Raw genomic sequence first — 51,240 nt, forward strand, 5'->3', positions numbered from 1 at the left:
CTCTGACACGATGAAATACCGCACCGCAAAGATCCGCGATGCAATTGGCGCGGGGTAGAGCAGCCCGGTAGCTCGTCAGGCTCATAACCTGAAGGTCGCAGGTTCAAATCCTGCCCCCGCAACCAAAAAATCACAAGATATCAGCAAGTTAGAACCTGACGTAAACCGTCGGGTTATCGGCGTCCCACTCTACATCAACGCCACATCAACACGACACCAGAAAAACCGCAACAGGACGCATAAGCCCGCAGCCGCAGGCAGCGGCGGGCAACTCGCAGTTGCGCACCTCCTTGCTTCCGGCCATCATCGGCCCGTGGTTCCAGACGGTGAATTGACGACGACGGATTCTGCCCTTGACCGAACAGTCCAATGTGCCCGACAAGGCACAACACCAGGCATTGGTCGACCGCCTCACCCGCAAGGAAGTCGATGCCGCGATGCGGGAGTGCGATCAGTTGGGCCTTAAGGCCTTCCTCGCCGGCGGTGGCTTTGCAAGCCCGCAAGTCTGGGTCAGCGATGGTGGCAAGGAGCAGTCCTATCCGGCGAAGGCGACAGTCGCAGCCGCCTTGGGGCATCTACCCGATGGCTGCGCCCTCGCAGCGAAGGAGTTCTTCAACGGCTTCGGAGAGGCGCAATCCTTCGCCAGACTTGAGGCTCTGGGATACCGGATACTTCGCAAGGGAGCAGGGGGTGAGGATGACGCCTTCTCTCGCGACCGGATCGAGGCTGCGATGGACGCCTACGACCAGTTTCGCACGTCAGGTGCCCATGCCGATGCGTTCTCAAGCTTCGGAGAGCCAAAGGAATTTTGGGTGCGGTCGACCCGCCCGCGCCAGGACAAGCGCTTTCCGACGAAACCGATTGTCGGATACCTTCTGGGCAAGGCGGCGAGCACATTCAATGGCGGGTGGAGCCAACCAGGGGATGCGGCTGCAAGGCTGCATGCCGCGGGCTACGTCATCGTCGATCAGCATGACACGCCGTTGCCGCTTCCCGACCAACACACCCATCTGATGCGCGGGGCGGAACGCGCGCGGCTCGTCGCCCTGAACTACTTCATCGAGCCTGCTCGGGAAGCCGGGCTTTCTGCGGTTACGATCCGCGCCGGAGACCTGCATGACATGGCGGGCCTTGTGAAGAACTGGGCGAACGTCTGCCAGGCGCTGGAAGGCGAGATGTTCCAGAAGCTTGCCTCGGTACCGGCGCCTACACGGTCCGGGCCGGAACGCAGCACCACGACCGAATACACCTTCGTCCTGACCCAGGACGGGGCCGCGAAGGACAAGCCCATGCCGCACGCCGTTCATACTGCGACCACCAACCTGATCCTCTACGGACCTCCCGGCACCGGCAAGACCTACCAGACAGCGTGGGAGGCGGTTCGCATCTGTCTGGGCGACGCTGTTGTCGCTGATCTCTTTGGCGAAGAGAACCGATATCGGTTGATGGCAGAATACCGGCGCTTGATGTCCGAGGGCCGGATCGAGTTCGTGACCTTCCACCAATCGATGTCATACGAGGAATTTGTCGAGGGGCTGAGGCCCAGCGTCGATGGAGAGGAAGTTCCGGATAATGGCGCGGGCTTTCGTCTGGAGCCTGTTGCCGGAATTTTTCAGCGTATCGCGCGGCGCGCAGGGACAGGCGCCTTTGCGCGCGCCATGCCACAGGCCACGCCGAACACTGGCCGAGAGCCGATTTCGCTGGAGGGACGCAATGTCTTTCAGATGTCGCTCGGAAGCATGAGCGACAAATCCGGTGAGCAGGTCTTCGAGGAAAGCCTCGAAACAGGCATTGCCCTGTTCGGGTTCAATTCCGTCGATTGGACTGATCCGAAGTACGACAGCTTCGAGGAAATCGAGCGTCGACTGGAAACCGAACCTGGCTCTCAACCGAAGGAGCCGCGGATGCTCCATATGTTCCGCAATCAAGTTCAGGAAGGTGACTTATTCATCGTCTCGAAGGGCAAGTCACGCTTCAGGGCCATCGGGATTGTTTCGGGGCCCTATGAATATCAGCAGCGCTCGACCGGCTACAATCACCGGCGCGCGGTGAACTGGATCTGGTCCGATCCTGAAGGTCGGCCATGGCAGGAAATCCATGACTCGGAATTCGCGCGCGATACGATCTATTCTCTGAGCAAGGCCCGGCTGGATATTGCGGCCATTAAGCAGCTGTTGAACGCTGGAGTTCCGCTCGGGGCGTCAGAACCTGGCGACGAAACACCCTTCGTCTTGATCATCGATGAGATCAACCGTGCCAATATCTCGAAGGTTTTCGGGGAATTGATCACGCTCCTGGAACCGGACAAGCGGCTCGGGAGGCGCGACGAAATCCAGCTGACCTTGCCCTATTCGAAGAAGCGCTTCGGCGTGCCGCAGAACTTGCACATCATCGGCACCATGAACACGGCCGACCGCTCGATTGCGCTGCTGGACACCGCCCTGCGCCGTCGGTTCACCTTCAAGGAATTGATGCCGAACCCGGCGGTCCTGTCCCCGAATGTCGGCGGGATCAACCTGCAGAAACTGCTGACCACGATCAACGATCGCATCGAGTATCTCTTCGACCGCGAACACCAGATCGGGCACGCCTATTTCACTGGCTGCACATCGCTTGGGGCCGTCGAGGACGTCATGCGGCACAAGGTCATTCCCCTCCTGTCCGAATACTTCTACGAGGATTGGTCGAAGGTGGCTGCCGTTCTGGGCGATGGCCCGCAAGGCCCGTCCCGGTTTCTGGAAGCCCGCCGCCTGGCCGCGCCTCCCGGCATCGCCGCTGATGATTTCAGCGGTGAAAGACTGCGCTGGCGGGTGAAAGACCAGTTCGACTTCTCCGAGTTCGCCGCCTGATGCCCGCCTACTCCGTTCGCGAATGGGAGACTTTGCCCCATGGCGATGGGGAAGGATGCATTCCGCCGCCCCTGGCCCAGCGCCTTGTGGCACTGGCCAAGGCATCCTCCTTCGCCGGGCGCGGCGGCGGCGGCGTTCTGGAGGATCGCCGCCATGATCTGCGGGCGCGTGGGGTGGTTGGCGTTCTGGCGGTGCCGGGCTGCACACTGGAAATCCTGCCGAAGATCGACGTCGGCGAAAAGGAAGGCTCAGCGCAAGAGACGCGCGAAATCCGCAAGCGCCTCGTCCACATGCTTGCGGTGGCCCTCGACCTGAAGATCCAGACTGGACGCATGACCGACCTCGACTGGCAGCGCGAAACGCTGCTGGAAATCCTGATCCGCATCTTTTGCGACAAGCTGACCGAGGCGGTGCGCCGGGGCATGCCACGGCGCTATACCCTCCACGACGACGACCTGCCGACCTTGCGGGGATCGCTGGATATCCCGCGTCAGTTCACCCGACATCTTGCAAACCCGGGCCGCCTGGCGTGCCGCTATGACGAGTTGTCCGAGGATATCGCCCTCAACCGCATCATGAAGGCGACCATCGCGCATCTGGCGGGCATGTCGCGCAACGCGACGAATGTGCAGCGGCTGCGGGAACTGGCCTTCGTCTATGCCGATGTCGCAGAGGTGCAGGTCCCCGCCCTGCGGTGGGACGATGTTGTCATCGACCGCACGAACAGCGCGTGGCAGGAACTCTTTGGAATGGCGCAGCTGTTCCTGCGTAACCGATACCAGACCACCAGTGCCGGTTCAGGGCAGGGAGCGGCACTGCTGTTCGAGATGAATGCCCTGTTCGAGGAATACATAGGCCGTCTGGTAGCGCGGGCGCTGGCAGGGTCCGAATTCCGCGTGACCCTGCAGGGTGGCCGCCTGTTCTGTCTGACGTCGCTTGATGATGATCGGGCGGTGTTTCAGACCAAGCCCGACATCCTGATCTGGCGCGCTGGTCAGGTCGCCCATGTGATCGACACCAAGTGGAAACGCATTTCCGACCGGATCGACGATCCGAAACAGGGGGTCTCCCAGGCGGACGTCTATCAGATGATGGCCTATGCCCACCTCTACAAGGCCCCGCGGCTGACGCTGCTTTATCCCCACCATGCGGGACTGGGTGACGAAGAAGGGATCCGCGCGCGGTTCCGGGTGACGGGTCAGGAAACACTGCTGGAAACGGCGAGCTTCGACATCTCCACTGGCGCCGACCTTTTGGATCGCGTTCGTGGCCGGATCCTGACTGGCATCGAAGAAATGTCGCCCGCACTGCCGTGATGGCGAAGGGCACGCCCTGGCAGGTGCACAACTGTGCCCATCGGCGGGCGCGACAGATGAGGCCCCGCCGTGCCACCATGTCCCTGCAGCGAATCCCCTGCGGCTCTTTGACCTTGTGAAGCTGTGAACCGGGCCGGGCGCTGCCTTGCGGTCGAGGCGCCCTGCGCTTCCCGCGGGGACACCACCCGGCCCGGCTTTCACCCGCACGCCCTGGCCTGGTCCCGCAGCACCGCATAGTCGCTGAGCATGCGGACCAGCATCGCCCCCTCCGGCAGAGCCTCGACCTCCCTGGCCGCGCGGACCTGTTCGGCGGTGGTGTAGGTGACCACCGGCGGACAGGCCCCCGGCCCGCCGCTGTCAGAACCGCCCGCCGCGCAACCGCTCAGCGAGAGCATCGCGATCAGCGGGGCGGCGGCTGGCGGCTTCCAGCATCCGGCGGTGGACGGCATTACTTCTCTCCCGTGTTTCCAAGCGCTCGGCGGCACGGCCGGCGCGCTCGCCTGCCCGGCGCAGGTTCACCATGAACAGGAGGATCGCAGCACCGGCGAGGAGGATCCCCGCCGCCCTGCGCCCCCACGCCGATCCGGCGAACGCGGCACCCAGCCCGGCAATCACCGCCGCCCCCGCTTCCAGTCGTCGATGCGGGCATGGATGGTGACGGCGATGCCGGCGAGCGCCACGGCGATCAGCAGCCAGCGCAGGGTGTCGAGGTAAGGCACCAGCGGCTGGATGGCCCCCTGCGCCTCGGCGAGCACCTCCCGCGCGACCTCGACGCCGGCAGCCTGGATCACGGTTGCCGTCAGTCCGGCGCGCTCGCGGCCATAGCGGTCATAGTTCCACTGGATCACCTCTTCCCGGCGCTCATGTTCGAAATCGACGTCGATATCCGGCGGCTCGCCGCGTTCCTTACTGATGAACCGCTCAAAGATCAGGGCGATGCTCTCGGGCGGGACCTCGGTGATGCCCAGAAGATAGCAGACCACGGAATTCGCCGCCGAGCCGCGGCCCTGACAGAGGATGCCCTTCGATCTGGCAAACTGCACGATGTCATGTACGGTCTGGAAATAGGGCGCCTAGTCCACCTCGCGGATCAGAGTCAGCTCCTTCTCGACACGGTGGACGATCGTCGGCGGCGGGCCGGCAGGATAGCGTCCGTGCGCACCTGCATCTGGACCGCCATCGCGGCGCTTGCATCGCGGGGCAAGAAGCCCACATGAACGATTCTCGAACCCAGCCAGCACTTGTGCCAGCCAGGAGCCTGACATGAAGCGATCCCTGCCCGTTGACCTGTCGCTGGTCCTCTCGCTCGCCACAGTACTCGGCATGGCGATGGCCGTGGCCGGACGGTGGCCGGCGCACGAGATTCTTGGCGCCTTGCTGGCTCCGGGGCTGGCGCTGGTCTATCTGGCGGGCGGGTTTCCGACCGCCTGGCGCGCGGTTTCGGAACTGTGGCGCGAGCATGTTCTCGACATCGACCTCTTGATGATCGCCGCCGCCATCGCTGCGGCGGTGGTCGGCGCACCGTTCGAGGGCGCGGTGCTGCTGACGCTGTTCAGCATCTCCACCACGCTTGAGGAGCGGGCACTCGGCCGGGCGCGGCGGGCCATCGAGGCGTTGATGGCGCTGCGCCCCGAGACGGCGCTGCGCAGAACCGCGGGCGGCGCGGTCGAGGAAGTCGCCGCCGGGGAACTGGCCGTCGGCGACGTGGTGGTGCTGCGGCCCGGCGCACGGGTGCCGAGCGACGGCGTGGTTCTCACCGGGCGCGGCGGCATCGACGAGGCCAACATCACCGGCGAATCCATGCCCGTATCGAAGGAGGCGGGCGCACAGGTCTTCGAGGCTACGGTCAATCTCGACGGCGTGATGGACATGACCGTCACGAACACGGTCGGCGACAGCACCATCGCCCGCATGATCCGGCTGGTGACCGAGGCGCAGGCCGCCCGCGCCCCCTCCGAGCGGTTCAGCGAATGGTTCGGGCAGCGCTATACGGTCGCGGTCATGGCCGGGGCGGTGATCGCCTTCGCCGCCTTCTGGTGGATGGGCCGCGACTGGGAACAGGCGCTCTACCGGGCGGCAACGCTGCTGGTCGCGGCCAGCCCCTGCGCCATCGTCATCTCGGTCCCGGCCGCGATCCTGTCGGCGCTGTCGGCGGCGGCGCGCGGCGGCGTGCTCTTCAAGGGCGGGGCGGCGCTGGAAACCCTGGCGAGTGTCGAAACCTTCGCCTTCGACAAGACCGGAACGCTGACCACCGGCCGCGCGGCGGTGACGCGGGTGGTGGCGCTCGACGGCGACGAGGCCGGGTTCCTGTCGCTGCTGGCCGGGCTGGAGGCCGGGTCGGAACACCATATCGCTGCCGCCATCGCCCGCGAGGCCGGGGCGCGCGGGCTTGCGGCGGCGAAGGTCGTGGACGCAACGGCACGGCCCGGGTTCGGCATCCTCGGACGGGACGAGGACGGCCCCCTCTGGGCCGGCAACCCCTATCTGGCCGAGGAGATGGGCGCCCGGATCGACCATGCCGCGTTGCAGGTGCTGGCGGATACGGCGCAGACCGTAGTCTATCTGGGGCGCGGCCAGAGGGTCCTCGGCGCTGTCTGCGTCGCGGACGAGGCGAGGCCGAGTTCGGCCGCCGCCCTGGCCGCCCTGCGCCGCGGCGGGGTTCGCCGCATCGTTATGATGACCGGGGATCGTCGCCCGGTGGCGCTGCGGATCGGCGGCGAGCTGGGGCTTGTGCCTGACGAGATCCATGCCGGGATGCTGCCCGAGGACAAGGTGCGCCGGATTGCAGAGCTGACCCGAGACGGAAAGGTTGCCTTCGTCGGCGACGGCGTGAACGACGCGGCGGCGCTCGCCCGCGCCGATGTCGGCATCGCCATGGGTGCCGCCGGGTCGGAGGTCGCGCTTCAGGCGGCCGATGTGGCGCTGCTGTCCGAGGACATGGAGCGGCTGGCCGACGCGCACCGTCTATCGCGCCGTGCTTCCGCCGTCATCCGCCAGAATCTGGTCTTCGCCATCGGCGCGATGCTGGTGCTGGTCATCGGCGGCCTGTTCTTCGACCTGCCGCTACCCTTGGCGGTGATCGGCCACGAGGGCGGAACGGTGCTAGTCGTGCTGAACGGGCTCAGGCTCCTGTCCGACCCGATCCGCCGGCCGAAGCCGCGGGGCTGACGCGCCCCTGTCGCCGGTCGCCCAGACGTTGCCGGCGATGGCGACGCAGAGCGACGGCGGCGATCTGACGCGCCCCGAACCGGTGCGCGAGGCCGGATATCGGGCCGCCGAACAGGGCGCCGATTGCACGGGGTCGGATGCCCTCCGCCTCGCGCATCGAAACAGCGCGTCGAGGCGCAGGCGCGCCGCCAGGTCCCCGCCTGCCTGGAGAACATGGTATGCGAGAGGCTCTGCCCTCGTACCTCGACGCGGTGACGGTAGTCGCCGGAAGTCGCGACGGCACAATCCTCGAGCGCGAGGATCGAATGCGCCGTGCGTCGTTCATGGTCTCCTCGTCCTTGGAGGCCAGCAGATGTCAGATCATAGCTTTCGCCACTGTCCGATTTTCGGGGGGTAGCTCAATCTGGGAGTACAAATTGCAGATCGGCGGAGCTGGGAATCGGGACGGGAAGGGGCAATTAGGAGCATTGCAGGAACACGCAAGCCCAGGGAAGAGCTGTTCGGAAGTTACATGATCACAGGCACTGAAATCACGTGGTGCCGCTCGTCAGTGCAAAGGTGTGGCGCGCGATCATCCGTTCTTCGTCGGTAGGGATGACCAGGATCGGGAGGCGACTCGCAGGGGTGGAAATGCAGGTTGCGCCAGCGGCATTGGCAGCGGGGTCGATCTCGGCGCCAAGCCAGGCAAGGCGCGCGGCGATGCGGGCGCGGATCTCGGGCGAATGTTCGCCAATTCCGGCGGTGAACACGAAGGCGTCCAGCCCGCCGAGGGCCGCGGCCAACTGGCCGGCGTGGAGGCCGCAGCGATAGGCGAAATGCTCGATGGCAAGGGCGGCGCGCGGGTCGGGGCTGGTCAGAAGGTCGCGCATGTCGCTGGAGATGCCCGAAAGGCCCTTCAGCCCCGCCTCGCGATAGAGGAGGCGGGTGATCTCGGCCGGGGTCATGCCTTTTTCCTCGATCAGATGCAGCACCACGCCGGGGTCGAGCTGGCCGGGGCGGGTGCCCATCGGCAGGCCGTCAAGCGCGGTGAACCCCATCGTCGTCTCGACGCTGCGACCACCCTGCAAGGCGCACATCGAGGCGCCGCTGCCCAGATGGGCGACGATGACGCGGCCCTCGGCGATCTCGGGCGCGGTTTCGGACAGGGCCTGCGCGATGTATTCGTAGCTGAGGCCGTGAAAGCCGTAGCGGCGGATGCCTTCGTCGTAGAAGGCGCGCGGCAGGGCATAGCAGTTGACATGTTCGGCATGGTGGCGGTGGAATGCCGTGTCGAAACAGGCGACCTGCGGGGCGTCGGGCGCGATCGCCATGGCCAGGCGGATCGGCGCCAGATTGTTCGGCTGATGCAGGGGCGCCAGAGTCTGATAGCGGGAGAGCCGGTTCAGGATATCCTCGTCGATCAGCACGGCGCGGTCGAAATCCGGCCCTCCATGCACGACCCGGTGGCCGATGGCGCGCAGGGTGATGCCCTTGCGGGTCTTCAACCAGTCCCGCAGGACGCCAATTGCGGCTGGCAGGTCGGGGATTTCGGCGGCCTCATGGCTGCGGTCGATCAGCACGGCGCCTGCAGAATCGACGATCCTGAGCCGGGGCCTGACTCCGATCCCGTCGACCTGGCCGCGCACACGTCGCTGCAATCCGCCATCGACAAGACCGAAGGACTGGAACTTCAGGCTGGACGACCCCGCGTTGACGACCAGGATCACGTCCATCAGACGCCGGCCTTCCTGCGGAGCGCATTGGCATAGATCGCCGCCACTGCGCAGGAGGCCATGCGGGTGCGGACGCTGTCGGCCCGCGAGGTCAGGATGATCGGCACGCGCGCGCCCAGCACGATCCCGGCGGCATCGGCGCGGGACAGGAAGATCAGGTTCTTCGCCAGCATGTTTCCGGCCTCGAGGTCGGGAACGACAAGGATCTGGCCGTGGCCGGCAACCGGGCCGCCGATGCCCTTGATGCGCGCCGCTTCGGGATCGATGGCATTGTCAAAGGCCAGCGGGCCATCCAGCAGGCCGCCGGTGATCTGTCCCCGTTCGGCCATCTTGCACAGCGCAGCCGCCTCGATCGTTGAGGGGATCTTCGTCGTCACCGTCTCGACCGCCGACAGGATCGCCACCTTGGGTGTGCCAAGCCCGATGCCCGCCCACAGGTCGATGGCGTTCTGTACGATGTCGCGCTTGCTGTCGAGATCGGGAAAGATGTTGATCGCTGCATCGGTGATGAACAGCGTCTCGGGGTGGCCCGGCACATCCATGATGAAGACATGGCTGATCCGGCGTTCGGTGCGCAGGCCGGTGGTCGCGTCGGTGACTTCCTTCATCAGCTCATCGGTGTGCAGGCTGCCTTTCATCAAAAGCTCGCCCTTGCCGGCGCGGATCAGGGCCACCGCCTGCGCGGCGGCGGCGTGGCTGTGCGGCGCATCGACGAACTGCCGCCCGGCAAGGTCGATGCCGTGTTCGGCGGCGATGGCGCGGATGCGGGCTTCCGGCCCCACCAGAACCGGCTCGATCAGATGTGCCGCCGCCGCCTCCATCGCGCCGCGCAGCGAGGTCTCGTCGCAAGGATGTGCGACGACGGTCAAGGCGGGCGAGCCGTCGCGGGCGGCGGCAATCAGGCGCTGGTGCTTGTCGTGAAGCTCGTCCATGGGGTGTCCGTTCAGGATGCCTTGCGTTTGTCGATCGCTGCGGGTCCGATGCCAAGAAGGCTGGCGATCCGGTTCAGCCGCTGCCGCGCCTTGTGGTCCAGCGCGCCGCTGGCCTCGACCACCTCGCGGATGGTGTCAAGCGCCATGCGGCGCTGGTCGCCGGATTCGGGCATGAGACCGGGAATGGCCCCAAGCGCCGCCTCTTCGTCGAGAAGCAGCATCTGAAGCTGTTCACGCACCATCTGCTTGAAATCGGCCAGCGTCAAAGCGCCGCTTTCGGGATGGGTCCGGCGCAATCGGGCGATCTCGGCGAACTGGCGTTCGTCGACGACCCTGCCCGACATGCCGACCCAGATCAGCGCCCGCACCACTGCCGCGACAGGACCGCCCTCCGTCATGTTTCGGCGCAGCCCCTCGTCGCGGCGCCTGACCAGTTCGTCATGCAGCCCGGTATGTGCGGGCTTGCGCGGGCGCTCTGTCGAGGATGTGTCGACGCCTAGCGCCGCCTGCAAGGCCCTATTGCCATAAATGGCGTGGAAACTGGCCTCGGATGTCCAGTTGATCACGTCGCGCATCGCGTCAAGACCCTGAACGATGGCGGTTGATGTCATCTCCTGCATGTTGAGCCAGGGGTTGTCCGGGCTGGCAGGTTCGCGTTTTTCGCGCACACTTTCTGCCAGTCCCTTGACCTGCCGCATCCAGGGGTTGCCGGCGCAGAACATCTCGTAGGACAGTCGCAGCGGGTGGAACCTGCGCGTCGCCTCGGCGAAGGATGGCGTCGTGAAGGCCTGCACGAAGGGCTGGGCGAAGGTGCGGTAAAGTGCCAGGTTGATCTCGGAGAGCCGTGCCACCGTCTCGAACTTGCGCTCGTCCTCAAGGTCGTTGCCGCCAAGCGCGCGGATGTCATCCAGCGTGCGCGCCTCGCAACGCATCACCCAGTCGCCCTTGACCAGATCGGCATTGACTCCGGCCGCCTCCTTCGGGGTCAGCACCGCCTCGTAAAGACCGGGGGGCAGCACGTCGATCAGGTCGATGTTGTGGGCGAACTCGTCATGTTCCTTGCGTGCGACCTGGCCCGAGACGAAAATGCCCAGATGGCCGATATGGTCGTGCACCGTGTAGACAATGGTTTGCCCCCAGGCGCGGATGTCGTCCTCGCTGTCATAAAGGTCAAGGATCCAGTCCAACGCCTGCTGCGGCGGAGTGATGTTGTCGCCCTTCGAGCAGAAGACGACGATGGGCGAGTTGATCGCGCGCAGGTCGATGGCAGTGCCATCCGCAGTTCGGATATCGCCGGCCGCAAGATGGTTGCCGACGAAAAGCTCGTCCACGATCCACTGCATTTCCCCGGCATTCAGCGTGACCAGGGCATTCCACCACTTCTCGAACCCAAGGTAACGCTCGGGCTCGGTGTCGATCTTCGACCAGAGATTGTATTGATTGGTCCAGAAGGTGTTCGCCGGATCCTGCGCCTCGAAGTTCTGGACCAGCGCGGCGCCATCGAAGATGCCGCCCCCCAGATCGCCCGCCAGTGCCGTCAGCCAGGTTCCGCCCATGAGGCCGCCGGCATAGCGCATCGGATATTTGCCATGCACGCCCGCCCAGTAGGACAGAGGCGTTCCGGGAACGATGATCGGGCCGAAAAGCTCGGGCCGCAGGGCGGCAAGGATCATCACCGCCCAACCGGCCTGGCAATTGCCGATGACGCAGGGCTTGCCCTCGGCCTCGGGGTGGCGCGCGACTACCGTTTCCAGAAAGGTCGCCTGGGCATTGGTGACATCAAGGATGGTCTGGCCGGGAACCGGTTCGGGCAGAAAGCCGATGAACCAGACCGGATGGCCCGCCTTCAGCGCGACGCCCACCTCGCTGTCGGCCTTGAAGCCGCCGATGCCCGAAACCTGACCCGCGCGCGGATCGACGATCACGAAGGGACGTTTCAGGGGGTCGATGGTTACGTCTTCAGGGGGGACGATCCGATAGAGAAGATAGTTCACCGGCGGGTCGAAACTGCGGGCATCGAGGACCAGTTCGGCATCATAGCTCAGGACATTGGGCGCCGGATCTTTGGTATGGGCGTCGTACTGGGCGGCACGTTCGCGCATCACGTCAAGGAAAATCACCGAACGCTGCCAGGCATCTGTCATGTATTCCGCAGTCTGCGCCATCGCGGGAAATGTCATGTCACGCTGAGCCATGTTTCCACCTTTCGATTGCCGGAAGGCCGGCGGGTTCGCCAACCGTCCCATGGGTTCGATATGTCTATCTGCGCGCTGGGCGGCGAAAGGCAAACCATGCGCCCCCGCCCCCGGCGCAACTTTTCGTTATCTGGGCGCGCCCCTTAGCGCAGGAAGGCCCGGAACTGCCGGAGTGCCAGCCAGAACAGCACCGCCCCGATCACCGCCAGCGCAAGAAGCTGCGGCCAGACCACCTCCAGCCCGGCCCCCCGGAACAGGATCGACTGCGACAGGATGATGAAGTGGGTATTCGGTGCCGCCAGCATGATGGTCTGGATGAACTCCGGCATCGACTCGCGCGGGGTCATGCCGCCGGACAGGATCTGCAGCGGGATGAGAACCATCATCATCAGAAGCGCAAACTGCGGCATTGTGCCGGCGACCGTGGCCATGAATATCCCCATCGAGGTCATGGCGACCATCATCAGAACCGCCCCGGCAAGGAAAAGCGGCACCGATCCCGCGACGGGCACATTCATCAGCCCCTGAACCACCACCGTCAGCGAGAAGGTCGAGCCAAGCAGAACCACCAGCCCCATCGACCAGATCTTGGACAGCATGATCTCGGTCGCCGTGACCGGCATCACCAGAAGATGTTCGACCGTGCCATGTTCCTTTTCCCGGATCAGGGCTGATCCGGTCAGGATCAGCGACAGCATGGTGATCGACTGGATAACGCTGTTGATGGCCCCGAACCAGCCGGGATCAAGCGACGGGTTATAGCGGGCGCGAAGGGCCAGTTCGACGGGCAGCGTGCTTTGCGCCCGATACCCCGAGACAAATTCCGAGACCTCGCTGGACACGATCTGACTGACATAGCCGCCGCCGGTGAAAGCCTGGCTCATCCGTGTCGCGTCAATGTTCAGCTGGATCGCCGGTGCCTTGCCCGCCAGCACATCGCGCTGGAAATCCGGTGGAATGTTCAGCGCGAAAGTATCCAGGCCCGCATCCATCCTGGTGTCGATTTCGGCGGCGGTAATCAGGTTCGGCGGCACGAAATAGGGCTGATAGAAGGCCGAGACGATCCGCGACGATAGCTGCGACTGGTCCTCGTCGACGATCGAGATCGCGGCATTGCTCAGCGTCTCCGGGCTGGAATTGGCCGAAGTCCAGACCGACAGGCTGAAGGAATAGACGATCAGCGCCAGCATGATCCAGTCGCGCCACAGCCCGCGCAGCTCCTTCACCCCGAGGTTTCGGACGTTCTTCAGGTTCATGGCGCTACCTCTCCTGCTTCTTCAGGAAGGACACGCTCAACCCCAGGATGATCGGAACCGAGGCCGCCATCGCCAGCGTCGGCTGGATCAGTTCAACAAAGCCGAACGATTTCGAGAAGGCACCGCGGGCCGCCGTGATGAACCATGTGGCCGGATAGACCTCGCCGATGGTACGCCCGAACCCTTCCAGCGAAGATACCGGGTCGATCAGACCGGAATAGGACACCGCGGGAATCATCGTCAGCAGCGTCGTCGCGAACAAGGCCGCAACCTGGCTGGAGATGAATACCGACACCAGAAAGCCAAGCGCGGTGCTGGCCGTCACGAACACCAGCGCGGACATGGAAAAGCCGATGAAACTGCCGGTGAACGGCACCCTGAAGACGAAAACCGCCATCACCATCATCAGCACGAAGTTCACCATGGCCAGCGCCATATATGGCAGCTGCTTGCCCAGAAGGAATTCCAGCCGCGTCACCGGGGTCACGTAGAAATTGATGATCGAACCAAGCTCTTTCTCCCGGGCCACCGACAAGGTGGTCAGGATGGCCGGGATCATCAATAGCAGCATGGGCAGGACCGCCGGCACCATGGCGACGATGCTTTTCACATCCGGGTTGTAGCGGTAGCGGGTGACAAGCTCGAAATCGCCGGCCAGAGCGGCCGAGCCAAGCGCCTCGCGCATCTTGCGCGTGATCCAGTCGCCGTGCATTCCCTGGATATAGCCCTGCACCGTGCCGGATTGGGTCGGGTTGGCACCGTCGAACCAGGCGCCGATCTCGACCGTGCGGCCGCGCGCCACATCCGCGGCAAAGCCGGCAGGAATCTCGATCGCCAGGCTGATCTCGCCCGCCCGCATCCTTGCGTCCATGTCGTCATAGCCCTGAAGCGCGGGCCGTTCGGTGAAATAGCGCGATCCGGCAATGTCGGCGACATAGTCCCGGCTGGCAGTGGTCTGGTCACGGTCCAGAACCGCAAAGGTAAGATCCTCGACATCCATGTTGATGCCAAGGCCGATCACCACCATCAAAAGCAGGCTGCCGACAAGCGCCATCGCCAGACGGATCGGGTCACGCTGAAGTTGCAGGCTTTCCAGCCGCGAATAGCTGAGAAGGCGGCGCAGGCTGAATCTCCGCTGCGGGTGCGGTGGGGCAGGTGCGGCGGCGGGCGCGGCCTGATTGGCTGCTTCGGGCGCAGGGGCGGGTGGCGGTGCGGTCTTGTCGATCGCCTCTTGCAGATAGGCGACAAAGGCATCTTCCAGTGTCTCGCAGCCTTTCGAGGCCTTGATCGCCTCGGCCGTGTCGCTGATCAGCACCTCTCCGGCATGCATCAGCGAGATGCGGTCGCACCATTCCGCCTCGTTCATGAAATGGGTCGAGACGAAGATCGTCACGCCATCCTTGCGCGACAGGTCCGCCAGAATGCGCCAGAAGCCGTTGCGCGCGACCGGGTCCACACCCGAAGTCGGCTCGTCAAGGATCAGGATCTCTGGTCCGTGGATCAGGGCCACGGCCAGCGAAAGCCGCTGCCGGATCCCCAGGGGCAGCGCTTCGGGCAGCGCGTCCGCCACGTCACCAAGGTCGAACCTCTCCGCCATCTCGGCCACCCGCGCGGGGATCTTCGCCTCCTCAAGGGCGAAAAGCCGGGCGTGCAGTTCCAGGTTCTGTCGCACCGTCAGTTCCGAATAAAGCGAGAAGGCCTGGCTCATGAATCCGACCCTGCGGCGCACCGCCAGGTCGCGGGCATCGACCTCGTGGCCAAACAGCCGGGCGATGCCCTCGGTCGGCTCCAGAAGGCCGGTCAGCATCTTCATCGTCGTGGTCTTGCCGCAGCCGTTGGAGCCGAGAAAGCCGAAGATCTCGCCCTTGGCGATGCGAAAGCTGACGTCGTTGACGGCGGTGAAATCGCCGAACCTTTGGGTCAGGTGTTCGGCCTCGATGGCAATCTCGCCATCGGTTGCATCGCGCGGTGGGATCACCACCTCCTGATCGTCACCGCGATCGGCCGCCGGCAAAAGCGCGATGAAGGCGCGGTCAAGATCGGCCGCGCCGGTGCGCGCCAGAAGCTCTGCCGTCGTGCCCGTCGCCAGCACCTTGCCGGCGTTCATCGCCACCAGCCAGTCGAAACGCGCGGCCTCCTCCATATAGGCGGTGGCCGTGATCACGCTCATGTCGGGGCGCGTGGCGCGGATGCTGTCGATCAGATCCCAGAACTGGCGGCGCGACAGGGGATCGACGCCGGTCGTCGGTTCATCAAGGATCAACAGGTCCGGGTCATGGATCAGCGCGCAACAAAGGCCCAGCTTCTGCTTCATGCCACCGGAAAGCTTTGCCGCCGGACGGTCGCGGAACGGCGACATGCCGGTCGCTGTCAGCAGGTCAAGGATGCGGCGATCTCTTTCGGCCTTGTCATGGCCAAAGAGCCTGCCGAAGAACTCCAGATTCTCCTCGACCGAAAGCGTCGGGTACAGGTTCTTGCCCAGCCCCTGCGGCATATAGGCGATGCGCGGGCAGACCCGGCTCCGGTGTCCGGCGTCGCGCATGTCGCCCCCCAGCACATGCACGCCGCCGTCCTGGATCACGCGCGCCCCGGCAAGCAGCGACAGAAGGCTGGACTTTCCAACGCCGTCGGGACCGATCAGCCCCACCATCATGCCGGCGGGGATGTCCAGCGTCACCCTGTCCAGCGCAGTAACCTTGCCGTAACGCAGGATCAGGTCACTGACCGATGCGACCGGCGGCTGGTCTGCCCCGGTCATTTCACGACATTGGCAAGCGAGGCCGGCCATTCGGCATCGGGAAGCGTCTTCAGATAGGCCATGCCCGGGAGGCCGGTCTTCACATAGGCGACATAGCGGGAAAGCAGCTCTGGATCGACTTTTGCCCGAACTCTGAACATCAGCTTCTCACGCTCTTCCGCCGTCTCGACCGTCTTGGGGGTGAATTGCGCCACATCCGCCACATAGGAAACCGTCGCCGGGATCACGATACCGGGGGCTGCATCCAGGGTCAGGCGCACCTCGGACCCGATCTGAACCCGCCCCGCCTGCGATGTGGGCAGGAACACCGTCATGTAGACATCGCCCAGATCGACAAGACTCAGGATCCGGCCCCCCGAGCCGACGACCTCGCCTTCCTGTGCGACAAGATACTGGATACGACCGCTACGGGGGGCGACCAGCGTCGCATCGTCGATCGAGGCCGTGATGGAATCGATCGAGGCCTTTGCCGCATCAATCGCGGCCTCGGCGTCCACCACCTGCGCTTGGGCCGAAGTGATCCCGGCGAGAGCTGCCGCATGCGAAGCCTCGGCCGCGGCGACGCCCGCCTTTGCCTCGCGGTCCTTCGCGCGGTCGTCGTCAAAAAACCTGCTGCGAGACCGCGTTCGTTTTCACCAGCTGTTCCGAACGGGCCAGCTTCTGGGCGGCGGCATCGGCCATGGCCTGCGCCTGATCCACCGCAGCCTCTGCCGCGCGCTCCTGTGCCTCGGCCTGGGCGACCATGGCCTTTGCAGTCTCGATAGCGATACTGGCCCGGCGCAGCTGTGCCTCGGCCTGGCGTTTCTGGGCGTTGAGCTGGACGACATCCATCTGCACAAGCACATCGCCCGCATTGACGACCTGACCTTCGGCCGCCGCAATGTCGGCGATACGGCCGCCGGTCAGCGCGGCGATGTCGATCTCGGTCGCCTCGATCCGGCCATTCGCGCCCACGATGCCCTCAGGCAGCGCCGGCGTGTCCAGCTTGGTCCAGGCAAAATAGGCCGCAACCGCCGCGACCACCAGAATGGTCGGAACAAGGTATTTCGGTTTCTGTTTCACGCCTGCCCTCACTTGCTGCGCCGCGGCATCCTTGAATGCCGATGTTATTTGTGGGGAATCGTCAATACAAGCGCAGCCCCACGCTTCACCCTCCGGGCATCGCTTTTTCGGGGTGACGCGGTGGCGCCGCGAAGTGTAGGCACCAGATACGGCACGGAAATGACAATCCGTCCGGCCTCTCCGCAGTCCTTGGCCTGCGGCCCGATCATCGCGTTAACCCCAGCCTGATCTGCTTCTCGATCTCGATCAGGGCAAAGAACGCAGCGCCGATTCCGACGATCAGCAGGCCGTCGGCCAGCGGTACGGGTTCAGTCCCGAGCACGGCCTGCAAGGGCGGCAAGTAGGTGACGGCGAATTGCGCGGCGGTGATGATGATGACGACAGCCCAGACCACGCGCGTGCCCTTGACCGCATCCCATGTCAGCGAGGTGCCGTGGATGTTGCGGATGAAGAACAGGTGGAAGATCTCCAGCACCACCAGCGTGTTCATCGCAATTGTCTGCGCCAGCGCCAAGGAATAGCCTTGGTCCAGCGCGTAGGTGAACATCCCGAAGACCGCCGCCAGGAACAGTGCCGCCACCAGCACCACATGCCACACCAGCCCCCCCGACAGGATCGGTGTGGCGCGCGGGCGCGGGGGGCGCGACATGGTGACCGCCTCGGTCGGCTCGAACGCCAGGGCAAAGCCCAGGGTGATGCTGGTAATCAGGTTGATCCACAGGATCTGCACCGGTGTCAGCGGCAGCGCCATGCCGGCGACAAGCGCCACGATAACCACCAGCGCCTCGCCCGCGTTGGTGGGCAGGGTCCAGCTGATGACCTTCTTGAGGTTGTCATAGACCGTGCGCCCCTCGCGCACCGCCGCCGCGATCGAGGCGAAATTGTCATCCGCCAGCACCATGTCGGCGGCCTCTTTCGCCGCTTCCGAGCCCTTCAGCCCCATGGCGATGCCCGCATCGGCGCGCTTGAGCGCGGGCGCGTCGTTGACGCCGTCGCCGGTCATGGCGACGGTCAGGCCGTTGGCCTGCAACGCGGTGACAAGGCGAAGCTTGTCCTCGGGGCTGGTGCGGGCAAAGACATCGACGCCCGCGACCTCCAGCGCCAGTTGCGCATCGTCCAGTTTGTCCAGGTCGGCGCCGGTCAGCACACGGGCGTGGTTCACCAGCCCGATCTGGGCCGCGATGGCGGCAGCGGTGCCGGCGTGGTCGCCGGTGATCATCTTGACCCGGATCCCGGCGGCCCGGCATTCCGCTACGGCGGCGATCGCCTCGGGGCGGGGCGGGTCGATCAGGCCGACCAGCCCCAGAAAGCTCAGGCCGCCCTCCAGCGCGGGGGCGTCGATCCGGCCGGTGGTCTCGGCGCGTTCAGCCAGCGCCAGCACACGCAGGCCGCGCCGGGCCATCGCCTCGGCACGGTCGTGCCATGCCTGCAGGTCCAGCCCCGCACACATGCGCAACACCCGTTCCGGCGCGCCCTTGACATGGGTGATGCGGCCCTTGGGCCCATCGGTCAGCACCGCCATGAAGCGGTGGCGGCTGTCGAAGGGGATCGCGTCAAGCCGGGCGCGGGGCGTGTCTTGCATGATCTTGCCGGCGAAAACCAGCAGCGCCCCCTCCATTGGGTCGCCCTCGATGAGCCATTGCCCGCCCTTTTCGACCAGCGCCGCATCGTTGCAAAGCGCCGCCGCACGGGCGAGGGGGCGCAGGTCCCCCGGCGGGTCGATCCGACCCTCGGGCGCGTAACCCTCACCCGAGACCTGAAAGACCCCCTCGGCGGTTTCGGCCGTCACCACCACCATCTCGTTGCGGGTCAGGGTGCCGGTCTTGTCGGTGCAGATGACCGAGACCGAGCCAATCGCCTCGATTGCGGGCAGGTGGCGCACGATGGCATTGCGCCGGGCCATGGCCTGCACGCCGATGGCCAGCGTGATCGTCATCACCGCCGGCAGGCCCTCGGGGATTGCCGACACAGCGATGGCGACCACGGTCATGAACAGGTCCGGGAACGGCTCGTGGCCGACGAAATGGCCCCAGGCCAGCAGCAGCGCCGAGGCCAGCAGGATCAGGAACGACAGCCAGCGCGCGAAGTGGTCCATCTGCGCGACCAGCGGCGTGGTCAGTTGCTCGACCCCTGCCAGCAGGCCGCCGATGCGCCCGATCTCGGTGCTGGAGCCTGTGGCCGCCACCAGCCCCCGCGCGGTTCCCTGCGTCACCAGCGTGCCCGACCACAGCATTGATCTGCGGTCGCCCAGCGGGGCTGCGGCGGCAACCGGATCGGGCGTCTTTTCCACCGCGACGGATTCGCCGGTCAGTATCGCCTCCTGCGCGGCCAGCCCGCGGGCCTCGATCAGCCGCAGGTCGGCGGGAACCTTGTCGCCGGCCTCCAGCAGCACGATGTCGCCGGGAACAAGGCTGGCCCCGTCGACCGACTGGCGCTGCCCGTCGCGCAGGACGGCCGCGCGCGGTGCCAGCATGCCGCGGATCGCGGCCATGGCGGTTTCGGCCTTGCCCTCCTGGACGAAGCCGATCACGGCGTTGGCCAGAACCACGGCAAGGATGACGCCAGTATCGATCCAGTGGTTCAGGAACGCCGTCACCACCGCCGCTGCCAGCAGGACCTGGATCAGCACGTTGTTGAACTGGGCCAGAAACCGCAAAAGTGGCCCCCGCGACTTTGCTTCGGGCAGGCGGTTCGGGCCGTGGGCGGCGAGCCGTTCTTCCGCCTCGGACGTGGTCAGGCCCGCGAGGCGGGCTTCCAGATCGGCAAGGCAATCGGCTGCGGGGCGGGAATGTGGGTCGGAAACCCGCATCAGCATGCCTTCTGCTGGCTATCAATGGCCGCGCTGACGAGGATGCCTGTCTTTGGCCCTCCTACGACATTCATCCCTTCGTAGCCGCTCGTCATTTCCTGTCGCTTCCTCATGTTTTGGCCCCACGCGCCGGCGACCGCACGCGGGTTGCGGCGGGAACAGTGTCGGGGAGTCGCGCCGGCTTGATCTGCATCATGGACCGGTGCAATCGCCCGTGCTTTCAAGCGCAAAAGCCCAGTCAGGCAGAGCAATCAATCAGCATTGAGGACTTGACCATCTCAAATTGTCTGCTACCTCAGCATCGAGCAATTTGATTTGGCGTCAAGCCTCGATAGCTTTGGGTTGAGATTTGCACATCGGAGTTAACCGTAGGGAGACCAGCCATGACAGATCAGAACGCGCCAAGCGGCGATCCGGGCGCATCGGAAAACGATCCCGCCCATGGTCTCGCATCCCGTTTTCCGACTGCCTACACGATCCTTTTCCTGCTGATCATCTTTGTCGCCGCGCTGACCTGGATCATCCCCGCAGGCCAGTATGACCGGGTGATGAACGAGGAAATCGGCCGTGAAGTGGCCGTGGCTGGCACTTTCAAGACGGTCGAGGCGAACCCGCAGGGCTTTGTCGAGGTGATGCTGGCACCCGTCGCGGGTTTCTACGACCCCGACAGCTATGAGGCGAACGCCATCGATGTGGCGCTTTTCGTGCTGTTCCTTGGCGGCTTTCTTGGCGTGGTCAATGCGACCGGCGCGATCGACGCAGGGATCAAGACGGCGATGACCGCGATGAAGGGGCGCGAGATCTGGATGATCCCGATCCTGATGTCGCTGTTTGCGCTTGGCGGCACGACCTATGGCATGGCCGAGGAGACGCTGGCCTTTTACGCGATCCTTATCCCGGTGATGATCGCCGCGGGCTATGATGCGGTGACGGGGGTGGCCACGATCCTGATCGGTGCGGGTATTGGCGTGCTGGGTTCCACCATCAACCCGTTTGCCACTGTCATCGCGGCCAATGCGGCGGGCATTCCCTTTACCGAAGGCATGATCCTTCGCGTCGTGATCCTGCTGGGCGGGCTGGTGATCTGTGCGGCCTATGTCATGCGCTATGCGCATCGGGTCAAGACCGATCCGTCCCGCTCGATCGTGGCGGGCCAGGCCGATGCGCATCGCAGGCTGTTCCTGCACGCGGGGTTCGGCAATATGGAAGATGCCACCCTGACAGGCACACAGAAGGTCGTCCTGATCATCTTTGCGCTGACCTTTGCGGCGATGATCTGGGGCGTCTCCAGCCAGGGCTGGTGGATGGACAAGATGGGTGCGCTGTTCTTCGGATCGGCCATCGTCATCGGTCTGGTGGGACGGCTGGGCGAAAAAAAGCTGACCGGCAGCTTCGTCGATGGCGCGCGCGATCTTCTGGGCGTCGCTCTGGTGGTCGGTCTTGCCCGCGGTATCGTGGTGATCATGGACAACGGGCTGATCGCCGACACGATCCTGCACGGTGCGGAACAGTCGCTGGGCGGCCTTGGCGATCTGGCCTTCATCAACCTGATGTTCTGGATCGAGGTCGGGATGAGTTTCTTCGTGCCGTCCTCTTCGGGGCTAGCGGTGCTGTCGATGCCGATCATGGCGCCGCTTGCCGATTTCGCCGGTGTCGGGCGCGACCTGGTGGTCACGGCCTTCCAGTCGGCCAACGGGCTGGTGAACCTGATCAACCCGACCTTCGCGGTCGTGGTCGGCGGCCTTGCCATCGCGCATGTGTCCTACATCCGCTGGTTGGCCTTCATCTGGCCGCTGATGCTGATCCTGCTGGTCTTCATCACGGCGGCTCTCACTGTCGCCGCACTTCTGTAAGGAAAGGTAGAAACCGTGTCCGATCAAACGCTTGGAGTTCACTCTGAAACTGGCAAGCTGCGTCAGGTCATCGTATGCCGGCCCGGCCTTGCTCACCGCCGGCTGACGCCCGACAATTGCCAGGAACTGCTGTTCGACGATGTGTTCTGGGTCAAGCAGGCGCAGAAGGACCATGACGTCTTCGCATCCGTCATGCGCGACGAGGGCGTCGAGGTGCTGGACGTGAACGACCTGCTGGCCGAGACGCTGGACCTGGCCGAGGGGCGCAAGTATGTGCTGGACCACCGCATCAACCGCGATCAGGTCGGCGTCGGCATGCTGGCCGAACTGCGGGCCTGGATGGAGGAGCTGCCCGGCGCGAAGCTGGCGGAATACCTGCTGGGCGGGCTGGCGACCGGCGATCTGCCGTTCAAGCCCAGCGGGTTGTTCGGGGCCTATCTTGGCCATCAGGGCCTGATCCTGCCGCCGCTGCCCAACGCGCTTTTCACCCGCGACAACTCGGCCTGGATCTATGGCGGGGTCTCGGTCAACCCGATGCACTGGCCGGCCCGGCGCCCCGAGACGCTGCTGAACACCGCGATCTACAAGTTCCACCCCAAGTTCGCCGGCAAGGCCGAGATCTACTTCGGCGATCCCGGCGTGGATCACGGGCTGGCGACCGTCGAAGGCGGCGACATCATGCCGGTCGGCAATGGTACGGTGCTGGTCGGCATGGGCGAGCGGTCTTCACCGCAGGGCATCGGGCAACTGGCGGTCGCGCTGTTCGAAAAGGGCGCCGCCCAGCGGGTTCTGGCCTTTGCCATCCCGAAATCGCGCGCCGCGATGCACCTGGACACGATCTTTACCCTCTGCGGCGGCAACGTGGTCACGACCTTTCGCGAAGTGGCCGAGGAACTGGTCTGCTATGACCTGCGCCCCGGCAAGGGCGGGGCGGCGATAGAGTTCCGCCACGATCCGCGCCCGATCTTCGAGATCGTGGCCGAGGTCCTGGGCTACAAGTCGCTGGAACTGGTCGCGACCGGCGGCAACACCGAGGAGGAACGCAAGCGCGAACAGTGGAATGACGGCAACAACGTGCTCTGCCTGCGTCCGGGCGTGGTCATCGGCTATGACCGCAACGACGACACCAACGCGGCGCTGAAGGCCGCCGGCATCGATGTACGCGCCATTCCGGGCGCCGAGCTGGGCCGCGGCCGCGGCGGCAGCCACTGCATGTCCTGCCCCACCATCCGCGACGCCGTCTGAGGAGGCACCGAATGTCGTTCAACCTGAAAAACCGCCATTTCCTGACCCTCCGCGATTTCACCCCGGCCGAGATCGGTTTCCTTCTGAAGCTTTCGGCCGATCTGAAGACGGCGAAATACGCCGGAACCGAAGTGCCGAAGCTGAAGGGCAAGGAGATCGCGCTGATCTTCGAGAAGGACAGCACCCGCACCCGCGTGGGCTTCGAGGTGGCGGCGCATGACCAAGGCGCGACCGTGACCTATCTGGGGCCGTCCGGCAACCACATGGGCCACAAGGAAACCGTCAAGGACACCGCCCGCGTGCTGGGCCGCATCTACGACGCGATCGAATACCGCGGCTTCGGGCAGGAAGTGGTGCAGACGCTGGCCGACTGGTCCGGCGTGCCGGTCTACAACGGGCTGACGGACGAGTTCCACCCGACCCAGATCCTCGCCGATTTCCTGACCATGCAGGAACATGCCGAAAAGCCGCTGCGTCAGGTGTCCTATTGCTTCCTTGGCGATGCCCGCAACAACATGGGCGACAGCCTGCTGATCGGCGGCGCCAAGATGGGCATGGACGTGCGGCTTTGCGCGCCAAAGACGCTGTGGCCGACGGCCGAGATTCAGGACTATGCAAATGCCGTCGCCAAGGACACCGGGGCGCGGATCACGCTGACCGATTCCGTCGACGAGGGCGTGAAAGGGGTGGATTTCGTCTATACTGACGTGTGGCTCTCGATGGGCGAGGCCAAGGAGAAATGGGCTGACCGCATCAAGCTGCTGATGCCCTATCAGGTCAACGCCGAGGTGATGAAAAAAACCGGCAACCCGCGCGCCCGATTCATGCATTGCCTGCCTGCCTTCCACAACACCGAAACCACCGTCGGCCAGCAGATCAAGGACGAGTTCGGGCTCGACTGCATGGAAGTGACCGAGGAGGTCTTTGAAAGCCCGGCCTCGATCGTCTTCGACCAGGCCGAGAACCGGCTGCACACGATCAAGGCGGTTCTGGTCGCCACGCTGGGGGGCTGAAATGCTTGTGGTGTCAGCACTTGGCGGCAACGCCCTGTTGCGGCGGGGCGAGCCGCTGACGGCCGAAAACCAGCGGGCCAACGTGCGCGAGGCCGCGCGCGCGCTGGCGCGCATCGTTCAGGCCGGGCACCGGCTGGTCATCACCCACGGCAACGGCCCGCAGGTCGGGCTGCTGGCGCTGCAGGGCGCGGCCTACAAGCCGGACGAGGCCTATCCGCTGGATGTGCTGGGGGCCGAGACCGGCGGCATGATCGGCTACATGATCGAGCAGGAGCTGGAAAATGCGCTGGGTCACAGTCGGCCGGTGGCCACGCTGCTGACCCAGGTGATCGTGGACGGGACTGACCCGGCTTTCGGCAAGCCCACTAAGTTCATCGGCCCGGTCTACGAACGTGAAGAAGCCGAGGCCCGCGCCAGGGCCGCCGGCTGGTCCATTGCGCCCGATGGCGACAAGTGGCGCCGCGTCGTGCCCTCGCCGGTACCGAAAGAAGTCCCCGACATACGCGTGCTGCAGCTTCTGCTGGAGCGGGACGTGATCGTGATCTGCACCGGCGGAGGCGGCATTCCGGTGCTGCGGCAGCGCGATGGCAGCATGACCGGGATCGAGGCGGTGATCGACAAGGATGCCGCCAGTGCTCTTCTGGCATGCCAACTCGGAGCAGATGCCCTCTTGTTGCTGACCGACGTGGATGCCGTCTATCGCGATTTCGGCACCCCGACCGAAGCAGTGATCGCCTCGCTGACCCCCGACGAGGCGCGCGCACTCGATCTTCCTGCCGGGTCGATGGGACCGAAAATGACCGCCGCCGCAGACTTTGCCGACCAAGGCGGGCTGGCCGGGGTCGGGCGGCTCGATCAGGCGGTAGAGATCCTGGAACGGCGCGCGGGCACCCGTGTCCGGAACGGAGATTGAGATTCAAGGAAGGTTTGGCTTTGCGGCAACGAGAAAGGACCAACGGTGAGTCGGACTGATGTGGTCCCGTTTATCTCTGAACAGGTTGCAGGCGTTTGGTAAGTGATTTTCCGCCTCCATTTTGCCGCTGCCGCTTCGGGTCCGGCGGGGCTCCTCGTCGCATTCCGACCTTACCAGATCACACCGGAACGTGCAGGTTTTCCAGACGTTCCGAAACTACTCTCTATGCAATGGATCGCATCGGAGCCTGACCGAAAGTAGCCCGAACAGAAAGCACGCAACGATGCAGGCCCTTCAAGTCGCTGGTCCGGGGCGCAGATCGATCTACGGCATTGCTTCCTTGGGCAACAGGGTTATCAATGGCTTGCGCCTTCATCTTCGCCCTTGGATTTCGGATAGCTGAGCTTCGACCCCACCCTGTTCCTGTCGCGTTGTGTTTCGGTCGATCTCGAGGTTGATCCGAAGTCTGCGCGGCTTTTTGCCTTTGCGGCGGTTCGGGGCGAGGCGGGGCTGGCTCACAAAGGGGCCGCGCTTGAACCTGCGCTGGACCGGCTGGAGGCGTTCTGCGAGGGCGCGGTTCATCTTGTCGGTCACAACATCCTGCGCCACGACCTGCCGCATCTGGTGGCGAACCGGGCGCGGCTGGCGGGGCTAGGGGCTGCGCCGATCGATACGCTCTGGCTGAACCCGTTGGCCTTTCCTCGCAATCCCTACCACCATCTGGTCAAGCACTATCAGGACGGACGGCTGCAGGTCGGGCATGTGAATGACCCCGAACAGGATGCGCGGCTGGCGCTGCAGGTGCTGTCCGACCAGATCGCGGCCTTCACCCGGCTGGGGCAGGAGGCGCCGGATGCGGTGCTTGCCTATCACCATCTGACGACGCGGAGCGAGGCATCGGGCGGGTTTGATGCACTGTTCCGGTTCCTGCGCGGTCCGGCACCTTATGAGGATGCGGCCCATGCCGCCATCCGTCGCCTGCTGCACGGCCGCGCCTGCAATCACCGCCTGGACCAGACCCTTGGCCGCCTGTCCGATCCGCGCAACGGCTGGCCGATGGCCTATGCGCTGTCATGGATTTCGGTCGCGGGCGGGGACTCGGTCATGCCGCCCTGGGTGCGGATGCAGTTTCCACAGGCGGGGCGGATCGTGCGGCATCTGCGCGACACCAACTGTGGCGATCCGGGCTGCGGCTGGTGCGCGGAAAAGAACAACCCCAACGCCGCGCTGGAACGCTGGTTCGGCTTTCCGAGCTTCCGTCCGCAGCCGGTTGATGACATGGGCCGCCCGTTGCAGGAACGCATCGTGGCCGAGGCGATGGCGGGCAAGTCGGTGCTGGGCATCCTGCCCACCGGCACGGGCAAATCGGTTTGCTATCAGATCCCGGCGCTGTCGCGGTTCGACAAGACCGGGGCGCTGACGGTGGTGATCTCGCCCTTGGTCGCGCTGATGGCCGATCAGGTGCAGGGGCTGGCGCGGGCGGGGATTTCCAGTGCGGTCACGGTCAACGGCATGCTGTCGTTGCCCGAACGCCACGACGCGCTGGAAAAGGTGCGGATGGGCGATGCGGCGATGCTGCTGATCTCGCCCGAACAATTGCGCTCGCCGTCAATCCGCACCGTGCTGCAACAGCGCGAGGTTGGGCTTTGGGTGCTGGACGAAGCGCACTGCATAAGCAAATGGGGCCACGATTTCCGGCCCGACTACCGCTATGTCAGCCGCTTCATCAAGGAATTCTCGGGTGACAGCCCAGCGCCTGTGCTGTGCCTGACCGCGACGGCCAAGCCCGAGGTGGTGCGTGACATCCGTGACCATTTCCAGACGCGCCTTGGGGTGGACCTGATGCTGCTAGACGGTGGCGCGGTGCGGACCAACCTGTCCTTCGCGGTGCTGCCCACGCAGAAGGCGACAAAGCTGACCGATATCCTGTCGGCGATCGAGGCGAACCTGCCGCCCGAGGGTGCATCGGGGGCCGTGGTCTATTGCGCCACGCGCGGCGCAACGGAAAAGGTGGCGGAGTTCCTGAAAGGGCAGGGGCTGGCGGCGGACTTCTTCCACGCGGGCCTGCCGCCCGACCGCAAGCGCGAGGTTCAGGAGGCGTTTCGCACCGGCCAGCTGCGGGTGATTGCCGCGACCAATGCCTTTGGCATGGGCATCGACAAGCCCGATATCCGGCTGGTCGTGCATGGCGATATTCCGGGGTCGCTTGAGAATTACCTGCAGGAGGCAGGCCGTGCCGGGCGGGATCGCGGCCCCGCCAGTTGCGTGCTGCTGTTCAGCCCCGAGGATGTGGAGCGGCAATTCTCGCTGTCGGCGCGGTCGCGTCTGGCAAGGCATGAGATCGGTGCGATCCTCAAGGCCCTGCGGCGGATGGAAAAACACAAGTCGGGTGAGGTGGTCGCCACGCCGGGCGAGATCGTGCGCGAGGAGAAGGATCAGGAGTTCGAGCGCGACAAGACCACCGACGACACCCGGGTGAAGACCGCTGTGGCCTGGCTGGAGGAGGCGACGCTTCTCAGCCGCGAGGAAAACCGGGTGCAGGTGTTCCCCTCATCGCTGCGCATCCGGTCGGTGGACGAGGCGGCGACCATCCTGGAACGGGCGCAGATAACTGGGGTTCGGCGCACGCAACTGATGGATCTTGTGCGCCATGTGATGAACGCCCCCGCCGATGCCGGGGTGTCGACGGATGACTTGACCGGAGCCTGCGGCTTATCGGGGCGTGAGTTGCACCGGGCCTTTGCCGATCTTGAGGTGCTGGGGATCGCCAGCAACGACACGGCTGTCACGGTCTATGTGCATCTTGGGGTCGAGGATGCCTCGGCCCGCCGTCTGGATCACGCGGCCCGGATGGAAGCCGACTTGATCGCCCTGATGCAAGAGACCGTGCCGGATGCCGAAGGGGTCGAGGCGCAACCCTTGAACCTGACCGAAACCTGCCAAGCCCTGCGTGACAAGGGCCACGCGCAGGTGCGCCCCGATCTTGTGGAAACCATCTTGCGCGGCATGGCGCAGGACGGGCGCGATCAGGACGGCGGGCGGGGGAACCTGACTCTGCGCAAGGTCAGTCGGAATACGATCTTCGTGCGGCTGGAACGCTCTTGGCCTGTGGTTGCCCGCACCGCCGATCTGCGGCGGCAGGGCGCGCGGGCGCTCTTGGCCCATCTCACCGGAAAAGTGGCCAAAGGCACGCGAGGCAAGGACATTCAGGTCGAGACCACCCTTGGCGCGATGCTGGATGCTCTGAACGGTGATGCGCTGTTGCGGGCCGAGGTCAAGGACATGACCCGCCTGATGGACCGCGCGCTTCTGTGGCTGCACGAACAGCAGGTTGCCACCTTGGGCCGGGGCCTGACGGTGTTCCGCCCGGCGATCACGGTTCATCTGAGCCCCAAGGGCGGGCCCTTCACGGTGCAGCACTTTGCGCCCCTCGAAGAGCACTACAACGAGACGACGATCCAGACCCATGTGATGGCCGCCTATGCCGAAAAGGGGCTGGAGGCGATGGATCAGGCCCAGCGCCTTTCCGAGGATTACTTCGTGCTGGACCGCGACGCCTTCCTGCGCCGATGGCTGCCTGGGCGCGGCACGGAAATCCGGCGGCAGACCACCGGCACCTCATGGCGGACCATCGTTGATGCGTTGGATAACCCCGTGCAGGCTGAGATCGTGCGCGATGACCGCGAACAGACCAACGTGCTGGTGCTGGCGGGGCCAGGATCGGGTAAGACGCGCGTGCTTGTGCACCGCATCGCCTATCTCATCCGCGTGAAGCGCGAAGACCCGCGCGGTATACTGGTTCTGACCTACAATCGCCACGCAGCGGCCGAGATCCGCGAACGCCTTCGCCGCCTGATCGGGGATGACGCAGCGGGGGTGACTGTGTCGACCTGCCACGCGCTGGCGATGCGGCTGATGGGGGCGAGCTTTGCAGGCGATCACGACGGCCCGCGCGACTTTGACGGCATTGTCATGCAGGCCGTGGCCCTGCTGCGCGGGGATGGTCTGACCAAGGCGGAGGCCGAGGCGCTGCGCGAAACGCTCATCCAGGGCTATCGCTGGCTTCTGGTCGACGAATATCAGGACATCGGCCCCGAGGAATACGCCCTGATCGGCGCGGTGGCGGGGCGGTCGCTGGAGGATGAGCTGCGCATCAGCCTCTTTGCCGTGGGCGACGATGACCAGAACATCTACGCCTTCGCCGGGGCCAGCATCGACTTCATACGCAGGTTCGAGGCGGATTATGCCGCCAAACCGGTCTGGATGACCGAGAACTACCGCTCCACGGCCCATATCATTGCGGCGGCCAATGCCGTGATCGCGCCTGCTGCTCAGCGCATGAAGGCAGGCCATGACATCACCGTGAACCGCGCCCGCGCCAAGGCGATGCCGGGCGGAGATTGGGCGGCTCTGGACCCCGTGGCGCAAGGGCGTGTCACCCTGCTGGACGCGGGCGGTGATACCGCGCAGGCGGTGGCTGCACTGGACGAACTGCAGCGCCTGTCCCGGCTCGACCCCGATTGGTCATGGCGGCGCTGTGCGGTCATTGCCCGCGACTGGCGCCGGCTGGAGCCCGTGCGCGCCTATGCGGAAGCCTTGGGCATTCCCATCGACATGGCCAATGAAACTCTGCCGAGTCTGTGGCGACTACGCGAGATGCAAGGCTTCATTCGCGCCCTGCTGTTGGATCGGACGCGTCTGCTGACCATACCTGATCTGGTCGCCGTCCTGAACGCCCAGCCGCAATCGCGTTGGACTGACCTGATCGGCGAAGGTATCGGCACCTTGGCGCGTGAACTGGTCGAGAAGGCTGCCCCGGTGCCTGACCTCGTGCAGTGGTTCGGCGAATGGGCACGGGACGCTCGTGGCGAACAGCGGGGCCTTCTTCTGATGACCGCCCACCGCGCCAAAGGGCTGGAGTTCGATCATGTTGCGATCCTGAACGGCGGCTGGGATCGCCCCTCGCGCGGCGAGGATGCCGACGCCCCACGCCGCCTGTTTTATGTCGCCATGACGCGGGCGCGGTCCACCCTGACCGTGCTGACAGACGGACCGCACGCCTTCGTGCAGCCCGGTGACGCTGTCCTTTCCCGCCGCGTCACCCCCGACACCACAGCCCTGCCGCGTGCCCGCCTGCGCTATGTGCCGCCGGACCCAAAACTGGTGGACCTGTCTTTCGCCGGGCGTCTGCGGCCGGGTGATCCGGCGCTGGCCGCCATCGCCGCCGCGCGCCCTGGTGACCTCGTCCATCTTCTCCGCGACGGCGACCGCTGGCGGATCGAGAACGCCCAAGGCCAAACGCTTGCCCGCCTCGCCCGCGCCTTTGCCCCACCTGAAGGCACCACTTTCCTGCGCGGCGAGGTCGCGGCCATACTGACCTGGCGGCGCGAGGATGGCGACGAGGAGTACCACCACCTGCTCCGCCGTGACGAGTGGGAAGTGGTCCTGCCGGAACTGGTGTTCGCAGCGGGGGCGGAAGCAGTCAATGTGGATCAGAAGGGTAGCTGATGTTCGTGATCAGGCGTGGCCTTGGCCTATCCATCACGGATCGAAAAGGGTGGATTCCGCTGGATGGATTCTGGCCAAGGTGGCTTCCCCGGAAGTGGATTCCCTGGTTTCCCCGAAAGAATCCAGCGCGCCAAGGTCGTGATTCCACAAGCCTTTGATAATGAGTCGCTTTTTGCAGGATCGACAGGCAGGTGGCTTCCGGGTGGCTTCCCCGGTGAGAATCCATATCGCTAGCGAAATGCCGCGCTGCGCCCCCCCGCATACGTTCAGGGCCGGGGAGGAACCAGATGAGGGGGGGCGCGGCTCTCCAGTGCCGGCAACATGTGCCATTCGATGTAAGTGGGGGTGCACTAAACCCTGTGTAGGGAGTTTCGAGCGCCCCGCGCGACCGGAAACCTGTGTTGATCGAATCGTGCAAGGGGTGCGGTGCTCGGAGGGACTGCGGTCTAGGTGGAGCAACGCGGCCTTCGGGAAGCAACCCAAGATCTGACATGACAGGAGGTCTTCGAGTGAATCGACCACTGCGAAGGGTTCCGGTTCCTTGTCGACGCCCTTCGATCAATTCGCCGGGGCCCCCAAAATCCGTCTCTTCACTAGGGGTTACGGGTTGGTTTCTGGAAGCGCATCCTATACCGTCTTGGTTGTGAGCGGACGAGCCCTCGGTAAGCGACTGGACGCACAGCCTTGAGGCGCAAAAAAGGGAAGCGCCATGCCCAAACGGGAGAGCAACAGAACAGGCAGTGAACTGTTCATCGTGGATAACAGCGCGGACGACTGGAAAGCACTTCGATATCTCAATGATTGGTGTCAGCTTTCAAAATCAATCGATATTGCAACGGGTTATTTTGAAATCGGGGCACTTCTTGCCTTGGGCGATGAATGGCGAAAAGTCGATCACATACGGATACTTATGGGTGACGAGGTCTCAAAGCGGACCAAGCGCGCTTTTGAAACCGGACTTCGGGACATTGTTGCTCGACTTGATGCAAGCATTGAGGGTGAGAAGGAGAAGAACCACTTTCTGAAGGGCGTTGAGGCCATAGTAGACGGCATTCGGAACGGAAAAATTGAATGCCGTGTCTACAGGAAAGACAAGTTTCATGCAAAAGCCTACATCACGCACGCACGTTTAGAGGTGATTGGTTCCTCGGCGCTGGTCGGATCATCGAATTTTACAGTGCCGGGGCTGACCCAAAATATTGAGCTGAACGTCCAGATTACCGGAACGCCGGTTTCTGTGCTGCAGGAATGGTACGAAGAGCGCTGGGAGGAGGCTGAAGAAGTTTCGCCAGAGGTCTTGAAGACCATTGAACGCCATACTCGCGACTTCTCCCCGTTTGAAGTCTACGGTCGATCGCTCCAGCTTTACTTTTCCGGCCATGAAGAGACTGCGAGCGAGTGGGAAATGAACTCGTCTCGAATATATCCCGTCCTTGCCAAGTACCAGCGTGACGGATACGGCGGGCTCTTGAAGCGCGCCGCAAAGTACAGGGGAGCCTTCCTATGTGACGGCGTGGGTCTTGGAAAGACCTTCATCGGACTCATGCTGATCGAACGTTTCGTGCAGTACGAGAACAAGAACGTAGCGCTGTTCGTACCTAAGTCTGCCAAGTCACCCGTTTGGGAGCGCGAACTGCGAAATCGCCTGCCAGATGTGTTCAAAGGTTTCAGCCGCCTAAAGATTTTCAGTCACACAGACCTGATGCGTGACAGCATGCAGGAAGAGCTGGACCAGGTTGCCTCCCAGGCCGACGTCATAATCATCGATGAGGCGCACCATTTCCGAAACACAGGGACGAAAGGCGACGAAGGGCCCAAGCGGAAGTCGCGTTACTGGCGTCTTTTTGACATTGCCGCCGGAAAGGACATGTACCTGTTAACGGCAACACCAATCAACAACAGCTTGCTGGACTTTCAGCACATGGTCGAGTTGTTTAGTCGCCTTCGCCCTGATCATTTCGCTGAGGCACCACTTGGGATACACTCGCTATCAGGTCACATTCGACAGCTTGAAAAATCGATAGAGCGTCAGCTTAGAACATCCGGAGACGAGGAAGTATCCGAGATCAATATTGCCGAGGTTGGCGACCTATTCTCAACGGACTCACTCTTTGATGCGCTCGTTGTGCAGCGAAGCCGAAGCTATGTGAAAGCGAGCATCCAGAGAGAGGCAGGTTCGCAGATTGTTTTCCCCGAGCCTCGCAAGCCCAAGGTGGCCCACTACTCGGTCAAGCAGACTTACGGAAAGTTGCTTGAGATGGTTGCAGATGCGTTTCACAAGCGTGTCCCCCTGTTCACCCTGGGGATTTACAATCCATACGCATACTACAAGGGCAGCGATCCTGACATCATTCCGGCATTGGAAAAGGGGCGTCGGAAGCAGGTTGTCGCCCTCATTAGGACGAACTTCCTGAAGCGTTTTGAGAGTTCCGCAGAGGCGTTTCGCCTTTCTTGCTGGCGACTGCTTCAGAAGCTCCTGGCATGGCTTGACGTGAACGCTTCGTCAGATCACGAACGAGAGGCTGTAGAGCGGTGGAAGCGACGCAATGCGAAGCTGATAGGTTACAAGCCGCAGCTTGATTTCTTGGATGAAGACGAGGACGAAGAAGACCTGTATCCGGAAGAGCTCAGGGCCGCGGTGGAGAAGCTGTCGCGCGATGAATTCGACGTCGAGAAGATCGTCCATGATAGTATTCAGGACTTGGATCAGCTTGCAGATTTTCTGAGCGAGCTTGAAAAGTTCAAACCGTCTCAGGACAAGAAGCTGACGGAGCTTCTGAAGTTGCTGAGGAGCGATCCCGTCCTCAAAGATCAGAAGGTTATCATCTTCTCCGAGTTCGGTGAGACGGCTCGGTACCTAGCAGCGCAGTTGCAGGCGGCCGGGATCGAAGGGGTGGACCAGATTGACAGCGGCACCAAAGGCGACCGGTCTCAGGTCATCCAGCGGTTTGCGCCATACTACAACGAGTCCAGTTCGACTGATCTCGCGAAGCGCGGGCTGCAGGAAATTCGGGTCTTGATTTCGACCGATGTGCTTTCTGAAGGGCTCAACCTTCAGGATGCGACGCGCCTGATCAACTATGACCTCCACTGGAACCCCGTGCGGCTGATGCAGCGCATCGGCCGGGTAGACCGGCGCATGAACCCGGCGATCGAGGCGCGAATTCTCGCTGATCATCCCGATCAGAAGGACCTCCGAGGGACGGTCGGCTATTGGAACTTCTTGCCGCCGGAGGAACTGGATGATCTCCTTCGCCTCTACAACCGGGTGTCGCACAAGACGCTGCGCATTTCTAAGACCCTGGGGATCGAAGGAAAGAAGCTTCTCAAGGAAGATGACGACTACGAGGATCTCCGCAACTTCAGTGAACAGTATGAGGGCACGGCGAGCCCCGACGAACAGATGCACCTGGAATGGCAGGATTTGATCCACGGAAAGCCGGATCTCGAGGCCGCCCTTAGCGCGCTGCCCGACGCGATCTACTCGGGGAAACGTCATACCAAGAAGGGCGCCCGCGGGGTGTTCTTCTGTTACGCTCGGCCTGCGTTTGATCGCGAAAGAAGCGAACGAGAAGGGCAAGACGTCTGGTCGACGGAAGCCGGTGACGTCAAATGGTATCTGGTCGACTTCGAGTCTGAAGCCGTCGTCGAAGATGCGGCGCGGATCGTAGAAATCATTCGCAGCACACCAGACACACCGCGTGTCGTCGTCCTCGATCGCGATCGGCTGTCCGAGGTCCGCAAGGCCGTGGAAAAGCACATCGCCAAGACATACTTGCGAAAGGTTCAGGCTCCGGTCGGCGTGAAGCCGGTCCTGAAGGCTTGGATGGAACTGAACTAAGGGTAGTGATCTGATGGGTAACCTTACCGCCGCCGACCTCGACCGGGTGTCGAACTTCCCCCAGCTTGTGTCCCTGCTGCGCGACAAGCTGGAATGGCCCATCCATGGTGACTATGACTTCGAAGATGTCGTCTTCGAATACGAGGCCAGCGAGCTTGGCCTGAAAAAGGACGAAGTCGCCAAAATCCGCGAAATCCACCAGCTTCGCCCTTTGGTCACAAGCCAGCCCTGGGGCGTGTTCTTCATCTCGCTCGAAGACAAGGCCCTGCCCGTCACCGTCCTGCGGCGCATCCTGAAGGCGCTAATCCTGAACCGCCGGGGGCAAGCCAAAACGGCCGACCGGCAGGCGTGGCATCTGAACGACCTGATCTTTGCGGCCAGCTTCGGCAAGTCAGGCGCACGGGAACTGGCCTTCATCCACTTCTCGGACGGCAAGGCGACGGGCGATCTGCCGGTGATGAAGGTGCTGGGCTGGAACGCCCGCGACACCGTGCTGAAGCACGACTATGTCGCGGCCACCCTGCGCGACAAGTTGGCCTGGCCCGATGACCCTGAGGATGCCGAGGCTTGGCGCGCGACTTGGGCCTCGGCCTTCGAACTCCGGCTGAATGAGACGATCCGCACCTCCAAAGACCTTGCCGTTCGCTTGGCCGAACTGGCCTCGGACATTCGGGCGCGTGTCAATCAGCTGCTGAAGGCCGAAGACCAGACCGGCCCTATGACCACCATGCTTGCGGCCTTCCGCAAGAACCTGATCCACGATCTGGACGCGGATGGCTTTGCCGACATGTTCGCCCAGACTATCGCCTACGGCATGCTGGCGGCCCGGATTTCGCGGCCCGCGGGCATCATCGCCGACAACCTGGCCGACATGGTGCCCAAGACCAACCCCTTCCTGAAGGAGCTGTTCGGCAACTTTCTCAAGATCGGTGGGCGCGACAAGCGGCGGGGCCTCGACTTCGACGAACTCGGCGTGCGCGACGTGGTCGACGTGCTGAACGAGGCCAACATGGAGGCGGTCCTGCGCGACTTCGGCGACCGCAACCCCAAGGAAGACCCGGTCATCCACTTCTACGAACTGTTCCTGAAGGAATACGATCCGAAGAAACGGATGCAGCGCGGCGTTTTCTATACCCCGCGCCCGGTGGTGAACTTCATCGTCCGCGGCGTCGACGAAATCCTGCGGACGGAGTTCGGGCTGCACCTTGGGCTGGCCGATACCAGCACATGGGCAGAGGTTGCGGCGCGGAACGACCGCATCACCATCCCCGCGCATGTGAAACGCGACGCACCCTTCGTCCAGATCCTCGATCCGGCCACCGGTACCGGCACCTTTCTGGTCGAGGTGATCGATCTGATCCACAAGCGTATGGTTGAACACTGGAAAGGGCAGGGGAAAACGGCGGCCGAGATCAAGGCCGCCTGGAACGCCTATGTCCCCGCGCATCTATTGCCGCGTCTTACGGCCTTCGAGCTGATGATGGCGCCCTATACCATCGCGCATATGAAGGTGGGGCTGAAGCTTTCGGAAACCGGCTATACCTTCGGCTCGGAAGAGCGGGCACGCATCTTCCTGACCAATGCGCTGGAACCGCCGCGTGATCTGGACATGGAATTCATCTTTATGTCCGAAGCACTAGCGCATGAGGCTCAGGCCTCGAATGACGCAAAAGCACGAACACCGTTCACTGTGGTGGTTGGTAACCCGCCATATGCTTCTCTCTCCGCTAACTTGACGCCTGAACTCCGTCGTATCGTTGATCCGTATCGGAGTGTCGCAGGAGAAAAGATTCGTGAACGCAACATGTTGCAGTTCGAGAAAAACATCCAGGACGACTACGTCAAGTTCATTCGATTGGCAGAGCGTGAAGCCTCAAGAAATCACGGAGTGATCTCGCTAATCACAAACCATGGTTATATCGATGCTCCTACATTGCGTGGATTACGTTGGCATTTGAGCCAATCGTTTTCCGCAATTGACGTAATCGATCTCCATGGGAACTCGAATAAGAACGAGTCTCTCTCCTCTGGTCAAACTGACAAGAATATCTTCCCTATCAAGCAAGGAGTCGCCATTCTTCGAGCCAGAAGCGCAGTGGATGCAGCGCCCGTCACATGGGGAGAGCTTTGGGGGGATGGTCGAGATAAAGAGGAGCGGCTCTTTGCAGGTGTTTGGAAGGACTTTCTTTCTCGAAAGGGGGGCATGGGTGTCCCAGACTACCTGTTCGTTCCGCGAAGCGCCGGTCCCCTCGAGGGAGAGTGGCTATCTGGCGAGGCAATCAACTCCAGCTTCCCATTATTCTCAACCGGTGTGGAAAGTGGTTTCGATGATCTGCTACTCGACTTCGATAGAGCTTCTCTCGTAGAAAAGCTCAAAGAATTCGATGCAATGGGCCGGGAGCAAGCAATCGAAGCCTACGATGCCAAGAAGGGAAATGCCCGAAAGATTATTGATGATAGAACAAGGGTTCTACCGCTCTCTGGAGATATTTCGCCATTCCAGAAGCACGCTTTCGACTTTCGTGTTTTGCTTGCTACCAAGCGTCTCTTGAAGACGAACGGAGAGAACGTCTTTTCAAATATTGATGCCGCTCATCCGGGCTTAGTGACAACTAGGCAAACCAAAGAAGATTTTGGTGCGTTAGTGGTTGCCGAGAGATGCGGGCATAAGTTGACGACCAGCTATGATCGGGTTTCTGTGTTCCCACTATGGCTGAAACCATCGGTCGGCGAACCATACCGCCGCCCCAACATCGACCGAGCTTGGGCGCTGGGCTTCGGAAAATCCCTCGGCCTGACATACGAGGACGGCATCCCACGTGGCGAACAGAAAAGCTTCGGCCCCGACTTCCAGCGCCCGAAGGCCGAACAGCTTGGTCTGCTTGACACCCCCTGGGATGGCCGCGGCGATCTGCAAAAGACCTTCGGGCCCCGCGACCTGTTCGACTACATCTATGCCGTACTGCACAGCCCCGGTTATCGCAGCCGCTATGCCGAGTTCCTGAAGTCCGACTTCCCGCGCATCCCCACGCCCGCGACCCGCACCACCTTTGCGGCTCTGGCAGCGCTGGGCCGCCAACTCGTCGGCCTCCACCTCCTCCGCCCCGAGGACGCAGCCGTCCTGAAATCCCCCGACATCCAGTTCCGCGGCAGCGGCGAGGCGCGGGTGGCCAAAGGCTATCCTCAGTACCAGAACGGCAAGGTGATGATCAACGCCAGTCGCTGGTTCGAAGACGTCCCCAAGGCGACATGGGAGTTCCACGTCGGCGGCTATCAGGTCTGCGAAAAGTGGCTGAAGGACCGCGCCGGGAAGGGCGGCAAGAACCCCGGCCCCGGCCGCGTGCTGACCGAGGACGACATCCTCCACTACCGCCGCGTCGTGGTCGCCCTGACCGAAACCCGCCGCCTGATGGCCGAGATCGACACCGAGACCGAAAAGCACGGCGGCTGGCCGGGCGCGTTCAAGGTGGACGGCTGATGGCAAAGACTGCTGAAACTGCAACAGGCTTCCAGGGCGACAAACTCTATCAGGAGCGGGCGCGCCTCGCGCTGCCCATCCTGATCAGGCAGGCCAAGGCTGGTCAGACCGTCAGCTACGAAGACTTAGCTGCCGAGCTTGGGATGCCGAACCCTCGCAACCTGAACTACCCGTTGGGCTGCATCGGCGATGAGCTAAACCGCCTGAGCAAGACGTGGCGCAAAGAAATCCCGCATATTCAGGCGCTTGTTGTTTCAAAAGGCACCTCGGTGCCCGGCAAAGGCTTTGATCCTTTCTTGAAAAACCGGGGTAAGGTCTGGAAAACGTCTGAAGAGCGCAAAGCGATACTCAAGACCTACATTGCTGAGATCGCCAACTATCCCTACTGGGACGAGGTCCTTGTCGAGCTTGGTCTGCAGCCAGCTGCGTCCAAAATTGACGATGTCATCGATCAGGCAACCTCCTTTGGCGGCGGGGAGGGGCCGGAGCACAAGGCGCTCAAGGAGTATGTCCGCTCCCATCCTGAATGCGTGGGCCTACCCGTGGGCAGCGCTGCAGGTTCGGTAGAGGCGCCTCTTCCCTCGGGCGATAGCATTGACGTTTTGTTCGACCGCAAAGATCGAATCATTGCCGTTGAGGTTAAACCGGCCTCGGCCCCCATTCATGACGTCGCTCGCGGCTTGTTCCAGTGTGTGAAGTACCGCGCGGTTCTTCAGGCGCGCGCCGATTTTGAAAGCGATCCGAGGCCGATCGAAACGCATCTAGTGCTTGGCGGAGAGCTTCCCAAAGCACTGATCGCATTGCGAAATAGTCTTGGCGTCTCTGTCTTTGAGAAGGTGAGTTAACTGGGGCCGCTGGTCTTCGAAAGCCGGCGATCGATGCGCTTCGTGCTGAGCGGCTTGCATTTGGGTTGAGGGTGTGAGAGCGTTAAGGGGCTTGCCGAGATGGTGGGCGGAAACATGAACCTGGACAGGTTCTGGATGGGGTTGTCACCGGCAGGTGGCGTTTGAGAGGGATACCCACCCACTCATTCCGCGGGGCAGGAGCCCCGTGCTGTTCAGGATCTGTCCTCCTTGGATAAGGACGACAAAATGAACCCGAACGAACTGATCATCCGCTTTGAAACCGTTGACCGCCAGACCGAAGGGCCTGTGACCCGGCTTGTCGGCTTTGTGCGGGCGCGCAACCTGCTGCCGCTTATGGATGCGGCGACGTTGGAAGCGAACCCGCGCACGGCCAAGGTTGGCCAGATCACCTCGGACATCCGCGAGTCTATCGAAACGACGCCCGACCTTTTCCCTTTCAAGACCAAGGGAATTCTTGTCGCTTCGGCCAACTGCAAGGAGCTTGAGCGGCGTCGCTATCACATGACCTTCGAAAACCCTGCGATCGAGGGCATTTTGGATGGCGGCCACAACACGCTGGCAATCGGCCTGCACATCCTTTCGGTCGCCGGGGTAGAGCCGCGGGAAATCAAGCGTCTGAAGACGTGGCCCGAGTTCAAGGAGGCGTGGGATGCCAACCAGGACAAGGTCAAGGCCCTGAAGGCTGCGGCGGCATCTGGTGAGGGTGGGCCTCTTGATTTCCTCGTGCCGGTTGAAGTGCTGATCCCGAGCGATCCGGACGATGATCTGCGGTTCGAGGCCTTCACCTCTTCGCTGTTCGAAATCTGCGCGGCCCGGAACAATAACCGGCAGTTGGCCGACGAGGCCAAGGCCAACAAGAAGGGTCTCTACGACCATCTTCGCGTGACCGTCCCTGAAGAGATTGCGAAGCGTGTGGAGTGGAAGTCGAACGACGGTGGTGATGTCAAAATCCGCGACATCGTTGCGCTGTCCTGGATTCCCCTCAATCTGATGGACCTGCCGGACGGTGTGTCGAAGCCCCGGGTCGTTGATATGTATAGCCAGAAGGGGAAGTGCTCGGCTGCATTCGACGCGCTCATGGAACATCCTGAAGTCTCGAAACAAACCGGCGACGGAACGTTCGAACTGCATAGCCAGAAGATCGGCAAGGCGCTCGCCGTGGCTGGGATCATGCCGTTGCTGTATGACCTGATCTATCGCGAGTTCCCTGGGGCCTACAACGAAAGTGGGGGGCGGTTTGGTCGGTTGTCGTCGGTCAAAATGGCGAACGACATGAAGACGAAACCCGTCACTGCTTTCAGCAAGACGCCGGTCCAGTACAGCTATCCCGACGGCTTCATCATGCCGCTTGTATACGGTCTGAGTGCCTTGATGGAAGCGAACGACGATGGGATCGTGAACTGGAAGGTCGAAGACCCCGCGAAGTTTGTGAAGGACTCCCTGACAAACGTTGTCCGGCGCTACCGTGCAATCATCGAGGCGTTTTCGGGCGATCCGACGAAGATCGGCAAGAATGAAGGTGCCTACACCATTGCAAAGGACGCGTTTGAAACTGAGCTGTTGAAGCTCGGTGCCGCTGTTTGAAGCGTATGAAACTCCTCTGGCGAACGTTTTCGTTCGCCAGAGTCAACTGCCCAAGGACTTCAAGTTCGAGTGTCACGAAGTAAAGTCGACAAGACGTTAACCGGTTCTTCGGAAAATGTCTGCTCCTTCAAGTTTGGCAGACTCTACATCAGACTGAGGGAAATTTCGGGGGACAGGTCACTGGGCATCGAATACTTTAGAACACCTCCCATACCTCGCCGCTGTCCAGCTGCTTGACGAAATCCACCGCCTCGCCGTTCCAGTGATAGGCGAAATGCGCGCCTTGGGTGGGGATCGGGATCACGTCGGGCCAGAAGACGGCGATGCACTGGCCTTCAGGGAAGCGGATGCTGGGCCAGGTGATACCGTTCGACCCGGCCGCGCGCCGCTCTGCCCCGAAGATGTACGAGGCGCGGTAGTCGTCGGGGTCCAGCAGGTTGGCGCGGCCGGTGGCGTCGTCCAAATCGGCATCGACGGAGCCGATCAACTCGCGGAACTGGGAGGTCCAGCCGGGGGCCTCGTTCGTCGCGCGCATGAAGCGGGCGTGGTGGTGGATGGTTTCGGCGATGGCCACTTCGGTGCGGTCACCCGCATAGTAGAGGCCGAAGCTGCCGTCCGAGAACCACCCTGGCCGCAGGGGCGAGCAATGGACAAAGGGCGCCATGACCCAGCTGGCACCGGGCCCGGTCACGCGGCGGGCTACCGGCACCTTCGACAGATCACCGATGCTGTCGCGGATGCGCGGGTTGAACTTAGCCTCGGCCGAGGCCAGTGCCTCCCAATCGGCTGGGTCGGCGATGTCTTCGAACAAGTCGATGGGCGGATGGATCGAGCGGATGATGCGGACAGTGCGGGGCCATGTCACGCGGCGGACAGGCACATTCACCAGGCACCCCGTTCGGCATCCAGATAGGCCCGCAGGTCGATCAGGTCGGTGATCTCGCCGCGCAACATGATATCCAGCGCGCTGCGGCCACCGAAGGCCGCGCTGGGCTTGCGGATCCACGCATAGCCGCGGGCGGGTTCGGTGAAGAGGTACCGCAGCGCTTTGTGGATGCCCATCAGGATCGCCATCCGCGCGCGCAGGTCACGGTCGATCCGCCCGATGTCGCCAACCTTCCAGCGCGCCCAGGTGCGCTGCGCCATGTCGCCCAAGAGCACGCGCGCCTCGCCATCCGTCAGGCCCCAGGCGCGGAACAGGTTGACGGTGGTGCGCGCCAGCGCAGCCGCTTCCTCGTCGGTGATGACGGGAAGGTCTGGGCGCGCGATGATCGGCTGGACCGTGGCGAACTGCATGATCGTCCTCCTTTGGCATCAAGATAGTCATTATGTGCCAAAAGGCAATGACGATCCGTTACCCGGGCGGTCCCACCCTTAGCCAAGGCCGCGCCTTCGGCAGCGAACCCGTCACCTCAACCTCTCGCAGCATCCCGCCCGCGATCAGCCCATCGTGCACCCAGCGCAGCGCCTGCCACCAATCGTCATAGCCCCGCCGAGCCGCCTCGATCTGCTGCGGGTGGGGAGAGAAGGTGACCGGACAGGCCAGGATGTCGATGGTTTTCCAAGTGGCACGGGCGCCCGCGCCGCGCACCCGGATGCGTTCGGTGCCCACGACGATGGCGCCTGCATGCGTCCCATGCTGGTTCTGTTTAACGATGGTCGGCACGCAGCGCGGGACGGCGCCCGGCATCCAGTCCGGCGTCAGCCCGGCGCGGGCCAGTTCGGCGACGCGGATCGCCATGCGCTTGCCGCCGAGGCTGTCAGGGATCCCGGCGACGGTGGCGGCGATCACCTCGGCGTCCTCGTGGGTGTAGCCGCCGATCTTGTGCTGGCCGCCGTCGATCTTGCAGCCCAGCACGGCGCGCTGGAGGAGAACGTATTCCAGGCCGAAGCCAAAACCTTCGTCGCTGACGTCAGGGGGCAGGGGCAGTTCCAGCTGCGCCTGTTCGATCCGGAATGCCCATTCCAGCGCGGCCTGCACGCCCAGCGCGCGCTTGACCTTGGTGCCGCTGATGCGGCCGTGGAAGCTCATGGCTGCAATCCTTCAAGGAAATCCATCTGCGCCGGGCGCTGGGCCGCATCGATCGGTCGCCAGATCCACGGGCCGGAGGCCATGGGCAGCTGCGAGAGCGCGCCACGCATGTGCTGCTGCCAGAGGGTGAACTCCGTTGCCGAGCAGGCGCAGAGCGCGTGCCCGATGGGCCAGCCCATCAGCCATCCGACGAAGAGCGGGTTCAGTCGCCGCCGCGACCGGCCCTTCAGGATCCGCCGCGAGACGACGCGCCCATGCGAGGCAATCATCGAAGCCCAGAGCGGGCGCGAGATCGGGGCGTGCGGCGAGAACCGCAGCCCATCCGGCAAGTTCACCGGGCCCGGGCGGGTGAAGCCCTGTTCCGCCCGGTAGTGCAGCAGGTCCATCCGGGACTTGCCGTCGGTGCGGGTGATGCTGGCCTCGGAACTGCCCTTCCAGTTCTGGGCGGCCGGGGTCGGCCAGTGGTTTGGCAGGGATTTCGCGATGCCCAGCGCCAGCGCCTCGGCTTTCCGGGTAAAGTCGCTGTTCCCGGCCGGGTTGTAGCGGTCGGTGCCGGGATGCAGGCTCATCGGTGTGGGCCAGGATGAAGATGCGGAGCCGCTCGTGCGGTGCGCCGACCTCTGCCGCCGAGAACAGGCCCGCCGCAGGCGTGTAGCCCAATCCCCAAAGCTCTCGCAGGACGGTTTCGAGGCCGAGGGTGACGTGCCCGGCGACGTTTTCGAGGAAGGCCCATTCCGGGCGGCATTCGCCAATGATACGGGCGACGTCGGGCCAGAGGTGCCGAGGATCGTCGGCGCCGCCACGTTTTCCGGCCGCGCTGAAGGGCTGGCAGGGATATCCGGCAAGGATGGCATCGAAGGAACCGCGAAAGGGCCGGGCGTCGAAACTGCGCAGATCGGTCCAGATCGGGGCCGGGGCGAAGTACCCTGCGTGCTGGGCTGCGATAAGGACCGCCCTTGGCCAATCCTCCCATTCGACGAAGGCGCGGGTGTGATAGCCGGGCTCGGCGAGCATGAGGCCCAGATCAAGGCCTCCGCCGCCTGCGCAGAGGGACAAACCGTGCCGGGGACGAAGCACCATGCCATTCACCGCACCCCGCGCTCGCGCAGGCGTTCGGCGGTCACCAGTCCACGGGCCAGCATGGCATCGCGCATGGTGTTGCTGATCGCGCTGACCGGCAGATAGCGGTCGGAGTTGACGAGATCGGCGTAGAACGCGGGCAAGTCCGTGATCGGCTTCGCAGCCGGGGCTGGGGCCGCCTTGGGCTTGCGGCGCTTCCGGCCTGCATCCTCGACCTTGCGCTGGGCGGCGCGCTGCATGGCCCGGTCCAGCGCTTTCGGTCCATCAGGCGGTTCGGGATGTTCCTCGCGGCTCGCTTCGGCCGCTGCGATGATCTCCGCCTCGGTCAGGCCCAGTTCGTCGCGCCAGCGCTGGACGTGCAGCCGGGGCGGCCAGCCTTGCCACCAGCCGGGCAGGGCCGCGGGGTCGAGGCCCAGCGCCGCGAGCAGGTCCCCGAAAACCTCATCGGAAATCGCTTCGCGCGCCTGCGCGCCCTCCTCCTCCTTTACTGGTTTACTTAGAGGTTCCCTTACAGGGTTAGTGTCCGAAATCCGGACACGGCTTCCGGCATTTTCCGGACACGGGTCGGCCGGAAAATCGGACACGGGCCTCGCGTCATCCCCATGTCCGAAATCCGGACACGGCAGGACGTCGGCCATGCCGTCGACATCACAACCATCGGCATCGTCGAGGCTTTCCACGCCGCCATCGTCCCCGTGTCCGATTTCCGGACACGGCACCACAGCCACAGGTGTGAAGCCCGGCTCGAACCCCAGGATGTAGCGGGTGGGCAGCTGGCGCTTGGTCACGGGGTCGAGCCGCGGCACACGCCGCAACAGGCCCACGGCTTCGAGTTGACCAAGGTGATCGTTCAACGTCGACCGGCTGATCTCGCAGTCATGTGCCAGCCGATCCTGCGAGGGGAAGCAGCCGTAATCCGGGTTGAACCGGTCGCAGAGGTGCCAGAGCACGATCTTGGTCGTGGGCTTCAACCCGCGCTGCTTGATGGCCCAGTTGGTGGCATCGTGGCTCATGGCGCGGGCCTCCGCGTGGCTGGGGCGATGCGCGTGGTGAAGCCATGATCGGCGAGCGCGCCCAGCGCGTCGTCGAGACTTCTCACCAGCGCCCAGCCGAACCCCTGCGCCTGCACCGCATCGCGGAATGACTCCTGCTCAGGCCGCAGCCGACCCTTCGGGGCTTTCAGTTCGAGGAACAGGACGCGGCCGTCAGAGAGCACCATCAGGTCGGCGAACCCGGCATGGACGCCCATGCCGACAAGGATCGCCTGGCGCTTGGCCCCGCGGGGCCCGGCCTCGGTCACCTCGTTGGCGCAGTGGTGGATGATGGCCGTGCGGGCCAGGGCAATGCGCAGCGCATGAACGACCGCGCGCTGCAGATCGGCCTCGGGGGTGCCGCGGCGTTTCATCGCACGGCCCTCCCCTGGTCTTCGCGCTGGGCGCGCCGCACCGGCCGCCGCGCATCAACCACCACCAGAAGGCGCTGGGCATCAGCACGTTCGTCCGGGGTCTCGCCATGTTGGACCAGCACGTTGCAGGCGAGCCGGATCAGGAGATCGCTGTGATGTGCGACATCGGCGAGGACGGCGCGGGCCTCGGCCACGCGGTCGGCGGGCCAGGCGGAACTGCGGGGGTGGATCGCCATCACCGGCGCCCTCCGGTACGGCGACGGCGCGGGGCGGACTGTTCCTGCTCCTCCAGCCATTCCTCGACGGCGGCGCGGCGGTAGTAGACCTTGCGCCCGGCCCGCACGCAGGGTGGACCCGTCCGCATCGCCTCCCAGCGGCGCAGGGTGTCGACCGAAAGGCCGAGTTCCAGCGCGAGGTCGAGACGGCTGATCCAGCCGACCAGCAGCGTGCGGGGTCTGTCCTTCGGGTCTGGCATCGATCCGAGATGCGGCATCGGGGTCTCCTGGTCCTGGCCCCGAAGATCGGGGACGTCTTGCAGGGACCAGTGAGCGCAGAGGCCGCGGGGTGGCGGCGAGGCGGAGGGTGGCGGAAAGGACGCCACCTTTGTGCCACCCCTTGTTTTATTGGGGTTTGCGATGGCGGTCGGGTGGCGGGGGAAGATTACGGTCAGACCTGCCAAATGGGCGAAACGGACGCCAAGACCGCAAACACCAGCGAACAGTCGCATTGACCGTGTTAGATCGGCATTGACGGGCAAAGAGGGGGTGGCACCCGGCGCGGCACCCCTGCCACCCATTGAATTCCTTGAGGATTTGTCGCTCTACGGGTCGTTGAATGCCGGATTTGCAGCGCGACGACCGTGCCTGCCCTTTCACGCGTCACATTGCGCCTATCGTCACCAGTCGCGCGTCGAGCCGCCCAGCACCGAAATCCCATGAAAACAAGGGGTGGCGCGGCTCTGGCGCCCTTTGCGCCACCCTCCGCCTCCCCGCCACCCGAGGCGCCATGCTTGCCTTGATAACCAGGCGAAACCACGCCTCATGTCGGATGCAAGAAGGACCGAAGCAATGCCCGAACGCATCAAGCTGACCGAGAAAGTGCTACGCGACGCCGAGCCGGTGCCGGGGCGGGACTACCAGATATTCGACACCGAGGTGCGGGGCTTTGCCGCCTGCATTTACCGTGGCGGTGGGCGGGCCTTCACGCTGGACTACCGCCATGCCGGAAGGCAGCGCCGGATGACCTTCGGCCGCTGGCCGGAATGGTCGGTGTCGGCGGCGCGGGAGCGGGCCAAGGATTTGCGGCGCGAGATCGACGCCGGAGCTGATCCCTTGGGCCAGCGCGAGGCGAAGCGCGAAGCCCCGCGCGTGACCGACCTGATCGACCGCTACTGCGCCGAGCATCTCCCGAAACTCTCGGCCCGCAGCGCAGCCGACCAGCGGTCGGCGCTGGCCACGATGGTGGAACCAGTCTGGGGCCGGAAGCTGGTGACGGAGATCACGACGACCGACGTCGACAAGATCCTGACGAAGATCGCCGAGGGCAGGGCGCGGCCCCACAAGGAAAAGCCCAACAACCGGGCGCGCAAGCTGCAGGGCGCGAAGCCGACGCCGGTGCGCGCCAACCGGATCGGCGAGGTGCTGCGCAAGATGTTCACGCTGGCGGTCCAGTGGGGCTGGTGCGAGGAGAACCCCGCCCAGCGCTTCCACCGCCGCACCGAGACGCCCCGCGAACGCTTCCTGTCGAAGGAGGAGATCGCCAAGCTGGCTGCCGCGCTGGATGCGGCCGAGGACCGGCGCGCGGCCGACATCATCCGCATGTGCATGCTGACCGGCGCCCGGCTGGGCGAGGTGCGGCAGTCCCGGTTCGAGCAATTCAACCTCGAACACATGAGCTGGTCGAAGCCGCCCACCATGACGAAACAGCGCCGCGCCCACCGCGTGCCGATCTCGGACGAGACCGCCGCCATAGTGCGTCAACGCCAGCTTATCGTGCCAAAGGGAGCGCCGTGGCTCTTCCCCGGCGACACGCCGGGCCAGCCGGTGCAGGAGGTGCGGCGGTTCTGGGCGCAGGTCCAGAAGCAGTGCGGGCTGCAGGACGTCCGGATCCATGACCTGCGCCACACCTTTGCGTCCTTGCTGGTCAGCGGCGGGGCTTCGTTGGAAATGATCGGCAAGCTTCTGGGGCACAGCCAGATGCAGACGACGCTGCGCTACGCGCACCTGATGGACTCGCCCCTGCGCGCCGGGGTCGACGCCGTGGCCAGCGCCTTCCGGCCGAAGCCCCGGCTGGTGCATGACGCTGACGATCAGGGCGGCCGAAAGACCGCCTGATCGGGGCCAGCACGGACCCTCGTCATCACGCCTCCTCCCGATGCAGCGCCCTCCATATCGGTGTGATCCGCCGCCGGATCGAGCGGCTGTCGGGCATCTTCTTGCCGTCCGACCGATCCGCGAACCAGTCCTGCATCTCGGCAACCAGCTCGGCTTGTGTGGCGGGCAGGCCGTGATCATGAATCCGCACGATCAGGGCTATGTTCATGCCCTCCCAGTCATAGGGCGTGGCAGCACCTGGCCCGGCCGTCACCCGCCGCACCATGTCGTTCTCTTCCTCGAAGGCATGCACCTCATCGGCCATGATCATCATGTCCGCAACCGCCACCGTGACCCCGCCGACAGGATCGGTGATGATCTGCCACTGGCCCTTCTCGCCAGCCATGATCCGGCGCACCACGCCCTCGGTCGGGCCGGTCCCGCAGCGGCGGAACAACGGCATGAGGTCCATGGGCGAGAGAACCACCCGACCGGCGACGATCTCATCGCCGCAACGCACCAGGCCGATGCCGGTCATGATGTGGAACTTGCCTGCCGCGGCCCAGCCTGCGACGTCGGCGATGTTGCAGCCCCAACGGGCCGTGACTTCCTGAAGGGTGTAGTAAACGCGGGGCGGCAAAGCCATGACAGATCATCCTCACATGAACCGAGGACGGGCCTAACTCATACCGTCTGCAGCCCGTGCCGGGGCGGCACGGGGTCAAGAGATCGGGCGCAACGACACAAAAGGCGCCGAGGCGCCTTCGGTCAGAGCGACTGGTGTTCCGATAGACCTGTTATGCTTTTGGTTGAGGGCTGCTCTCCTCAAGGATGCACCCTGACGCAGGCCTCGATTCGGAGCAAGGGGGTGGGGGAGACGAAGCTGTGGACAAGTTCTGGATGTCGTCGGCGACGTTCTTGGTAGGGCGCTCCCTGCTGGCTCGATGACGAGCCGTGGCAGAAGAAGCCATCTTGGGATGATTGGCTTTGGCCGCTGTGACGGCTTGCACGGATAGGTCGTTCGCGCGATGGTTGCCAGAGGATTATAGGAGCGCTGGAGAAAGCATGAATACCGTTGAGGCTGAATTTGGTGTCGATACGATCACTCCTGCTGTGGAGCAGATTGCAGAGGAGTGCCTTTTGGCCATGGACACCATTTCCCGTGCCGCAGCGGAAAAAGCGTCGAGCCGATTTGTCGATGCCGGAACCGTCATGAGCAGCTTTAATTCACTGACGGGAGTCGATGCAGCTCGCAATCTCAGCCAGGTCCAAGAGCTTGAACGAAAAGCTGGTCATGAGCTCGCGCGAGAGCCATTGATTGCGCGAGTGAAGGTTCGTTCCGATTCGGGAACTGAAAAGACCTACTATTTTGCACGGAACTTTACGGTATCCGCACCTGGCATTTCTCTAACGAGCTACAACTCGGGAGCGCCTATTGGAAGGTTGGCTGCGCTTGATGTTGGCGATAGTTTCCAGTTGCCGGATGGCAATTGGGTCGAAGTTGTTGAGAAGGGGACGTATAATCCAACCAATCGAGGTGGCGAGTGGGATGGCGTCGACAATAGGATAACCCACGAACGCTTCGACTTGGTCGCGGTTCCTTCGCTTCGTGCAGCGGGTCGCGCCGCCCTTCTTGGTACGACGGCAATTGATGATCCATTTGCTGATCTGGACGAGCCTCTGCCTTGGCTGGCGCCACAGCGTACAGCCCTGACCGGTGTGGGCCTGCGCGATCAGAGTGTGATGAACAAGGTCCAAGACGAGATTTTCCGGCTGCCTATCGACAAGCAGGTTATGCTTGAGGGCCCACCCGGGACGGGAAAGACGACCACCTTGATCAAGCGGCTGAGTCAGAAGTTAACGCTCACGCAAGAGCGCGAGGAGGATTTGCGTGCTGTAACGCAACACCAGCTGGCTGACGATCATCATACAAGCTGGATCATGTTTTCGCCGACGGCTTTGCTGGAGCATTACCTGCGTGAGGCATTCGCGCGTGACAACGTTCCCGCGAGCCAAGATCGCATCCAGACTTGGGCGAATTTTCGAAATGGGTTGGCAACTCGAGTGCTTGGTATACTGCGCTCAGGAAAGCGCACGTCAGGCTTCCTCAGAGAGGACACCGAACAGCATCTTTCAACATTTGCCTTGGAGAACCAGCCCGAGTTCTATGCCGATTTTGACACTTTCCAAAGAAATATCTACTTCCAAGAAATCGATGCCGCGATTGGCACTCTTCGAGAAAGTGGCGAGGAGGTTCTGGTCGACATCGCACGAAGATTGGCTGACCGGGTTCGCGATACTGCGGCAGTCCTGACTGTCTATCTCGAAGTGGATGCAGTTGCACCCGAGCTGCGAGAGTGGGCAGCCAAAGCGCGCGCAGACATTGTTGATACTGTTGATCGTCGGATTGAGGTAATCGCGAGGTTGAGGGGCAGGCAGAGCATCACAGAGCTATCTCAACTGGTCGCCAAGATTGATGCGATGACAAATGAAGACGACGAGGACGAGGAGGATAGTCTCGAGCCAGATGTCGCCCCGACGTCGACCCGGGATCGAATGTACAAGGTGCTTCGTGCCTCCATTCGATTGATGGCGATTGCAGCTTGGACCAAACGCGCTGTTTCAAGGACTTCAAAATACAAGCCGGTCCTAGAATGGTTGGGGCCGGAAGCGGTCGGGCAAGCTGAATTGGAGCGGCTGGGACGCACCTACAACCTCATTTCGGCAGTCGGCATGGTCTCTCTCACGACGCGGAACTATTTTTCGAGACTGCCCCAAAGGTATCGAGCCTTCCGCAGGAACGCCGATCCACGATGGTACCGTCCAGAGGCCATGGAAGCGACAAGGATTACAGGTGATGAACTTGATCTTCTTGTTGCCGTGCACCTTGATGCAGCCAGTGAACTATTAGACTCCTCGAGGGTTCGTGCGAATCTCACACAAGGTAATCTTCAGATTCTAGCACCACTAGTTAAGGAGTTCCGAAACCAGGTAGTCGTGGACGAGGCTACGGACTTTTCTCCCCTGCAATTGCGCGCGATGGCCTGTCTTGCAACACCAGGCATCCGATCATTTTTCGCCTGTGGTGACTTCAATCAGCGACTGACGAGGTATGGGGTATCTAGCCGTGATGCTTTCGAGTGGGCAGTGCGGGGGCTTGAATTTCACCGAGTCGAAGTTGCCTATCGCCAGTCGAAAGAGCTGAGGATCTTTGCCAACCAAATTGTACAGTTGTCCGGTGGCGATCTCTTCGAGACTACGATTGAGGGCCCTCGCATCGCCGAGGGCTACGCGCCCGTCGTCCACGTCAGCAAGTTGGGAGGTACTGACCAAAGTCATTGGATTGCGTCGCGCATCGTAGAAATTGATTCCATCCACACGGATCTGCCATCAATCGCGGTCTTTGTTCCAAGGGAGGACTTGGTCGTTCCCGTGGCGGATGAACTGCGGCAGGCGCTTCAAGACACCAATATCGAAGTGATGCCCTGCCTCGGTGGGCAGGTTCTTGGGTTGGACCGCCACGTCCGTGTGTTCGCCGTCGAGCATATCAAGGGTCTCGAGTTCGAAGCAGCGTTTTTCCACTCCTTGAACGACTTAGCGGTTAATGAGCCAGATCTGTTCGACAAGTATTTGTATGTTGGGGCAACGCGTGCGGCAACATTCCTCGGGCTTTCGTGCGATGGCCGTTTGCCCGGGTTGCTTGAACAGGCGACGCAGGGGATGGCTGCTCGTTGGTCTGTCGCCAACTAGGCTTGGTAGACGAACCGGATCAGCAACGCAGGGCAGATGAGGGATGACCGAGCGCAACGACATTTCCGACCTTTTGGCGTTCATCAGCCGTGAAGGTGACTGGCGGGAACGGCTACATGATGTGGTCGCCGAACACCTGATGCCTGCGCTTGAGGAATTCGAGATCGATCAGGACGGGTTGGCCGACCTTCTGGGCGAGCAATGGTCAGGCGTGCTTTGGGGCTGCGGGTTCGAGGATTTCCTTGGCCAGCGCTATGAGGACGGCAACATCGTCGATCTCTACCTGAAACGGCGCGGCTGGAA

At 63.3% G+C, this 51,240-nt stretch carries 32 protein-coding genes, 1 tRNA gene and 3 pseudogenes; 16 read left to right on the forward strand and 20 right to left on the reverse strand.

Translation table 11 applies throughout. The features are described from left to right. Window positions 1-48 precede the first annotated feature (48 nt). From DFP89_RS16845 to DFP89_RS16855, 3 genes are all read left to right on the forward strand, one after another. Window positions 49-125, forward strand: a tRNA-Met gene (locus tag DFP89_RS16845). 228 nt (window positions 126-353) lie between these two features. Next, window positions 354-2,849 (forward strand): AAA family ATPase, encoded by a 2,496-nt coding sequence (locus DFP89_RS16850; protein WP_220269863.1) that lies wholly within the window; start codon window positions 354-356, stop codon window positions 2,847-2,849. Next, window positions 2,849-4,165 carry an McrC family protein gene (locus DFP89_RS16855; protein ID WP_114350554.1) on the forward strand — a complete coding sequence of 439 codons (1,317 nt, stop codon included), beginning with the start codon at window positions 2,849-2,851 and terminating at the stop codon, window positions 4,163-4,165. Before DFP89_RS16850 ends, DFP89_RS16855 begins: the two co-directional genes overlap by 1 nt. A 197-nt stretch (window positions 4,166-4,362) precedes the next feature. Here DFP89_RS16855 and DFP89_RS16860 read toward each other — a convergent pair whose 3' ends face one another. Next, window positions 4,363-4,614 carry a hypothetical protein gene (locus DFP89_RS16860; protein WP_114350555.1) on the reverse strand — a complete coding sequence of 84 codons (252 nt, stop codon included), beginning with the start codon at window positions 4,612-4,614 and terminating at the stop codon, window positions 4,363-4,365. A gap of 243 nt (window positions 4,615-4,857) precedes the next feature. Beyond that, a pseudogene (locus tag DFP89_RS21050) lies at window positions 4,858-5,328 on the reverse strand (error-prone DNA polymerase); the annotation flags it as partial. 100 nt (window positions 5,329-5,428) lie between these two features. Between DFP89_RS21050 and DFP89_RS16875 the strand changes: the two are divergent. Continuing rightward, window positions 5,429-7,333 (forward strand): heavy metal translocating P-type ATPase, encoded by a 1,905-nt coding sequence (locus DFP89_RS16875; protein WP_068767957.1) that lies wholly within the window; start codon window positions 5,429-5,431, stop codon window positions 7,331-7,333. A 530-nt stretch (window positions 7,334-7,863) separates the two neighbouring features. Here the strand turns inward: DFP89_RS16875 and DFP89_RS16885 are convergent. The 8 genes from DFP89_RS16885 to DFP89_RS16915 all read right to left on the reverse strand — a co-directional run bounded on the left by DFP89_RS16885 (window position 7,864) and on the right by DFP89_RS16915 (window position 20,057). Continuing rightward, complete coding sequence (locus tag DFP89_RS16885; RefSeq protein WP_114350557.1) at window positions 7,864-9,045, reverse strand: acetate/propionate family kinase; 1,182 nt, start codon at window positions 9,043-9,045, stop codon at window positions 7,864-7,866. After that, window positions 9,045-9,977 carry a phosphate acetyltransferase gene (locus tag DFP89_RS16890; protein ID WP_114350558.1) on the reverse strand — a complete coding sequence of 311 codons (933 nt, stop codon included), beginning with the start codon at window positions 9,975-9,977 and terminating at the stop codon, window positions 9,045-9,047. The genes DFP89_RS16885 and DFP89_RS16890 overlap by 1 nt, the downstream gene beginning before the upstream one ends. 11 nt (window positions 9,978-9,988) lie before the next feature. Then, complete coding sequence (locus tag DFP89_RS16895; protein ID WP_181870376.1) at window positions 9,989-12,172, reverse strand: DUF3141 domain-containing protein; 2,184 nt, start codon at window positions 12,170-12,172, stop codon at window positions 9,989-9,991. A gap of 143 nt (window positions 12,173-12,315) precedes the next feature. Then, window positions 12,316-13,428 carry an ABC transporter permease gene (locus DFP89_RS16900; protein WP_114350559.1) on the reverse strand — a complete coding sequence of 371 codons (1,113 nt, stop codon included), beginning with the start codon at window positions 13,426-13,428 and terminating at the stop codon, window positions 12,316-12,318. Between the two features lie 4 nt (window positions 13,429-13,432). Beyond that, on the reverse strand, window positions 13,433-16,186 hold the full coding sequence (gene rbbA, locus DFP89_RS16905; protein WP_114350560.1) for a ribosome-associated ATPase/putative transporter RbbA: 2,754 nt from the start codon (window positions 16,184-16,186) through the stop codon (window positions 13,433-13,435). Then, on the reverse strand, window positions 16,183-16,683 hold the full coding sequence (locus DFP89_RS20870) for an HlyD family secretion protein (RefSeq protein WP_245948835.1): 501 nt from the start codon (window positions 16,681-16,683) through the stop codon (window positions 16,183-16,185). Before DFP89_RS20870 ends, rbbA begins: the two co-directional genes overlap by 4 nt. A gap of 103 nt (window positions 16,684-16,786) precedes the next feature. Continuing rightward, window positions 16,787-17,248, reverse strand: a complete 462-nt coding sequence (locus DFP89_RS20875; RefSeq protein WP_231879162.1) for an HlyD family secretion protein — start codon at window positions 17,246-17,248, stop codon at window positions 16,787-16,789. A 205-nt stretch (window positions 17,249-17,453) separates the two neighbouring features. After that, on the reverse strand, window positions 17,454-20,057 hold the full coding sequence (locus DFP89_RS16915; protein ID WP_114350581.1) for a cation-transporting P-type ATPase: 2,604 nt from the start codon (window positions 20,055-20,057) through the stop codon (window positions 17,454-17,456). 383 nt (window positions 20,058-20,440) lie between these two features. Between DFP89_RS16915 and DFP89_RS16920 the strand changes: the two genes are divergently transcribed. The 9 genes from DFP89_RS16920 to DFP89_RS16960 all read left to right on the forward strand — a co-directional run bounded on the left by DFP89_RS16920 (window position 20,441) and on the right by DFP89_RS16960 (window position 40,358). Further along, a complete protein-coding gene (locus DFP89_RS16920; protein WP_114350561.1) occupies window positions 20,441-21,910 on the forward strand; it encodes a YfcC family protein in 1,470 nt (489 codons plus the stop codon). 15 nt (window positions 21,911-21,925) lie between these two features. Beyond that, the gene (locus DFP89_RS16925) at window positions 21,926-23,155 is read left to right on the forward strand and encodes an arginine deiminase (protein ID WP_114350562.1); all 1,230 of its coding nucleotides are present in this window, start codon (window positions 21,926-21,928) and stop codon (window positions 23,153-23,155) included. Window positions 23,156-23,166: 11 nt separating this feature from the next. After that, window positions 23,167-24,168 carry an ornithine carbamoyltransferase gene (gene argF, locus DFP89_RS16930; protein ID WP_068767967.1) on the forward strand — a complete coding sequence of 334 codons (1,002 nt, stop codon included), beginning with the start codon at window positions 23,167-23,169 and terminating at the stop codon, window positions 24,166-24,168. 1 nt (window position 24,169) lies between these two features. Further along, a complete protein-coding gene (arcC, locus tag DFP89_RS16935; protein ID WP_114350563.1) occupies window positions 24,170-25,081 on the forward strand; it encodes a carbamate kinase in 912 nt (303 codons plus the stop codon). Window positions 25,082-25,480: 399 nt separating this feature from the next. Further along, a complete protein-coding gene (locus tag DFP89_RS16940) occupies window positions 25,481-30,589 on the forward strand; it encodes a RecQ family ATP-dependent DNA helicase (protein ID WP_114350564.1) in 5,109 nt (1,702 codons plus the stop codon). Between the two features lie 709 nt (window positions 30,590-31,298). Continuing rightward, window positions 31,299-34,430 carry a helicase-related protein gene (locus DFP89_RS16945; protein ID WP_114350565.1) on the forward strand — a complete coding sequence of 1,044 codons (3,132 nt, stop codon included), beginning with the start codon at window positions 31,299-31,301 and terminating at the stop codon, window positions 34,428-34,430. A gap of 13 nt (window positions 34,431-34,443) precedes the next feature. Then, complete coding sequence (locus tag DFP89_RS16950; RefSeq protein ID WP_114350566.1) at window positions 34,444-37,908, forward strand: type ISP restriction/modification enzyme; 3,465 nt, start codon at window positions 34,444-34,446, stop codon at window positions 37,906-37,908. Further along, complete coding sequence (locus DFP89_RS16955; protein WP_114350567.1) at window positions 37,908-38,753, forward strand: hypothetical protein; 846 nt, start codon at window positions 37,908-37,910, stop codon at window positions 38,751-38,753. Before DFP89_RS16950 ends, DFP89_RS16955 begins: the two co-directional genes overlap by 1 nt. A gap of 228 nt (window positions 38,754-38,981) precedes the next feature. Beyond that, window positions 38,982-40,358: a hypothetical protein gene (locus DFP89_RS16960; RefSeq protein ID WP_220269864.1), complete on the forward strand. Its 1,377-nt coding sequence runs from the start codon at window positions 38,982-38,984 to the stop codon at window positions 40,356-40,358. Between the two features lie 196 nt (window positions 40,359-40,554). Here the strand turns inward: DFP89_RS16960 and DFP89_RS16965 are convergent, their stop codons facing one another. The 9 genes and pseudogenes from DFP89_RS16965 to DFP89_RS17000 form a co-directional block, all read right to left on the reverse strand. Then, a complete protein-coding gene (locus tag DFP89_RS16965) occupies window positions 40,555-41,244 on the reverse strand; it encodes an RES family NAD+ phosphorylase (protein ID WP_425452675.1) in 690 nt (229 codons plus the stop codon). Continuing rightward, window positions 41,241-41,654: an MbcA/ParS/Xre antitoxin family protein gene (locus DFP89_RS16970; RefSeq protein ID WP_114350569.1), complete on the reverse strand. Its 414-nt coding sequence runs from the start codon at window positions 41,652-41,654 to the stop codon at window positions 41,241-41,243. The genes DFP89_RS16965 and DFP89_RS16970 overlap by 4 nt, the downstream gene beginning before the upstream one ends. 58 nt (window positions 41,655-41,712) lie before the next feature. Further along, window positions 41,713-42,390, reverse strand: a complete 678-nt coding sequence (locus DFP89_RS16975; protein WP_114350570.1) for a hypothetical protein — start codon at window positions 42,388-42,390, stop codon at window positions 41,713-41,715. Continuing rightward, the gene (locus DFP89_RS20880) at window positions 42,387-42,959 is read right to left on the reverse strand and encodes a DNA methyltransferase (protein WP_245948838.1); all 573 of its coding nucleotides are present in this window, start codon (window positions 42,957-42,959) and stop codon (window positions 42,387-42,389) included. Before DFP89_RS20880 ends, DFP89_RS16975 begins: the two co-directional genes overlap by 4 nt. Before the next feature lie 10 nt (window positions 42,960-42,969). Then, a pseudogene (locus DFP89_RS20885) lies at window positions 42,970-43,470 on the reverse strand (DNA cytosine methyltransferase); the annotation flags it as partial. A gap of 5 nt (window positions 43,471-43,475) precedes the next feature. Further along, entirely contained in the window at window positions 43,476-44,483 is a 1,008-nt protein-coding gene (locus DFP89_RS16985; RefSeq protein WP_114350572.1) for a helix-turn-helix domain-containing protein, read from the reverse strand. Continuing rightward, window positions 44,480-44,875 (reverse strand): VRR-NUC domain-containing protein, encoded by a 396-nt coding sequence (locus DFP89_RS16990; protein WP_114350573.1) that lies wholly within the window; start codon window positions 44,873-44,875, stop codon window positions 44,480-44,482. The genes DFP89_RS16985 and DFP89_RS16990 overlap by 4 nt, the downstream gene beginning before the upstream one ends. Next, entirely contained in the window at window positions 44,872-45,111 is a 240-nt protein-coding gene (locus tag DFP89_RS16995; RefSeq protein ID WP_114350574.1) for a hypothetical protein, read from the reverse strand. The genes DFP89_RS16990 and DFP89_RS16995 overlap by 4 nt, the downstream gene beginning before the upstream one ends. Then, window positions 45,111-45,368, reverse strand: coding sequence for a helix-turn-helix transcriptional regulator (locus tag DFP89_RS17000; protein ID WP_114350575.1), 258 nt, complete (start codon window positions 45,366-45,368; stop codon window positions 45,111-45,113). The genes DFP89_RS16995 and DFP89_RS17000 overlap by 1 nt, the downstream gene beginning before the upstream one ends. 574 nt (window positions 45,369-45,942) lie before the next feature. On the opposite strand from DFP89_RS17000, the gene DFP89_RS17005 reads away from it, so the two are divergent. Next, window positions 45,943-47,208, forward strand: a complete 1,266-nt coding sequence (locus tag DFP89_RS17005) for a tyrosine-type recombinase/integrase (protein ID WP_114350576.1) — start codon at window positions 45,943-45,945, stop codon at window positions 47,206-47,208. A 25-nt stretch (window positions 47,209-47,233) separates the two neighbouring features. Here the strand turns inward: DFP89_RS17005 and DFP89_RS17010 are convergent, their stop codons facing one another. Further along, a complete protein-coding gene (locus tag DFP89_RS17010) occupies window positions 47,234-47,833 on the reverse strand; it encodes a hypothetical protein (RefSeq protein WP_114350577.1) in 600 nt (199 codons plus the stop codon). Between the two features lie 419 nt (window positions 47,834-48,252). Here DFP89_RS17010 and DFP89_RS17015 point away from each other — a divergent pair, with 419 nt between their 5' ends. Next, the gene (locus DFP89_RS17015; RefSeq protein WP_147273341.1) at window positions 48,253-50,937 is read left to right on the forward strand and encodes an ATP-binding domain-containing protein; all 2,685 of its coding nucleotides are present in this window, start codon (window positions 48,253-48,255) and stop codon (window positions 50,935-50,937) included. Between the two features lie 43 nt (window positions 50,938-50,980). Continuing rightward, window positions 50,981-51,240 (forward strand): annotated as a pseudogene (locus tag DFP89_RS17020) (hypothetical protein); the annotation flags it as partial.

This window comes from Paracoccus lutimaris, assembly GCF_003337565.1.
Classification (GTDB): Bacteria; Pseudomonadota; Alphaproteobacteria; order Rhodobacterales; family Rhodobacteraceae; genus Paracoccus; species Paracoccus lutimaris.

Excerpts from the sequence above, each read along its gene's own strand:
- DFP89_RS17015 (WP_147273341.1), top strand. The coding sequence starts at position 48,253 with ATGAATACCGTTGAGGCTGAATTTGGTGTCGATACGATCACTCCTGCT.
- rbbA (WP_114350560.1), bottom strand. The coding sequence starts at position 16,186 with ATGACCGGGGCAGACCAGCCGCCGGTCGCATCGGTCAGTGACCTGATC.
- DFP89_RS16920 (WP_114350561.1), top strand. The coding sequence starts at position 20,441 with ATGACAGATCAGAACGCGCCAAGCGGCGATCCGGGCGCATCGGAAAAC.
- DFP89_RS16900 (WP_114350559.1), bottom strand. The coding sequence starts at position 13,428 with ATGAACCTGAAGAACGTCCGAAACCTCGGGGTGAAGGAGCTGCGCGGG.
- DFP89_RS16995 (WP_114350574.1), bottom strand. The coding sequence starts at position 45,111 with ATGGCGATCCACCCCCGCAGTTCCGCCTGGCCCGCCGACCGCGTGGCC.
- DFP89_RS20880 (WP_245948838.1), bottom strand. The coding sequence starts at position 42,959 with ATGAGCCTGCATCCCGGCACCGACCGCTACAACCCGGCCGGGAACAGC.
- DFP89_RS17000 (WP_114350575.1), bottom strand. The coding sequence starts at position 45,368 with ATGCCGCATCTCGGATCGATGCCAGACCCGAAGGACAGACCCCGCACG.
- argF (WP_068767967.1), top strand. The coding sequence starts at position 23,167 with ATGTCGTTCAACCTGAAAAACCGCCATTTCCTGACCCTCCGCGATTTC.
- DFP89_RS16875 (WP_068767957.1), top strand. The coding sequence starts at position 5,429 with ATGAAGCGATCCCTGCCCGTTGACCTGTCGCTGGTCCTCTCGCTCGCC.
- DFP89_RS16975 (WP_114350570.1), bottom strand. The coding sequence starts at position 42,390 with ATGAGCTTCCACGGCCGCATCAGCGGCACCAAGGTCAAGCGCGCGCTG.
- DFP89_RS16855 (WP_114350554.1), top strand. The coding sequence starts at position 2,849 with ATGCCCGCCTACTCCGTTCGCGAATGGGAGACTTTGCCCCATGGCGAT.
- DFP89_RS16985 (WP_114350572.1), bottom strand. The coding sequence starts at position 44,483 with ATGAGCCACGATGCCACCAACTGGGCCATCAAGCAGCGCGGGTTGAAG.
- DFP89_RS17005 (WP_114350576.1), top strand. The coding sequence starts at position 45,943 with ATGCCCGAACGCATCAAGCTGACCGAGAAAGTGCTACGCGACGCCGAG.
- DFP89_RS16890 (WP_114350558.1), bottom strand. The coding sequence starts at position 9,977 with ATGGACGAGCTTCACGACAAGCACCAGCGCCTGATTGCCGCCGCCCGC.
- DFP89_RS16860 (WP_114350555.1), bottom strand. The coding sequence starts at position 4,614 with ATGCCGTCCACCGCCGGATGCTGGAAGCCGCCAGCCGCCGCCCCGCTG.
- DFP89_RS16950 (WP_114350566.1), top strand. The coding sequence starts at position 34,444 with ATGGGTAACCTTACCGCCGCCGACCTCGACCGGGTGTCGAACTTCCCC.
- DFP89_RS17010 (WP_114350577.1), bottom strand. The coding sequence starts at position 47,833 with ATGGCTTTGCCGCCCCGCGTTTACTACACCCTTCAGGAAGTCACGGCC.
- DFP89_RS16915 (WP_114350581.1), bottom strand. The coding sequence starts at position 20,057 with ATGCGGGTTTCCGACCCACATTCCCGCCCCGCAGCCGATTGCCTTGCC.
- DFP89_RS16990 (WP_114350573.1), bottom strand. The coding sequence starts at position 44,875 with ATGAAACGCCGCGGCACCCCCGAGGCCGATCTGCAGCGCGCGGTCGTT.
- DFP89_RS16945 (WP_114350565.1), top strand. The coding sequence starts at position 31,299 with ATGCCCAAACGGGAGAGCAACAGAACAGGCAGTGAACTGTTCATCGTG.
- DFP89_RS16955 (WP_114350567.1), top strand. The coding sequence starts at position 37,908 with ATGGCAAAGACTGCTGAAACTGCAACAGGCTTCCAGGGCGACAAACTC.
- arcC (WP_114350563.1), top strand. The coding sequence starts at position 24,170 with ATGCTTGTGGTGTCAGCACTTGGCGGCAACGCCCTGTTGCGGCGGGGC.
- DFP89_RS16895 (WP_181870376.1), bottom strand. The coding sequence starts at position 12,172 with ATGGCTCAGCGTGACATGACATTTCCCGCGATGGCGCAGACTGCGGAA.
- DFP89_RS16885 (WP_114350557.1), bottom strand. The coding sequence starts at position 9,045 with ATGGACGTGATCCTGGTCGTCAACGCGGGGTCGTCCAGCCTGAAGTTC.
- DFP89_RS16970 (WP_114350569.1), bottom strand. The coding sequence starts at position 41,654 with ATGCAGTTCGCCACGGTCCAGCCGATCATCGCGCGCCCAGACCTTCCC.